The sequence below is a fragment of the Undibacterium sp. RTI2.2 genome (assembly GCF_035018705.1).
Classification (GTDB): domain Bacteria; phylum Pseudomonadota; class Gammaproteobacteria; order Burkholderiales; family Burkholderiaceae_D; genus Undibacterium.
In genome coordinates this window covers 1-50591 of the sequence record NZ_JASJXN010000034.1, presented here as the reverse complement: position 1 = coordinate 50591, position 50591 = coordinate 1, and the positions used below count along the sequence as shown (strand labels likewise).

40 protein-coding genes and 1 tRNA gene are annotated in these 50591 nt (G+C 47.6%); 26 read left to right on the top strand and 15 right to left on the bottom strand.

Translation table 11 applies throughout. The features are described 5' to 3' along the window. Positions 1 to 149: 149 nt before the first annotated feature. From QN395_RS16435 to QN395_RS16410, 6 genes are all read right to left on the bottom strand, one after another. Complete coding sequence (locus QN395_RS16435; RefSeq protein ID WP_322121177.1) at positions 150 to 743, bottom strand: 50S ribosomal protein L25/general stress protein Ctc; 594 nt, start codon at positions 741 to 743, stop codon at positions 150 to 152. 107 nt (positions 744 to 850) lie between these two features. After that, positions 851 to 1813 (bottom strand): ribose-phosphate pyrophosphokinase, encoded by a 963-nt coding sequence (locus QN395_RS16430; protein ID WP_322121178.1) that lies wholly within the window; start codon positions 1811 to 1813, stop codon positions 851 to 853. A 128-nt stretch (positions 1814 to 1941) separates the two neighbouring features. Continuing rightward, positions 1942 to 2018 (bottom strand) — tRNA-Gln (locus QN395_RS16425). Positions 2019 to 2090: 72 nt separating this feature from the next. After that, a complete protein-coding gene (ispE, locus tag QN395_RS16420; RefSeq protein WP_322121179.1) occupies positions 2091 to 2948 on the bottom strand; it encodes a 4-(cytidine 5'-diphospho)-2-C-methyl-D-erythritol kinase in 858 nt (285 codons plus the stop codon). Between the two features lie 50 nt (positions 2949 to 2998). Next, on the bottom strand, positions 2999 to 3640 hold the full coding sequence (lolB, locus tag QN395_RS16415) for a lipoprotein insertase outer membrane protein LolB (protein WP_322121180.1): 642 nt from the start codon (positions 3638 to 3640) through the stop codon (positions 2999 to 3001). Positions 3641 to 3765: 125 nt separating this feature from the next. After that, complete coding sequence (locus QN395_RS16410) at positions 3766 to 5739, bottom strand: tetratricopeptide repeat protein (RefSeq protein ID WP_323491857.1); 1974 nt, start codon at positions 5737 to 5739, stop codon at positions 3766 to 3768. A 205-nt stretch (positions 5740 to 5944) separates the two neighbouring features. Between QN395_RS16410 and mutM the strand changes: the two genes are divergently transcribed. The 3 genes from mutM (at position 5945) to QN395_RS16395 (ending at position 9654) form a co-directional block, all read left to right on the top strand. Then, complete coding sequence (gene mutM / locus QN395_RS16405) at positions 5945 to 6766, top strand: bifunctional DNA-formamidopyrimidine glycosylase/DNA-(apurinic or apyrimidinic site) lyase (RefSeq protein WP_322121182.1); 822 nt, start codon at positions 5945 to 5947, stop codon at positions 6764 to 6766. A gap of 48 nt (positions 6767 to 6814) precedes the next feature. Continuing rightward, on the top strand, positions 6815 to 8749 hold the full coding sequence (locus tag QN395_RS16400) for a dynamin family protein (protein WP_322121183.1): 1935 nt from the start codon (positions 6815 to 6817) through the stop codon (positions 8747 to 8749). A gap of 263 nt (positions 8750 to 9012) precedes the next feature. Further along, the gene (locus QN395_RS16395) at positions 9013 to 9654 is read left to right on the top strand and encodes a LysE family translocator (RefSeq protein ID WP_322121184.1); all 642 of its coding nucleotides are present in this window, start codon (positions 9013 to 9015) and stop codon (positions 9652 to 9654) included. Positions 9655 to 9932: 278 nt separating this feature from the next. On the opposite strand, the gene rpoD is transcribed toward QN395_RS16395, so the two are convergent. After that, positions 9933 to 12083 (bottom strand): RNA polymerase sigma factor RpoD, encoded by a 2151-nt coding sequence (rpoD, locus tag QN395_RS16390; protein ID WP_322121686.1) that lies wholly within the window; start codon positions 12081 to 12083, stop codon positions 9933 to 9935. Between the two features lie 1007 nt (positions 12084 to 13090). Next, entirely contained in the window at positions 13091 to 13303 is a 213-nt protein-coding gene (locus QN395_RS16385; RefSeq protein WP_322121185.1) for a hypothetical protein, read from the bottom strand. 485 nt (positions 13304 to 13788) lie between these two features. Here QN395_RS16385 and mutY point away from each other — a divergent pair, with 485 nt between their 5' ends. From mutY to QN395_RS16365, 4 genes are all read left to right on the top strand, one after another. Beyond that, entirely contained in the window at positions 13789 to 14913 is a 1125-nt protein-coding gene (gene mutY, locus QN395_RS16380) for an A/G-specific adenine glycosylase (RefSeq protein ID WP_322121687.1), read from the top strand. Between the two features lie 199 nt (positions 14914 to 15112). Next, complete coding sequence (locus QN395_RS16375) at positions 15113 to 16684, top strand: alpha/beta hydrolase (protein WP_323491858.1); 1572 nt, start codon at positions 15113 to 15115, stop codon at positions 16682 to 16684. Then, the gene (locus QN395_RS16370) at positions 16681 to 17565 is read left to right on the top strand and encodes an ATP-binding cassette domain-containing protein (RefSeq protein WP_322121187.1); all 885 of its coding nucleotides are present in this window, start codon (positions 16681 to 16683) and stop codon (positions 17563 to 17565) included. Before QN395_RS16375 ends, QN395_RS16370 begins: the two co-directional genes overlap by 4 nt. Continuing rightward, entirely contained in the window at positions 17565 to 18728 is a 1164-nt protein-coding gene (locus QN395_RS16365; RefSeq protein WP_322121188.1) for an ABC transporter permease, read from the top strand. The genes QN395_RS16370 and QN395_RS16365 overlap by 1 nt, the downstream gene beginning before the upstream one ends. 244 nt (positions 18729 to 18972) lie before the next feature. On the opposite strand, the gene rapZ is transcribed toward QN395_RS16365, so the two are convergent. The 7 genes from rapZ to ilvA all read right to left on the bottom strand — a co-directional run bounded on the left by rapZ (position 18973) and on the right by ilvA (position 27734). Next, positions 18973 to 19836: an RNase adapter RapZ gene (rapZ, locus tag QN395_RS16360; RefSeq protein ID WP_322121189.1), complete on the bottom strand. Its 864-nt coding sequence runs from the start codon at positions 19834 to 19836 to the stop codon at positions 18973 to 18975. Positions 19837 to 20048: 212 nt separating this feature from the next. Continuing rightward, complete coding sequence (gene hprK, locus QN395_RS16355) at positions 20049 to 20993, bottom strand: HPr(Ser) kinase/phosphatase (RefSeq protein ID WP_322121190.1); 945 nt, start codon at positions 20991 to 20993, stop codon at positions 20049 to 20051. A gap of 88 nt (positions 20994 to 21081) precedes the next feature. Then, positions 21082 to 21552: a PTS sugar transporter subunit IIA gene (locus QN395_RS16350; RefSeq protein ID WP_322121191.1), complete on the bottom strand. Its 471-nt coding sequence runs from the start codon at positions 21550 to 21552 to the stop codon at positions 21082 to 21084. A gap of 199 nt (positions 21553 to 21751) precedes the next feature. Beyond that, a complete protein-coding gene (locus QN395_RS16345; protein WP_322121192.1) occupies positions 21752 to 24472 on the bottom strand; it encodes a putative bifunctional diguanylate cyclase/phosphodiesterase in 2721 nt (906 codons plus the stop codon). Between the two features lie 66 nt (positions 24473 to 24538). Further along, on the bottom strand, positions 24539 to 25108 hold the full coding sequence (locus tag QN395_RS16340) for a hypothetical protein (protein WP_323491859.1): 570 nt from the start codon (positions 25106 to 25108) through the stop codon (positions 24539 to 24541). A 153-nt stretch (positions 25109 to 25261) separates the two neighbouring features. After that, positions 25262 to 26146 carry an NADPH-dependent 7-cyano-7-deazaguanine reductase QueF gene (gene queF, locus QN395_RS16335; protein ID WP_322121194.1) on the bottom strand — a complete coding sequence of 295 codons (885 nt, stop codon included), beginning with the start codon at positions 26144 to 26146 and terminating at the stop codon, positions 25262 to 25264. A gap of 43 nt (positions 26147 to 26189) precedes the next feature. Next, positions 26190 to 27734 carry a threonine ammonia-lyase, biosynthetic gene (gene ilvA / locus QN395_RS16330; RefSeq protein WP_323491871.1) on the bottom strand — a complete coding sequence of 515 codons (1545 nt, stop codon included), beginning with the start codon at positions 27732 to 27734 and terminating at the stop codon, positions 26190 to 26192. A 212-nt stretch (positions 27735 to 27946) separates the two neighbouring features. On the opposite strand from ilvA, the gene QN395_RS16325 reads away from it, so the two are divergent. From QN395_RS16325 to QN395_RS16235, 19 genes are all read left to right on the top strand, one after another. Then, a complete protein-coding gene (locus tag QN395_RS16325) occupies positions 27947 to 28438 on the top strand; it encodes a YqaA family protein (protein ID WP_322121195.1) in 492 nt (163 codons plus the stop codon). A 435-nt stretch (positions 28439 to 28873) separates the two neighbouring features. Then, complete coding sequence (locus QN395_RS16320; RefSeq protein WP_322121196.1) at positions 28874 to 32863, top strand: FAD/FMN-binding oxidoreductase; 3990 nt, start codon at positions 28874 to 28876, stop codon at positions 32861 to 32863. Beyond that, positions 32863 to 33357 carry an HIT family protein gene (locus QN395_RS16315; RefSeq protein ID WP_323491860.1) on the top strand — a complete coding sequence of 165 codons (495 nt, stop codon included), beginning with the start codon at positions 32863 to 32865 and terminating at the stop codon, positions 33355 to 33357. The genes QN395_RS16320 and QN395_RS16315 overlap by 1 nt, the downstream gene beginning before the upstream one ends. A gap of 350 nt (positions 33358 to 33707) precedes the next feature. Next, the gene (locus QN395_RS16310) at positions 33708 to 34142 is read left to right on the top strand and encodes a DUF971 domain-containing protein (RefSeq protein ID WP_322121197.1); all 435 of its coding nucleotides are present in this window, start codon (positions 33708 to 33710) and stop codon (positions 34140 to 34142) included. A 64-nt stretch (positions 34143 to 34206) separates the two neighbouring features. After that, positions 34207 to 34941 (top strand): bifunctional demethylmenaquinone methyltransferase/2-methoxy-6-polyprenyl-1,4-benzoquinol methylase UbiE, encoded by a 735-nt coding sequence (gene ubiE / locus QN395_RS16305; RefSeq protein ID WP_322121198.1) that lies wholly within the window; start codon positions 34207 to 34209, stop codon positions 34939 to 34941. 11 nt (positions 34942 to 34952) lie between these two features. Next, a complete protein-coding gene (locus QN395_RS16300; RefSeq protein ID WP_322121199.1) occupies positions 34953 to 35900 on the top strand; it encodes a Tim44 domain-containing protein in 948 nt (315 codons plus the stop codon). Between the two features lie 110 nt (positions 35901 to 36010). Then, entirely contained in the window at positions 36011 to 36631 is a 621-nt protein-coding gene (locus QN395_RS16295) for a ubiquinone biosynthesis accessory factor UbiJ (RefSeq protein WP_322121200.1), read from the top strand. Beyond that, positions 36631 to 38193 carry a ubiquinone biosynthesis regulatory protein kinase UbiB gene (ubiB, locus tag QN395_RS16290; RefSeq protein WP_322121201.1) on the top strand — a complete coding sequence of 521 codons (1563 nt, stop codon included), beginning with the start codon at positions 36631 to 36633 and terminating at the stop codon, positions 38191 to 38193. The genes QN395_RS16295 and ubiB overlap by 1 nt, the downstream gene beginning before the upstream one ends. Before the next feature lie 10 nt (positions 38194 to 38203). Next, complete coding sequence (locus QN395_RS16285; RefSeq protein WP_323491861.1) at positions 38204 to 38926, top strand: methyltransferase domain-containing protein; 723 nt, start codon at positions 38204 to 38206, stop codon at positions 38924 to 38926. Positions 38927 to 39002: 76 nt separating this feature from the next. Continuing rightward, positions 39003 to 40376 carry a CDP-diacylglycerol--serine O-phosphatidyltransferase gene (pssA, locus tag QN395_RS16280; RefSeq protein WP_322121203.1) on the top strand — a complete coding sequence of 458 codons (1374 nt, stop codon included), beginning with the start codon at positions 39003 to 39005 and terminating at the stop codon, positions 40374 to 40376. A gap of 483 nt (positions 40377 to 40859) precedes the next feature. Next, the gene (locus QN395_RS16275; protein ID WP_322121204.1) at positions 40860 to 41873 is read left to right on the top strand and encodes a GGDEF domain-containing protein; all 1014 of its coding nucleotides are present in this window, start codon (positions 40860 to 40862) and stop codon (positions 41871 to 41873) included. A gap of 447 nt (positions 41874 to 42320) precedes the next feature. Then, positions 42321 to 43745 (top strand): sodium:solute symporter family protein, encoded by a 1425-nt coding sequence (locus tag QN395_RS16270; RefSeq protein ID WP_322121205.1) that lies wholly within the window; start codon positions 42321 to 42323, stop codon positions 43743 to 43745. 224 nt (positions 43746 to 43969) lie between these two features. After that, the gene (locus QN395_RS16265) at positions 43970 to 44332 is read left to right on the top strand and encodes an FmdB family zinc ribbon protein (RefSeq protein ID WP_322121206.1); all 363 of its coding nucleotides are present in this window, start codon (positions 43970 to 43972) and stop codon (positions 44330 to 44332) included. An 85-nt stretch (positions 44333 to 44417) separates the two neighbouring features. Continuing rightward, the gene (locus QN395_RS16260; RefSeq protein WP_322121207.1) at positions 44418 to 45026 is read left to right on the top strand and encodes a DUF502 domain-containing protein; all 609 of its coding nucleotides are present in this window, start codon (positions 44418 to 44420) and stop codon (positions 45024 to 45026) included. 118 nt (positions 45027 to 45144) lie between these two features. Further along, a complete protein-coding gene (aspS, locus tag QN395_RS16255; protein ID WP_322121208.1) occupies positions 45145 to 46950 on the top strand; it encodes an aspartate--tRNA ligase in 1806 nt (601 codons plus the stop codon). Between the two features lie 104 nt (positions 46951 to 47054). Then, positions 47055 to 47507 carry a dihydroneopterin triphosphate diphosphatase gene (gene nudB, locus QN395_RS16250; RefSeq protein ID WP_322121209.1) on the top strand — a complete coding sequence of 151 codons (453 nt, stop codon included), beginning with the start codon at positions 47055 to 47057 and terminating at the stop codon, positions 47505 to 47507. Between the two features lie 40 nt (positions 47508 to 47547). Continuing rightward, positions 47548 to 48399, top strand: coding sequence for an endonuclease/exonuclease/phosphatase family protein (locus QN395_RS16245; RefSeq protein ID WP_322121210.1), 852 nt, complete (start codon positions 47548 to 47550; stop codon positions 48397 to 48399). Further along, positions 48392 to 49567 carry a phospholipase D-like domain-containing protein gene (locus tag QN395_RS16240; protein WP_322121211.1) on the top strand — a complete coding sequence of 392 codons (1176 nt, stop codon included), beginning with the start codon at positions 48392 to 48394 and terminating at the stop codon, positions 49565 to 49567. Before QN395_RS16245 ends, QN395_RS16240 begins: the two co-directional genes overlap by 8 nt. Continuing rightward, positions 49564 to 50412, top strand: coding sequence for a DUF429 domain-containing protein (locus QN395_RS16235; protein WP_322121212.1), 849 nt, complete (start codon positions 49564 to 49566; stop codon positions 50410 to 50412). The genes QN395_RS16240 and QN395_RS16235 overlap by 4 nt, the downstream gene beginning before the upstream one ends. Positions 50413 to 50591: the final 179 nt, after the last annotated feature.

Below are 50591 nucleotides of genomic sequence, written 5' to 3'. Positions count from 1 at the left end.
CAAACAAGAAAACCAATCGCAACAGTGGCCACACCCATGCTCGACTTTACTGGTTTGGGTATTTTGCAAGAAGCTCAGTTTAGAGAAATACTATTTCATTCAATAAAAAAGCCGCCCGAAGGCGGCTTTTTGGGACAGGCAGAATTGAATTACTTCGCTGCTGCTTCGCCTTCTTCTGCTGTAGCGCCAGCAGGTACAACAGCGATAGCGACAGTCGCGTCATCACCGTGAACAATTGCTGTAACGCCTTTTGGCAATACCAAGCTAGAAACGTGGATAGATTGACCGGCTTCCAACTTGGACAGATCAACTTCAACGAATTCTGGCAAGTCTGCTGGCAAGCAAGAGATATCCAGTTCAACAGCAACGTGGCTGATGACTGCAGCAGACAACTTAACTGCTGGAGATACGTCAGCATTGATGAAATGCAGTGGTACTTTTACGTGGATTTTCTTGTTTGCATCAACGCGTTGGAAGTCAACGTGCAATACTAATTGTTTGTATGCGTGGACTTGGAAGTCGCGCAACAATACTTTTTCTGCTTTGCCATCAACTTCCAGATCCAAAATGGATGAGTGGAAGGCTTCTTTTTTCAATGCATGGTACAAAGCATTGTGGTCCAGAGTGACGCTGACAGGTGCTTCTGTACCGCCGTAGATAATACCTGGTGTTTGGCCAGCAATACGCAGGCGGCGGCTCGCTCCGGTCCCCTGCTCTTTGCGTGCAAATGCGATTACTTTCATGGTGCTACTCCAAAAAATGCAAGATTGAACTTGCGGTTTTGCGTCCCCGCGACCAGGGACACAGAAAAAACGAGCTTGTTTTAAAACAAGCTCGCAGAAAATTGTGCTTAATCCGTGAACAGAGAAATAACGGATTCGCCTTTAGTAATACGGCGGAAAGTCTCAGCCAGCAAACTGTCGCAAGACAATTGGCGGATTTTGCTACATGCTCTGGCCGCATCTGACAAAGGAATGGTATCGGTGACAACCAGCTCATCCAACGGTGAGTTGGAGATACGGTCAATTGCCGGACCAGACAATACTGGATGTGTACAGTAAGCCAATACTTTTTTCGCGCCACGTTCTTTCAGAACTTCTGCCGCTTTGGTCAGTGTCCCGGCAGTATCGACCATGTCATCCATAATCACGCAGTTACGTCCTTCGACTTCACCGATGATGTTCATGACTTCTGATACGTTGGCTTTTGGACGACGTTTGTCAATGATCGCTAAATCGCAACCCAGACGTTTTGCCAGCGCGCGGGCACGTACCACGCCACCAACGTCGGGTGAAACGACTAATAAGTCTTCATAGTTCTTGGCAACTAGATCACCCAGCAAAATCGGTGATGCATAAATATTATCAACTGGAATATCAAAGAAACCTTGGATTTGATCTGCATGCAAATCCATAATCAGCACGCGATCAACGCCAGCTTTTTCTAGCATGTTGGCAACAACCTTCGCTGAGATCGCTACGCGTGCAGAGCGCGGACGGCGGTCTTGGCGGGCATAACCAAAGTAGGGAATCGCCGCAGTAATGCGGCCAGCAGATGCGCGCTTCAGAGCGTCGACCATCAAGATGATTTCCATCAGATTGTCATTCGTCGGTGCGCAGGTTGATTGCAAAACGAAAACATCTTTACCTCGGACGTTTTCATTAATTTCGACCATCACTTCACCGTCGGAAAATTTAGAAACGTCTGCTTTACCGAGAGGAATGCCCAATTGTTTGACAACACCTTCAGCCAACGCAGGGTTAGCATTTCCGGTGAAAACCATCATGTTGTCATTTGCGCGCGCGTTTGCCATGGCGGGACCTATCGGCTAGATTGAGGGTCAAGCGTAGTTGCTAATTCAGAATTAAACTTTTAGCAAAAACACTGCTGATACAATTGAAAAAAGCCGCCGCACATTGTATGCGGCGGCTTTATATTTAATGGCAGGGGATGGAGGACTCGAACCTCCGAATGCCGGAATCAAAATCCGGTGCCTTAACCAACTTGGCGAATCCCCTACACAACCGTTTATCTGGTGTCAAATTCTGAGCCGCTATTTTAGCGGGATTTCAACATCAGACCAAATTTTTTTACGTCTGCAGCAAATAAGCCATCGGGTGTTGACTTATTGCTTTGGCTTTCCATGATTGCCAGTGATGCGGTACTTGTTTTAGCGCCTGATCGGCGTTTGCCTCATCAGAAAATGCACAAAAAACACAAGCACCAGATCCGGTCATCTTCGCGTTGCCGTAAGCGCTAAGCCACTGAATGGCTGCTGCAACTTGCGGGAACAGCGTACAAGCAACTGTTTGCAGATCGTTTTTCCAAATCATTTCTGATAGGCTGGAAAAGTCCGTTATTTTGATTGGTTTCGTATCCCTTGTCAACTCTTTGGCGGAAAAAATTGCTGGTGTCGGTACTTGGACGCCGGGTTCTATCACCACAAACCATTGCTCTGGTGTGTGGATAGCTTGTAGTTGTTCGCCTATGCCTTCGGCAAAGGCATTTTGGCCGAACAGGAAAAACGGAACATCGGCGCCCAATTGCAAGCCCAGCGCCATTAGTTCATGCCGCGTTAGCCTACATTCCCATAAATGATTTAGTGCGATCAGCGTGGTTGCTGCATCGGATGAGCCGCCACCAAGTCCGCCACCCATGGGAAGTTTTTTCGTCAGCGTCAGATTTGCGCCATAAGTGCTGCGGCTATGATGTTGTAGCAGGCGCGCTGCGCGCACGATTAAATCGGTATCTGCAGGAACCCCAGCAATCTCGTTGGTACGATGAACCAGGCCGTCGTCGCGGACTTCAAAGTCCAGCGTATCGCAGTAGTCAATCAACTGGAACGCAGTTTGTAGTAGGTGGTAGCCATCTGCGCGGCGACCAGTGATGTGCAAGAACAGATTAAGTTTTGCCGGTGCCAGGCAATTGCTGAGGCGTCGGGGTTTCATTATGCTTGTTTCTATTGCTGTTTTTACCTTTTTAACATTCATCGCTGCGCTCATTGCAAGGTCCATTGTTCTATCGCAATGCGGATCGCAATTTCTCCGGCTTGCACAGAGTTGCGTTGTAAGTTGATACGCTTGGGGTAGAGGGGCGTGCTATCCAGATTCCATGTGACGTAGCGCAGATGCCATCCATCGGCATCGAGCAAGATATTGTCATCCGTTTTTAGTGCGATCCGTTTGCCTTGTGTGTCGAGGCTAAAACCTTGCAACCAGTCGCGTAAGCCGCTGACTGGTAGTGCCCAACCCAAACTATCATTGAGCAAACTATCCAGGTCGCTGGCATAACGAGTTGCTTTGCCAACTTGTTGCAGACTTGCACCCGTTGGAGTTTGTTGAATCGTTGCAATCACCTGGCCTAGCGGTGACAGCAAAGTGATATTGGTACTGGTCGCAGTCTGTTGCCATTCAAAGCTGCCGGGTAAGGTTTGCTCCTTGTCATTTTGCTGATACTGCACCGATATCCTGCCATTGATTTGCAGGTTTTCTTGATATTGACGGTCTGGCGACGCGTTGGTCTGACGTGGTGTGCTAGCGCAGCCGGATAAAGTCAGGCTTAAAAACAAGCTGAATAAAATCAATAAAAAAGGGGAGTATCTGATTGATAGTGCTGATTGTCCAGACTTTATTTGGGTCATATAAGTAAATTATAGTGTACTCACTGGGAGTATATTGTTTGGCGAGATGCGCTGAACTACATTTAAAGTTCGCGCATTCATACATTTAAGCCTGCTGAAGTAAGGCTTTACTTTAAAGCTTTACTTTAAAGCTTCACAGACAGGCGTTGCAATGTTGATTTGAGAGCTTCGTTATCGGCATCTTTTGTTTTAGCTTCGTGCCAGAACTTGCGGGCTTCGTCTTTTAAGCCTTTCGCCCAGAGCACTTCGCCCAAATGTGCGGCAATTTCAGCGTCAGGGCGCAATTTGTAGGCGCGACGTAAGGCTTCTTCTGCTTCATCTAATCTTGTGAGACGGAATTTTACCCAGCCCAGGCTATCCAGAATGAAGGCGTCATCAGGCGCAAGCTGTGACGCTTTTTCGATGAGCGTCAAGGCTTCATCCAGGCGAATATTGCGGTCTGCCAACGAGTAACCCAATGCGTTGTAGGCATTCTGGTTGTTCGGCGCCAAAACCATCACACGTTTGAGGGCGACTTCCATTTCTTCCGTTTTTTGCTGGGATTCAGCTAACATGGCGTAGTCGTACAATAAATCTGTGTTGTCAGGAAAACGTTTTAGCGCGTCCTTTAACACAGTAGTCGCCTCTGCTGGCATGCGGGCATCCCGCAACAATTGCGCGTCTACTTGCGCCAATTGTGCTTCCTCGACCTCATTGCCAGCTTTGTAATCGCGCAAAAACTGGCGTGCCTCGCTTAGTTTGCCTTGCTTCGCTATCAATTGCGCGCGTCTTATCTGGGTGCCAAAATAGGCACTGTTTTTGCCGTCGTAAGAATCTACTTTGGCTAACCATGTTTCTGCGGCTACGTAGTCTTGACGGTCTATTGCGATTTGTGCCAGATTGATTAAAGCCGGGGTTGGATCCCGTTCCTCGCTTGGGTTGGTTTCCAGTTCGTTGAGGTAGCGTGTCAGATAACGTTCCGCCATTTGATTATGACCAGGTTTTTTGCTATCCATGGCGAGCATGCCTAAGGTGTATAGCACGGTCACATCATTCGGTTTATCTCTCAGCAACTCCTCAAATTCCAGGGTGGCTTTGTCTAACTGGTGTAAGTCAATCAACATGCTGGCATGCGCAAGACGCACATCTCTGGCTTGCGGATTTTTTTCTAGAAAGGTGGCCATCGCCTTGATTGCATCAGTTTGTTTAGACGCTTGCGCGATGGTCAGGATGGCGAGTTGTGAGTCTGGCTTTGCCTGCAAAACCAGTTCTGCCTCAGCGACTGCACGCTTGTTGTCACCATGGGCATATGCACCTTGCGCCAGCGCCAGATGGGCTTCTGGCCTATCTTTGTAAGGCGCGAGAATTTCTTCCAGTGTATCGAAAGCGGCATTTTTATCTCTTGCACGGAGGAGCAAGCGCTGCGCTTGCAGCATTAATACGGCATATTGTTTAGGATCGGCAGTGCGCAGTTTTTCCGTGAAAACGTTTTGGATTTCAGCCAGATTATTATTCATCACCATAAAGCCGAGGTAATACTGAGTTGCCTCGCTAGAGTTCGGAGATAATTCCCGCCAGAGCCGGATCGCGGTCAATGACTCGCCAGGTTGTTTTACGGTGAGCGCAATCTCAGTTGCGCGTCGTGCCAGACGTGGGTCGCGGGTTTGCTGCGCGACGCTGAGTATGGTGACGTAAGCAGCTTGCCAGTTGCCCCGCTGGAAGGCGATTTCAGCGGTCAAAATTTTATACAGCAATTCATCGGTTAAGGCGATTGTGGGCAAGTTCTCCTGAATTGCAGGCATAGAATTGCCATCGTCGGTATTTTCTGCCGCCAAGGCGGCTTGCGCCGCAGCACTTGCTCCAGCGGCCTGATGCGCGTCGTCCGTGGCAGTATTTAAGGGAGAAAAACCAGAACATGCAGAAAGCAAACTCGCCATCACAATGCCGGCAGTCACTATGCGCAGAGCCGTTACAATACGAGACTTCATTAAGTTCGCTGAATTAGTCAAATCAGTTAAATTCGCCGCAGTTGAAAAAAACGCTGGAGCAGTAAGTGAGGTAAGTGAGTCAGCAGATTTGACGTTGTCAGATTCAGCCACAGATGCAAAAATAGTTTTCAAAGCATTATCCAAGATTGACTGATGATGCTTGATTTTACGCTCAAGCCGTTATTGCGTGGTGAAGCTTCTCGTGTCAAATTGTAATGGCGCGGACTCTTTGGGGCAGGATTGCTTACTTAACCATCTCGATTCCATTGCGCACCATCGCACTGCATTGCAATTTAAAGTGCACTCCTAAATCATCAAAACACGCAAACAATTATCTATGCCAGAACTCCCAGAAGTAGAAGTCACCCGACACGGTGTCGCACCCCATTTAGAAGGGCAGCAAGTAACGCAAGTGCTAATGCGACGTGCGGGTTTGCGCTGGCCTTTTCCGGTAAATTTACCGGCGCTGCTGCAAGGCCAAACTATTCTGGCCGCTGGCCGTCGGGGTAAATATCTGCTGCTGCATTTCAAGCACGGCACTTTATTGATTCACTTAGGAATGTCAGGGCATTTACGGGTAATTCCCGCGCAAACACCGCCGCAAAAGCATGATCACATCGACATTGTGGTTGGCGCGCAAGCCTTGCGCATGAATGATCCCCGACGTTTTGGCGCGGTACTTTGGCATGATGCAGCCGATGGCGATTTTAACCAGCATCTGTTGCTGCGGGCTTTGGGCGCAGAGCCGCTAGAAGAGCAGTTCAGCGCAGAGTTGCTTTACCGGCAGACGCGCCAGCGCCCCGCGGCGATTAAACAAGTGTTGCTGGCAGGCGATATTGTGGTCGGCGTAGGTAATATTTATGCATCTGAAAGCCTGTTTCGCGCCAGAATTAACCCTAAGACGGCAGCCAACCGCATTAGTCTCAAACGATATCGGTTACTCGCTGAGGAAATTCGGCTCACTTTGGCCGCTGCGATTGCGCAAGGTGGCAGTAGTTTGCGGGATTTCATTGGTGTTGATGGTCAAACAGGCTATTTTCAGCAGACATATTTCGTATATGATCGTGCTGGAGACGCATGTCGGGTGTGTAAGTCGCCAATACGACAGATTAAGCAGGGTCAACGCAGTACTTTTTACTGCACAAATTGTCAAAAATAGGCCAAAGTGCTAGATTCTAGGCAACCATAATAATTATTTGAGGGCAACATGAGCAATCTGGTTCAAAAATTCCAGGAATACAGTGACTGGCGCAAAGGTGTCGTGAGTGCGTTAGAGCAGTATCGCGCATGGATACATGGATCGGATATGGCCGATGCCGCCAGTGATCAGCGCATCTCGCGGTTGCTGGAAAGATTGGTCGATGACAAACTAACCATCGCTTTTGTTGCAGAATTTTCACGCGGCAAATCAGAATTAATTAACGCGATTTTTTTCGCGGATTACGGACAGCGCATTTTGCCATCGTCCGCCGGGCGTACTACGATGTGTCCAACTGAGTTGTTGTATGACGAGACTATTCCACCATGCATCCGCCTGTTGCCTATAGAAACCCGCAAAGAAGCACAATCCACTAGCGACTACAAAGGCCAGCACCATGTCTGGACAGTATTGCCGCTGAATATCAGCTCTGGGGATGGCATGCTAGAGGCTTTTAAACAAGTGAGCCTGACCAAACGGGTATCGATAGAAGAAGCCAAATCCTACGGTTTGTTTGATGAAGACGATCCTGATGCTGCTTTAGAAATTGATGAAAATGGCCTGGTCGAGATTTCACAATGGCGTCATGCGATTGTGAATTTCCCGCACCCATTGCTCAAAGAAGGTTTGATCATTGTCGATACTCCAGGCCTAAACGCAATCGGTACCGAGCCTGAGCTGACACTGAATTTAATCCCCAACGCGCATGCCGTATTGTTTATTCTGGCTGCCGATACCGGCGTTACTAAAAGCGATATTGACGTCTGGCGCAATCATATTGGCGGCGGTCCTGGCCGTATGGTCGTGCTCAATAAGATTGATAGCATGTGGGATGAGCTGCGCACTGCAGACGAGATAGAAGCACAAATCAAACATCAGATCAGTACTGTTGCACATAATTTATCGCTGGATGAAAAACAAATTTTCCCGGTGTCAGCGCAAAAAGGCCTGGTCGCTAAAATCAACAAAGATGCGCCGTTGTTAGCTAAGAGCCGTCTGCCTACCTTGGAATATGCACTATCGAAAGAACTGATCCCCTCTAAGCAAGACATCATCCGTGCCCAGATGACGACGGATATCAATGAAATCACCGGTGCGCAGCAAGCGATTATTTCTGCCCGTACTCGCAGCGTGGTAGAGCAAATGATGGAGCTGAAAAGTTTGCGCGGCAAGAACATCAACGTGATTGAACACATGATGCGCCGGATCGATGCAGAGAAAAAAGAATTCGATGCCAGCCTGATCAAGATGCAAGGAACACGTGCCGTATTCACCCGCTTATCGACCGAGGTATACACCAGCTTGGGTATGGATATTTTGCGTGAAGAAATTCGTAAATCCAGAGAAGCCATGCAGAAGAGTAAATTTTCTACTGGCCTGAAAGATGCCGTCAAACAGTTCTTTAGTAACATTAAATTTAACCTGCAGGCGTCGAATAAAAAGACGGATGAGATTTCTGAAATGATGACCATCATGTACAGAAAGTTTTCGACTGAGCATGGTCTTGCCTTGTCCGCGCCGATGTCATTCTCTTTAGACAAATACATTCAGGAAGTCGCTTCAGTCGAGGCTGTATTCCAGAAGCAATTTAGTACTATGACCTTGCTGACGACGTCACAGGTTGCGCTGATGCAGAAATTTTTTGATTCTATTGCAGCGCGCGTGAAGCAAAGTTTTTTACAGGCGAACCGGGATGTAGAGGCGTGGCAAAAAGTCGTCATGGCACCGCTAGAGGCGCAAATCCGCGAGCACAAAGGTCAGCTCAAAAATCGTATGCAGTCGATACAGCGCATTCATGTAGCGACCGATAGTCTGGAAGAAAAAATTAGTTCTTTTGAAGCGATGCAAGCCGAGATGGACGCTAAAAAGAAAGCCTTGAGCGCCTTAGAATTGAATTTGAAAAATGCGCTTTTAGCAGAATTGAGCGCACTCAAGGTTGCTTAATATCGCTGATTGATGGTGAGCGCGTTAAAACATTCTTAGGACTTACGCAAATACGGAAAGCTACTTGCGACCATTCATAGGGAATCAAATGGCTGGAGTTGAAACATCGAGACCTCTCACCACAGAGGCACAGAGCCACAGAGAAAACCAAGAGAACAGCGAAAACTTGCATTTCTCTTCCTCGGTTGTTCCTCTGTGCCTCTGTGGTGAGGGGTTTTGGTTTTTGCGTAAATCCTATTACTAACTTAACACGAGCTTTAATCATGTTTGGTACTCAAGATCTCGCGTTATTTATTGTCTCTGGCCTGTTGCTTAATCTTGTCCCCGGCCCCGATTCTTTGCTGATCATGACGCGCAGTGCCAGCCAGGGCTGGCGTGCTGGTTCTGCTGCGGCTTTAGGAATTGGCACCGGTACTTTTGTGCATATTTTTGCCGCAGCAATGGGTTTGTCGGCAGTACTGGCAAGCTCTGCTGCGGCTTTTATGATCGTCAAGTTAATCGGCGCAGCGTATTTGTTGTACGTCGGAGTTGGGCTTCTGCTGGCAAAAAGCGTAACTGCCAGCGAACTTGATACCCCTGTAACAAAGTCACCCGACTTGGGTTACAAGACAATATTCCAGCAAGGTTTTTTGACCAACGTGCTGAACCCAAAAGTAGCGGTATTTTTTCTAGCTTTTGTACCGCAATTTATCGCAGCATCGGCATCGAATAAAGCGCTGGCGTTTATTGTGCTGGGCTGTATTTTTAATTTCAACGGCATGCTGTGGTGTCACTTTTTAGCAGTCTCGACTGCACTAGCCAGCCAGCGTGTGCGCGTGAATAAGACGGTCTCAGCCTGGCTCAATCGCCTAATTGGCGCGATGTTCGTCTCTTTTGGAATCAAGCTTGCATTGAGTAGCAAATAAGTAGCAGTCAATCATCAACTGCCAAATCCCATGATATAGATCTGTTTTTGAATATACTCTTAGTGAGTATATTTAATCGTCCAGAGGTTATCTGGACGATAGGTCATATTTATGAAAAATGCGGGGGAGTATGCTCAATAAGTCCTTGTTTGACCTTGAGTTAGCCTAGCGATCTTGATTGCGGGGACTCAAGATTGCAGGCCCTAAAGTGTAAGAAAAACTCAACTGCAATTTCAACCGCAATTTCAAGCTCTGTTTCAACATCAATCGCAAGCCGATCAATGATTCTCCAGCAAACTCTTTAATTGATCCGAGCGGGAAGGGTGGCGTAATTTTTTCATCGCCTTGGCTTCGATCTGGCGTATGCGCTCACGCGTGACTTCAAATTGTTTGCCGACCTCTTCCAAAGTGTAATCCGTTGCCATCTCCAGACCAAAGCGCATCCGCAAGACCTTGGCCTCGCGCGGGCTGAGTGAGTCTAATACTTCTTTGAGTTTTTCTTGTACCGAGGCTTGCATGGCGGCGGCCATGGGTGACAGCGTATTGTTATCCTGAATAAAGTCGCCTAATTGTGAGTCGCCATCGTCACCGATCGGTGTATCCATGGATACCGGTTCTTTGGCGATCTTCATGATTTCGCGCACTTTGCTTTCGGACATTTCCATCTTCTCGGCAATGATTGCCGGGTCAGGTTCCAGGCCATTTTCTTGCATCAACTGACGCTTGATGCGATTCATTTTATTGATGGTTTCTATCATGTGAACAGGTACGCGGATCGTGCGCGCCTGATCCGCAATCGCTCTGGAAATCGCCTGACGTATCCACCAGGTTGCATAGGTAGAGAACTTATAGCCGCGACGATATTCAAACTTATCGACCGCTTTGAGTAAGCCGATATTGCCTTCCTGGATCAGATCAAGGAATTGCAAACCACGGTTAACATATTTCTTGGCGATAGAAATAACCAGACGCAAATTCGCCTCTGTCATCGCACGCTTGGCATCGGCTGCGCGCTTCTCACCTGCGATCATTTGCTTATTAATTTTGCGCAGATCGCTTAGAGACAATGCGACTTTTTCTTCCAGCGTGATAAGTTTTTGTTGCAGCTCATTGGCGGCATGGACATGACGATGGATTAGCAGGCTATATGGCTGCCCTGCGTCCATTTCATCCTCTAACCATTTGGTATTGGTCTCGTTGCCGAGGAAACTGGCAATAAAGTGCTGGCGCGGCATGCCACATTTGTTGACTAATAAATCCTGAATTTTTTTCTCGATCTGACGCAGTTCCAACATCTGTTTGCGTAAGGTGTCGCATAGTTTTTCTATCGTCTTGACTGAAAAACGGATGCCTAATAATTCTTGCGCGATGCTTTGTTGTGCTTTGACATAGACCGCGTCATTGGTATTCTTGGCGCTACGCATTTTCTCAAACTGAGCAGCGATCACGGCAAGTTTTAACAAGACGGTATTTTTAAGTTGCAGCAATTGCTCTTCGCTCACCGCGTCATTGCTGACGGCATCCTCTTCGTCTTCATCCTCCTGATCATCTTGCTCGTCACTGCTGACGTTGCTGACAATGGCAGCCTGAATCAGATCTTCATTCGCGTTGGGGTCCATCAAGCCGTCAACAATGTCGTCGATCTTAGTTTCATCCTTGGCGATTTTTTCTGCGATGGCTAGCAGTTCTGCAATCGTGCTTGGGCAGGCAGAAATGGCTTGCAGCATATCTTTCAAGCCATCTTCAATGCGCTTGGCGATTTCTATTTCGCCGCTGCGCGTTAGCAATTCAACGCCACCCATTTCACGCATGTACATACGCACAGGGTCGGTGGTGCGACCAAAATCGGCATCGACGGTTGACAGGGCTGCGGCTGCGGTGGCTTCTGCCTCATCATCGCTGACGGCATTGTTGACGCTGTCTGTCAGCAGCAATAAGGTCGCATCGGGTGCGCGGTCGTACACTGCCACACCCATGTCGTTGAGTGTACTGATGATGCTCTGAACCATTTCTGGATCAGACACATCTTCTGGCAAATGGTCATTGATTTCGGCATGCGTGAGGTAGCCGCGATCTTTGCCGATATTGATGAGCTTGGTGAGTTTTTTACGATAATGCTCTAACTGTTCTGCTGATCTTGCCGCGTTGGCGCTACCTGAGTTGCCGGTGCCGGCTTTTCTGGCTTTTGCTCTGGCGACGGATTTTAGTTCAGCAGATTCAACCGCGTTTAAGGCGCGGATTTCTTCATTCTCGAATTGAAATTCGCTAGGCTTACGACCACGTTTAGCGGCTTCTTTGACGCTTGGAAAAGTGTAGCTTGAGGTATCTATGCTCTCTAACGCGGACAGTTTGGATGCTGCTGAGGCTGCTGATATTGTCGATGCCGCTGATACTGTTGGCGACACAGATGCCGCCGGTGTTACTGACATTGCCGAGGTCGGCGATATGATGGTGACTGGTGCGACGGCTAATTTTTCTCGCTTCGCATCGGGTCTTCCATCGGACATCGACTGCAAGACCGGTTTTGGCGGCGTTGCTACTTTTGCCGGGCTAGCTTGGGTCCACACACGCGGCGCACGTTTTTCACTGATACTGACATTGCTCGCGCCCTGTTTTGTTGTCGATCCTGCTATCGCATTGGAATTGGCAGCGTCTGGCTTAATTTCAACACTGGTTTGATCGCTAAGATTTTCTGTATTTTGTCCGCTCGATACAGATGCTTCTGCAGTCTTATCCAGTGTTTTTTTCAATAAGCGTGAGCCCGATTTCTTGATTACGACGACAGGTGGTTTGTTGTCTGAAGTCGTGCTGGCTGCGTAGTAATCTGCAAACGGCTCGTCAATGACCGTTACTGCTTTCGCCATCGCTTCTGCTGGTTCTGCCAGCAATGGCGTGGCTGGCGTGGTCTGCGGCAAACTGCTCGCTACTGCAGGCTCAAACATGGCAAGCGCATCGCTGATCTCGGCGATGACTTCTGGTGCAGGGACGATAAGTTTAGCCGACATCCCCATGTTGGCTGGTAACGGCGCATCTTCCGCAGTCGTTGGCTCGGTAACGATGGTGATGTTTGCATCGGTGTCAGCACTAGCGGCTTTCTCAGTCGCGGCACTATGTTCTGCTTCTGCAATTACTTCCGGTAATACTTGTGGCAAAGCTGGCGCTAATTTCGAGCGGCGTTTGGTAATCACAGTCACCGGTGCCGTGATAATGGTTGGTGTGGCATCGCTAAGAATTTGTTCGTGTACCGCAGTTTGTACCGCAATCATCTTGGTCTGCACTTGCGCCGAACCCGGATGTTGCATGGCTGACGCGTCTTTGGCAGGACGGCTTTTAATCCCTAGCGTGAGAGTGGATGCGCTTTTTTGAAGAGTGATACGAGTGGAGTCAGTTGAATTATTTTTCATTGAGCAAAATCTAGTACAGCAACAAATTCTTATTAATCTGCTAAGTCCACGATATTAAAGATGAAAAAAGCCCGCTGATGAAAGCGGGCTTTTTTATTCATCCGAGGACTTGGAGAATCGAAGCGCGGATTATCCTCGGCTTCATCTTTCTTTGCAAGCAGAGATGCGGATTTTTCGACTAAATTTGCCTTTATTTTCAGCATCTGCCATCGCAGGCAGTAATCGGCTGAAATTGACTCGAGCATTGCCTCAACTTGATATGGTTTCTACACCAGTTTGATACGGGGGAGGGTAATTGCTCGAGTCTTCCGACTGCTGATTGGATTAGCCCAACTTGTCTGGCCAGTCTTATGCTGACGATTAGTTTTTTTTAATTATTTTATGTTGAGGGTTTTAATATACTCCCCTTAAAAATTAATATAAATACCGTATTGTCCAATTAATATATGGACGATTAATAAATACATATAGGGAGTATGTTTAATATGTCTGCACGAGCTATGTTTAAAAAGCCGCCGAGGCAGTAGCTTAACCGCGATAAGTAAATTGCACTAGAAAAGTGTATCCGTCATCAACTCAAACCCCAATAGAAAGTCTCGGTTGGAAATCGTTTTTACATTTGACAGAAAGTTTCCAAAAAAAGCTTTTATACTCATCGCAGATTATTTTTAGAACCAGTTCAATGAAACCTCGCACCACTGCTAAGTCCATTCCGCCCAATTCGCCGGCTATGCCGGATCAGGTGGCATCCAAGTACCACGACCCCAGCTTTTCTCATGCCGTGATTGCGTGGCAAAAACAGCATGGCAGGCATCATTTGCCCTGGCAGCAGAGCCGGGACGCTTATCGCGTCTGGTTGTCTGAAATTATGTTGCAGCAGACCCAGGTGGCGGCGGTGATCCCTTACTATCAGCGGTTTTTAGAGAGTTTTCCGACGGTGTTTGCCTTAGCCGCTGCGCCTGCTGAAGAGGTGATGGCGCACTGGAGTGGCTTGGGCTATTACACCCGGGCGCGCAATTTGCACCAATGTGCCAAGGATGTGGTGGCGAATTATGCCGGGCAGTTTCCGTCAGACCCTGCTTTATTGCAGCAATTACCCGGGATTGGTCGCTCCACTGCGGCAGCGGTGGCGGCGTTCTCTTACGGTACCCGTGCGGCGATTATGGATGGCAATGTCAAACGGGTTTTTGCCCGGGTATTCGGGATTGCCGGTTATCCGGGGATTAAGACGATAGAAGACGATTTATGGCTGCGTGCACAAGCCTTGTTGCCAGAAACGGATATCCAGGCCTACACACAAGGTTTGATGGATTTAGGCGCGACGCTGTGTACCCGCAGCAGCCCTGATTGCCCGCGCTGTCCTTTGCAAGCATCTTGCGTCGCTTATGCACAAGGCCGCACCGCTGAATTGCCAACCCGCAAACCGAAAAAAGAACCAAAAGAAAAGCATACTTTGATGCTGGTGCTACGGCATCAGGGACGAGTCTTGCTGGAGCAACGGCCTGACAGCGGCATCTGGGGCGGCTTGTTATCGCTGCCCGAACTGGACGGCATGCAGGAATTAAATCCCGACAGTCCCATGGGTGATTTGCTGGACTTTAGCAGCACTTTGCCAGAGCAAAGTTTGGCGGCAAAACAAGTAGCAAATCAATTTGGGGAAGTGACAGATATCCGGCAATTGCCAGGATTTTTACATGGGTTTACCCACTTCAAATTACATGCGCAAGTGCTGCAATTTAATCTGGCGCAGCTCGCATCCCAAGTCGCCGAATCGCGTTATGTCTGGCTGGATTTAAGGCAGGTGGGACAAGCCGCTTTACCAGCGCCTGTGAAAAAATATTTACTGGAACTTTGATGCCGGTATTTTGATCCGAGTTTTATGATGTTTCATCGTATTAAAAGAGATTTCATCGCAAGCTTGCCGAATTGAATACGAGCAGTGCAAACTTAGGGTCTGCGCTGCAAAAATCGTAAATAAAAGCTCTTGATCTTGTAGGCTTGCTTTTTACAAATGCCGCAACATCTACAATACTATTTTTAGAAATTTAAAACAGATGAACTCGCTTAACTCCGTCGCTAATCTCAGTTGTCGTATGGGTTTTGGCCTTGCCTTCATGCTGGTGAATTCTGTTGCTACATCAGCTCAATTGTCAGCGCAAGTGTCAGCTGAAGTATCAGCGCAAACTCTTGCTGAAATGACCGCTAGAGTCAAGACCAGCTCTTGCCGTATTGCTGATTATCCGCAAGAGGTGCAATGTGGTCAGATTCAGCGTCCGCTTGACCCTGCTCAGCCCGCAGGTAAAAAAATTACTGTGCATTTCGTTGTGGTGCCCTCGCAAGATAAAAACAAATTAAGTGATGCGGTCTTTGTCCTCGCAGGCGGACCGGGGCAAAGTGCCATCAATGCTGCGGCTTGGGGGAAGACAGTATTAGGGCGTTTAAATCGTCGCCGTGATTTGGTCTTTGTCGATCAGCGCGGGACAGGGCAAAGCGCACCGCTGCAATGTCCAGAGCTAGAGAGCGGTGGCGATCTGGCAGATACCAACGGTACCGTAAAGTTAGCACTTGCTTGCCTGAAGAAGTTGCAGGCCTTGCCCTATGGTGACTTGCGGTTTTTTAGTACCAGCATTGCAGTACAAGATTTGGAGGCAGTGCGGCTTAGCCAGGCTTACGGAAAAATCAATTTGGTTGGTGCATCCTACGGGACGCGAGTCGGCTTAGAATTTTTGCGCCAATATCCACAATCTGTCCGGCGTTTAGTGATTGATGGCGTCGTGCCGCCCGACATGCGCTTGCCTGCTGCCGACGCGCAAAAGGCCCTAGACGGCGTCTTCGCAGATTGTGCTAAAGATGCGCGTTGCAACAAGGCTTATCCTGATCTGGCCGCGCGCTGGAAAAAATTATTAGCGAGTCTGCCGCAATCCACCACGGTAATACATCCACGTCTGGGCAATAAAATCCCGGTCACGATCAGTCGCAATACCTTGCTGAGTTTGGTGCATAAAACTTTGTATGCGCCTACCAGTGCAGCCGCTTTACCCTACGCGTTGACGCAGGCGGAGCAAGCTAATTATGCGCCCCTGATTACCTTAAGCGGCGCACTGGGTTTGCCTTCTCCTTTGGGCATTGCTTATGGTATGCATTTTTCAGTCTGGTGTGGTGAAGCGTATGCACATCCAATATTGAAACCCGCTAGCGATGATTTTGAAAAACTCATGGACGGCATGTATGGGGCGATCTGTGCCAATTGGCCGCATGCCGTAATTCCGCCAGCTTTTTATACCATTCCAGTCAGCCCGGCACCGGTTTTGTTGCTCAGTGGCGGCATCGATCCGGTAACCCCTACCCGCCATGGCAACAGCGTCGCTAAAGCGCTTGGTGCAAATGCTCGCCACATCACGATGGACAATGCAGGCCATGGTTTGTTATCGCAAGGATGTGTGCGTGATGTGGTGTATCGCTACTTCAATGCCAAAGAAGATCAGGACGCGATTAAGGTCGATGCGAAATGTGTACACCAGATCCCGCGACCGTTAGCGTGGCAGGTTCCGTCTATTACGCCGACTATTACTTTGCCCACCACGCCGATGCCAGAAACAGTAGCGCCGCAAGGAGCTAAACCATGATCATCGTCCATGATTTACACAAAGCCTTTGTACGTCAGGGTAAGCCAAAATTTGCCTTCAACCTCAATTTTGGTAAGCGTCAGCAAGAAATGGTGAAGGCAGTTGATGGCGTTAGTTTTGCCGCAAGCGATGGCGCGATTACTGGCTTGTTAGGCGCTAACGGTGCCGGCAAAACGACAACTCTGCGTATGGTAGCGTCGCTGCTGGAATCTGATCGTGGCGAGATTACAGTTGACGGTATTAAGGTCAGAGCCGGTCAGCAAGGCACACAATCCAATATGGGTATTTTGTCCGATGCGCGTGGACTGTATCCACGTTTAACCGCACGTGAAAATATTTTTTACTACGGCACCTTGCATGGCATGTCGCGTAGTTTGATTGAACAACGCACTGATCAGCTTGCTCATTGGCTGGAGATGACGGCATTACTGGACCGGCGTACCGATGGATTTAGTCAGGGCGAGAGAATGAAAACTGCTCTAGCGCGGGCTTTAATTCACAACCCTAAAAATATTATTCTGGACGAACCAACCAATGGTCTGGACGTGGTTGCCACCCGGGCACTGCGTGATTTTTTACGCTGGCTAAGGTCACCGGAAGGTGGCGGTAAGTGCATCATTTTTTCTACTCATATCATGCAAGAAGTTGAACGTTTGTGCGATCAGGTAGTGATCGTTGCACAAGGGCGCAATGTGGCGAAAGGCACGGTGGCGGAATTGTTACAGCAAGCGGAGGAGCCGAATTTTGAAGACGCGTTTGTCAAGCTAGCGTTTTTAAATCGTGACACTAATTCAGCAATTAGTTCAGCAACTAAGCCAGCGATTAATTTAGAAATTAATTCAGAAATTAGTTCAGTAATAGCGACTGAGAGGACATACTGATGAAAGCCATGCTTGCTATTTTTCGTAAAGAAATGATGGATGCTATGCGTGACCGCCGTGCCTTGCTCATCGTCATTTTTAGCTCGCTATTTTTAGTGCCAATGCTGCTGGTCATTATGTCCGAGGTCTTGTCGCAAGTGGAGTCGCAAGAAGAGAAAAGATCCGTGTTGGTAGTTGGTATCAACAATGCGCCCAGCTTAGAAAATTTCATTTTGCGCCAAGGTTATAAAGTCAAGCCTGCACCGGCAGATTATGTCGCCAAATCCCGTAGTAAAGAATTGGATCAGCCCGTGTTATTGGTCCCGGATGGTTTCGATGAAAAGCTGGCAGCGGGTCAAAAAGTGACTTTAGAAATCGCCTATGACACGTCGAACAAACAAGCTGAATTTGGTTTACGACCGCTGAAAAGAATTTTAGATGCTTATACCCAGGAAGGCGCGGTGATGAGCTTAATGATGCGGGGTGTATCGCCAGAAATCTTGCAATTGATTGAAGTGAAAGAGCGTTATTTAAGCCGCCCCGAAGAGCGTAAAGACAGCATTACCAGCATGTTGCCGATGGCGATGTTAATGGCAATTTTGATGGGCGGCATGTACGCCGCGATTGACGCCACCGCTGGCGAGCGCGAGCGTGGATCGCTGGAGCCATTGATGATGAACCCAGTCTCTGGATGGCAATTGGCGGTCGGCAAATGGGGCGCGGTGGCGACGGTCAGTATGTTAGTTGTGGTGCTGACGGTACTGAGTTTTTTTCCATCGCAATGGCTGATACGCAATGAGACCTTACGGGCTTTATTCCAGTTCGGGGTCAAAGATGCAATGGGATTCTTATTGGTCTTGTTGCCCTTAGCCGCTAGTCTGGCAGCCGTGCAGGTAGCGATTGCGCTAGATTGTAAAAGCTATAAAGAAGCCCAAGTCCGTAATCAAATGTTTATTCTTGTGGTGAACATGGTACCGATGATGATGTTATTTTCAACCGGACCAGAACCGACCTGGTTCCGCTGGGTTCCGGTACTGGCACAAAACCAGATGATGAATAAAGTCTTAAAAGGCGAGGCCTTGAGCATGGTCGTAACCATGATTGCACTAGGAGTTTGTGTTGCCTTGACGATCGCCAGCTTGTCGTATGTGGCGCAGAAAATGCGGCGTGTGGTGATGGCTTAAGTTTGCATCGCTGTGCTGTCGCCTGCATGGAGTTGCTGAGTTTGTACTTCCGGGCTGCGATGGCAAGCGATAAAAAGAAGATGTGAAAAGTCTTAGTTGAGGCTTAAATTAAGACCTTAGTTGAGAGTAAAGTTAAGACATAAGTTAAGACCGGATTTAATATACTCCTCTATGAATTTCAATAAAATAGCTTATCGGCCAATGATTACATAGGTAATAAATTATACACATGGGGAGTATATTTTTACCCTATACGACGATGTCTGACTAATACTTGCTCAGTTTTCTTAAAATACTCTGCCAGTTTCTCCACCATATAGACTGAACGATGCTGGCCTCCAGTGCAACCAATTGCCACTGTCAGGTAGCTACGATTATCGCTTTTAAACGATGGCAGCCATTTTTCAATGAACCGTCGTATGTCCTCATACAGATCATGCACCATCATTTGCCCGTTAAGATATTCAATTACCGGAAGATCCAGCCCGGTTAACAGGCGCAGCTGAATATCATAATGAGGATTGGGCAACATTCTCACATCAAAAACAAAATCAGCATCCAGCGGTACCCCAATCTTAAATGCAAAAGATTCAAACATCACGACAAGGGGGGCATGCTCAATTTGCACCACGGTTTTCACCCAATCGCGCAAGGTATTTGCACTAAGACTGGAGGTATCGATTACATGCGCTAGCAGTTGGATAGGTGATAGAATTTCTCTTTCTTCCCTTATGCATTCCATTAGGCTAAGCCTGTCGCCCATGGCGTGATCTCTTTGCAAGCGATGAGACAAAGGATGAGTGCGGCGTGTCTCAGAAAATCGTGCGACCAGAGATTCAGTGCTTGCCGTTAAAAACAAGATCTTTACTTCATGTCCCTCATTGCGGAGTGTTTGTATTGTGCTGGGCAAGCTGGTGAGCAAATGCGCGCTGCGCGAATCAATTGCCACCGCGGTGGATTGAATGCCTTCGCTGATTAAGGTGCTGATAAGTCCCGGTAGCAAGCTCGGTGGTAAGTTGTCGACGCAATAAAATCCAGCGTCCTCCACCACGTTCAAGGCGACCGATTTGCCGGAGCCAGAAATACCAGAGATAAGTAAGATGCGCATGATTGCCAAAAAGAGTAGATATTAAGCACCCATATTTTGGCATTTAATTCATGTCGCTATGTGACATTTTATCCATTTCAAGTATGAAAATAGTTTATGTGAAACACCATAGCCATATCGCATATCCACATCACAGCTCTATTCGTAATAAATAGGGTCTGCTTCATACCATGTCGTACCAATTTTGCGGATCTGCTAGTGAAATGAAGCAATTAATTAGACTCTTCATTCATGGCACGACGTTGTCTTTCCATAAAATCTTCTAATGTATTGATGCCGCGTAGTTGCAATATGGTGTTGCGTACTGCGGCCTCTAGTAAAACCGCGATGTTCCGGCCGGCAGCGACAGGGATGACAACTTTGCGGATTGGCAATCCCAATACTTCTTGCTTGGGAGAATCAATCGGCAGACGTTCATAATTTTCTTCCAGCGTGCTGCGCTTGACCAGATGCACAATTAGCTTGAGGCGCATCTTGCGACGCACCGCGGTTTCGCCAAAAATTGCTTTGATATCGAGCAGACCAAGGCCACGTACTTCCAGTAAATTTTGTAATAATTCCGGACAGCGACCTTCTATCATATTGGGAGCGATACGCGAAAATTCCACCGCATCATCTGCCACCAGTCCATGACTGCGGGAGATCAGCTCCAGCCCCAGTTCGCTTTTACCCAGGCCAGATTCGCCTGTGATTAATACGCCAACTCCAAGCACATCCATAAACACGCCATGCATAGTCGTGCGTTGTGCCAGCTTTTTGGACAGATAAACGCGTAAAAAATCGATTACCTGTGCAGAAGGTAAGGGGGTAGAAAACAGGGGAATATTATTGTCGTCGCATGTGGCTAGAATCGCTTGCGGCGTTTCTAATCCTTGTGCCACGATCAGTGCCGGTGGCGCACCGGCAATCAATTCTTTAATCAAATTACCGCGTGAATGCGATGGTAATCGATGGAAGTAGGCCAGTTCTTGATGCCCTAGCACCTGAATACGCCCGGGATGTATAAAGTTAAGATGACCAACCTGATCCGCAGAAGAGGTGGCGTCGCCCGTAATTTGTTTGTCACCACCTGAGAATCCGGCAAACCAGCCTAACTGCATTGCATCCCGATTGTCATCAAAGATTTTTTGTATGGTCAGTTCGGTCAGTAGTGGCATGGTAGCTTGATTAAAATCAATGGGTGGGACGTGGACAAGAACGACAACAGAGCGCAATTACCGCAGGTTTGCGCTTTGTTTTACTATGCTAGACAAATTGTGGGTTGGGCTGCCAGGCGATAATTTTTTCATAAATAGCACCAGCACTAGCTTCGCTATTGAGCGTATCCCGAAATGCCTCATTGGATAGCATCTCAGCAACTTCAGACAATATCTCCAGATGTTGCTGCATCACATTGTCCGGCATAAGCAGAAAAATTAAAATACTGACTGCTTGTCCGTCTGGAGACTCGAAAGGAATCGGCTCTGCCAGACGCACGAATGCCGCAATCGGTGCTTTTAATCCCTTGATGCGGCCATGCGGAATAGCAACGCCATGACCAAGCCCGGTTGAACCCAGACGTTCTCTGGCGAACAGGTTATCCGAGACGGTAGAGCGAGCAATACTGCAATTATTTTCAAATAACAGGCCAGCTTGTTCAAAGGCTCTTTTTTTGCTGGACACTTCTAAGTCCAGTAAGACGTTGGAGAGGGGGAGTATTTTCGCAATGTTTGTCATGACGCAAGATCTGTATTTCAGCAAAATGGTGCGATGCACAAGAGGTGCATCTGGCAAATTATAGGCTTCTTTTCTTTGTCTGCCTAATTGACAAAAATACTAACAAAAGCTTTAACAGAAACGCTAAGAGAAATTGTTGAAAAACGGATAAAACTTCTAAAGCAAGCTTAAGACCGCATGACGAAAAGCTTTGGTCAGTTTAGCGGGTATGACTAATTAGCAATTGTTCAAACTCGTCTTTTGGCAGCGGCTTGCTAAAATAATAGCCTTGCATTTCCTGGCAACCAGATTCCGTCAGGAAAAACATTTGCTCTGCTTTTTCTACACCTTCAGCGGTAACACTCATGCCAAGCGCATTCGCCATCGCAATAATGGCGTGCGTCAAAATCACAGAATCCTGATTTTCTGGAATCTCGCGGATAAACGAACGATCAATTTTCAGATTATCAATCGGGAAGCGTTGCAGGTAAGACAGTGACGAGAATCCAGTACCAAAGTCATCCAAAGAAATACTCACACCCAATTTTTTAATCGCTGCAAATACCGGTAACAACAGGTCAATTTCCCCCATTAATAAGCCTTCGGTAATCTCTAGTTGCAACGCATTGGCTGGTAGGCTGGTTTCCTCTAATACCTGATGGATAAACTTCACCAGACCAGGATCTTGGAATTGACGTGGCGAAATATTGACGCTGACGACCAGATCCGGGATGAGGGTGTCGCGCCATACTTTGGTCTGTTTGCAGGATTGTTCTAAAACCCAGCGACCAATAGGCAGAATCAAACCAATTTCTTCTGAAATCGGGATAAAGTCTGTTGGTGGAATCAAGCCAGATTCCGGCATTTGCCAGCGTATCAGTGCCTCTGCGCCCAGTATGCGTGAGGTGCTCAAGCAGACTTTGGGTTGGTAATAAACCAAAAATTCTTCTTCTATTAGCGCACGGCGTAAGTTTTTCTCCAAGGTATAACGATGCTGGGCGCGGACATTCAGTTCGGTAGTAAAGAACTGGTAGTTATTTCGTCCCAGCTCTTTTGCATAATACATGGCGGAATCGGCGCTACGCAGTAAAGTCAATGCATCGTCAGCATCATGCGGAAAAATGCTAATACCAATGGATGTACCGAGATGGTATTCGTTTCCCTCAATAAGGAAAGGCTCACGCATTTGCGCCAGCACCCGCTCGGCTAATTCTTTCAGATGTAAAGCGGTATCAAACGCTTCGGCTACAATCACAAATTCATCGCCGCCTAAACGCGTCAGCATGTCGCTGGTCCGGATGCAGGAATTAAGTCTGGTCGCTACGTCTTTAAGCAGACTATCCCCTGCTGCATGTCCGGCGGTGTCATTCACATTTTTAAAACGGTCCAAGTCCAGAAATAACACGGCCACTTTATGCTGATTATGCTTGGCATTAAACAAAGCATGCTGCAAACGTTGATGGAGTTGGTGCCGGTTCGGCAAGCCCGTCAGTGCATCGTGGGACGCGATATATTGCAACTGGCGCTGAGTTTCTCTGACCTCTGTGGTGTCCGTAAATGAGATCAGGACGGCAGTCGTTGCTTTACTACTGATTTGACTGATCGGTAAAACATTCACGACTAACCAGGCAATAGAACGGTCACGCAGTTCCAGCCCTATAGATAAATTCAGGATAGGTACATTGGTACGAAACACTTTGGAGACTAAATCGTCTCCCATTTTTTGTTCTGTGCCATCTTCGTTGATAATGCGCTTGAAGTAGCGATGACGACGACCAGCATTTTGCGCATCATTCGAATTGATTTTTAAAATTCGCATGGCGCTGGGATTACAAGTCAGAATTTGTCCACCAGGAGCAACCACCATAATACCTTCAGTCAGATTAGTGACGACAGAGCGGTAGCGCTGTTCGCTTTCTTCCAGACTTTGCTCCATGTTTTTTTTGTCGATTGCTAAAGCAATCAGATCGGTCGCATCTTTTATTAATGCTTGCTCATCCTCACTAGGGCTACGTTTGGTGTGGTGGTAAATATCCACCGTTCCGAGCACCACATTAAAAGCCGTGGTGATTGGCACTGACCAGCAAGAGCGCAAGCCATGCTTAAGCGCTAGTTTGCGACCGTGCTCCCAAAGCGGATTATGTGCAATATCGTCCACCACAATAATTCTGTTGTGGTGGATTGCCGCCGGGCCCGATCCATTATGCAAACCAATCGGAAGTGATTCTATGGAGACGCAAAATTCTGCAGGCAGCGATGGCGCTGCGCCTAGTTGCAAGCTTTGATTACGCTCATCAAACATCATGATGGCACATAGAGCCTCATTGTCCAGCAAGCGTTCCATGCGGTCACAAACATCTTGCAAAATATGTGCAAGCGGTTTGTCCAGAGCAATCATTTCGAGAATTTCTTTCTCGTGATGCAAAGCTTCATGGACACGACTAGATTTGTGCCTGGTTACATACTTGAGGGAGTTTGAATCAGAAGTTGCTAAATCAGAGGCGGAGACGTTTTTATTTTCTCGCACCACCAGTTGTATTGCGGCTTTGGATTGATATGAAAAATACGCGCCACGTACATCTACCTGTCGATATTCGCCATCCATTTGTCTACACTGACATATTTGCGTAGCGCAATCTGCTTGTAGTACTAGCTGTTGATCTAGTAAGTGACTTAAAGACTGAGTTGCGGAGTAGGACGCAGACAGAGATGCACCGCTCGGTTCGAATGGAAGCAATAAAAACTCGTTTGCCTTTTTACCCAGAACTTGCGTAGCGGATTCTGCTTTCAACAAAGTAACACCAGCGATGTTGGTATAGACCAACATCTCATCAATAAACACATAAATTGCGTCTGGATGATGTTCTAACAGCGCAGCTTGCCAATCATTGCTATTAGCAATGTCATTTTTCGTACTGCTTAACTTGGCTATGGAACTCACAACAATATGGCTGGGGCTGAAATATTAATTATTGGCTAATGTAACCGATGCACGGCAGTGTCACAACTACTTAAGATCAAATCGGACGAATACCAACAGTACATCACCATTTCCCTTATTTTTTGATAAGCGCGGCACATAAGCCGCCATTATTTTGCTGCTTCTTGTGCCGATTGATGCTACCGGCAATACGATAGGGAATGGAAAATGGTGAAAGTAGTCGGCACGGCTGATCAACAGCGTTGTGTATCCAAGTCCCGCCTCAAGCGACCCCAGAGGTTTCATCCACTGGTAAGCATAGCCCGCCATCAGTTGTGGTTTGTAATGAGAGTCGGTAATGCCTAGTGCATACAAAGATTCTTCATTATCTTTAGCATCCCGGATTTGCTTGCTAAAACCCATACCCCAAGCATCTTCGTTTAATTCGGCAATTCGCTCACGCGTGTAAGTACCCCGGCCATGATGTGCGTAGCCAGAAAGCATAATGGATAAATCTCCTTCGTCCATTATTTTATGTGCTTTAGCTTCCGAGTCAGATTTAAATCGTTGCCACCAGCTCATATCTTCTGCTGATTGAGGTGCTGGCATTATTGCCGCAGCGTTGGCGGATTGCACTTCTGGCGTTTCTAGTGCCATTGCAGGAGCACTTGCGCAGACGCCCACAATACTGAAGTAAAGAAAAAGACTAGTTTTTTTTAAAATAGAGTTCAACATAGTGAGGTAATTAAGATTAAAAATTATTGATATGCCTTAACAATGAGCATTATTGGAGTACCTTACTGGCGTCAATTACTGACGTGCATTTCTAGCGTTGGGAGGCTTCTGACCTGTGCTGAAATTACTACGCCATGGATTAATATCTAGTCCGCCGCGTCTGGTATAGCGCGCATAGACCGATAATTTTTGCGGTTTGCAATGCTGCATGATGTCGCAGAAGATGCGCTCTACGCATTGTTCGTGGAATTCGTTATGGTCGCGAAATCCGATCAGATATTGCAGCAGACTTTCCTGCTCGATTTGTGGTCCTACATAACGGATTTGCACGCTGCCCCAATCCGGTTGTCCGGTCACTAGGCAATTTGATTTGAGCAGATGAGAGACTAAGGTTTCTTCCACTGGTACAGATTCTTGATTAGCTTGTAGCAGGGACGGATTCGGTGTGTAGCTGCTGACCTCAATATCTAACCTGTCCAGTAAACTACCTTCCAACTCAAGCATCTTTAATTGTCCAAACTGTTCTGCCAAGGTCAGTGTGACATGCACCGGCGCACCGAAACCGGCAGACAAATCGGCTTGTAGCAAACTGATTAAAGCATCTGCACCTGCTAACTTGGTTTGATTGAATGAGTTGAGATAGAGCTTAAAGGATTTGGATTCAACAATATTGGGCGAGTCTGCCGGCACGCTGATGGTGGCAATTGCCACTTGGGGTTTGCCACGCAAATTGAGCCACGAGACTTCATAGGCATTCCAGATATCCAGACCAAAAAAGGGCAATGTGCTGTTATGAATGCCAATTTCTTCCCGCTTACCGGCGCGCGCAATCGGAAACAGTAGACTAGCGTCGTACTCCGATTGATAGGTCGCAGGCTTGCCCAACAATGATTGCTCGGGGGAGTGCGGTGCTGGCTTGATCGGTAAATTTTGCTTGGAGTCTGGTTTTGGTTCTGTCATAGCATCAAATTTTGTAAGGTTGGCATCACTATAGATCGTTGAATTAACCCAAAAACAACTGATAGGCTGGGTTGCTGCTTTCATCCCAATAGCGGTAGCCTAGTGAGTTCAGGAACTCTTTGAATGCCTTCATCTCTTTCTTTGGAACCTGCAAACCGACTAAAGTTCGTCCGTAATCTGCACCGTGGTTGCGGTAGTGAAATAAGCTGATATTCCAGTTCGGTGCCATGCTATTTAAAAAGCGCATTAATGCGCCCGGACGCTCTGGAAATTCAAAGCGGTACAGTAATTCATTTTCAGCCAGCGCACTTTTGCCGCCGACCAGATGACGAATATGCAGTTTGGCTAATTCATCATGTGTCAGATCGAGCGTAGGGAAGCCTTGTTTGACAAAATTCCTGGCGATTTTGCTGGAATCGTCCCGGTTACTGACCTGGACGCCGACAAAAATATGCGCGGCCTTTTGATCGCTGATACGGTAGTTGAATTCCGTCACATTGCGTGCGCCGACCAGTTCACAAAAACGGCGGAAACTACCGCGTTCTTCCGGGATCGTCACCGCGAAAACCGCTTCACGTGCTTCACCGACTTCAGCGCGTTCTGCCACAAAACGCAGGCGGTCGAAGTTCATATTCGCGCCGCAAGCGATAGTGACTAAAGTTTCATTCTTCAGCGGTTTTTTGCTCGCTTTGGCGCATTCAATATACGCTTTGCAGCCAGCAACGGCTAAGGCACCGGCGGGCTCTAAAATACTGCGTGTGTCTTGAAATACGTCTTTGATTGCCGCGCAGATTGCGTCAGTATCGACCAGGATGATGTCATCGACCAGCTCTTTGGTGATGCGGAAAGTTTCTTCGCCGACCAATTTGACGGCTGTGCCGTCGGAGAACAGGCCAACGTCGTTTAAAGTAATACGCCTTCCAGCCTTGATACTGCGTGCCATAGCGTCGGAATCAACCGATTGCACCCCGATGACTTTGATGTCCGGGCGCACAGCTTTGACGTAGGCTGCAACGCCAGAAATCAAGCCGCCGCCGCCAATCGCGACAAAAATCGCATGGATAGGCTGTGCATGTTGACGCAAAATTTCCATCCCCACCGTACCTTGCCCGGCGATGACATCAGGGTCATCAAAGGGATGAACGAAAGTCAGTTTCTGCTTCTTTTCCAGCAAAACCGCCTGCGCATAAGCGTCGCTATACGAGTCACCATGCAAGACGATTTCGACATTGCTACCGCCAAACGTACGCACCGCATCTATCTTCACCGGTGGCGTGGTGGTTGGCATCACGATCACCGCTTTGCAATTGAGCTTGGCGGCAGACATCGCAACACCCTGCGCATGATTGCCAGCAGACGCACAAATCACCCCACGTTTTAATTGTGCTGCGGTCAAATGTGCCATTTTGTTGTACGCACCGCGTATCTTAAAGCTGAAGACGCTTTGCATATCTTCGCGTTTAAACAAAATTCGGTTTTCCATGCGAGCTGACAAGCTAGGAGCAAATTCCAGCGGTGTTTCAAATGCCACGTCATAGACGCGGGCTGTCAGGATTTTTTTAAGATAATCGGTCGTCATGGAGGTGATGTTGGAGGTGATTTGACTTAGTCGGGGTAGTAAAAAAGCATAGAAATCATGCAAATAGCGTACAAAAACGATAGTAAATAGCATGTCATTATAATGGATGCCATATTTAAGACACCATAACAGCGCCACAAGAGCGCTGTTTAAGTAGCATCGCGGCACCACGACGGCACCATAACAGCACTACAGACGCACTACAACAGTATCGGATTAGTATGATAGAGGCAGCGATTCATGGTTTATTAAATTTATTGGCACTGCCAGAGGTCGGGTTGACTTCGGTATTTTTGATTAGCTTTATCTCTGCGACTTTATTACCTCTGGGATCAGAACCGGCTGTTTTTGCTGTAATTAAGGCGAATCCCAATTTATATTGGGCGGTAATGTTTGTCGCCACTGTGGGCAATACCTTGGGTGGCGTGGTCGATTATTGGATGGGCTATTACGCTAAAAAAGCGTTTGCCGCGGAACGCGATACCACTTGGTTTCGCTGGCTCCGGCGCTTCGGTGCTAAGACGATGTTACTTGCCTGGTTGCCAGGGATTGGCGATCCGATCTGCACCTTGGCCGGGTGGCTCAAACTCCCTTTTTGGCCCAGCGTGATGTACATGGCCATCGGTAAATTTTTGCGTTACCTACTAATGACCTGGCTATTGCTCAATGTTCCGGATGGTTTCTGGCGTGGACTGGCAGATTTGTTGGCATAAAAATCCTCCTGTCTCACAATAATTTGGTTCGATACCAATTTCAATACCAGTTCAATCCCATTGTCTAAGGCGAAATAATATACTGCTATGTGTATATTATTACGTCCATATGTTTGTTGGACGTTAGGTGGTATTTTCCCACATACTCCCTTTATTTTTCAAAATCTTTCAATAACTCTTCGCCAAATAATCTTAGGAAAAATCAAAATATTCCTCAGTTTGTATGGCTGGTAAGGCGTATTAAGCGTAAGGCTGTTACCGCGTGGTGCGCCGCAATAGGCTAGAATGGTTTGTAATTTCCTAGCATATTTAAATCTGGCGGCAGGGCTTGCATATAATTTTTATGTGATGCCCATGTGATACTCAATTGATACGCATGTAATGCAAATCGATGTATCACTTTGCCGCCCTTGATCAGTCCAAAAGATCCCACTGATGAACGCTCCAGCACAAATTCAAGCTCTACTTTCTGACCTCGCTCCCGGCGCTACGCCTACCCGCGTGCGCGAAATTCCTTATAACTACACATCGTTTTCAGATCGCGAAATTGTGATCCGCCTGTTGGGCGAAGATGCCTGGGATTTGCTGGACAAGCTGCGTGGTAAGCGCCAAACAGGACGTTCTGCCCGTATGCTCTATGAAGTGCTAGGCGATATCTGGGTGGTGCGCCGCAATCCGTATTTGCAAGACGACATGCTGGACAATCCTAAGCGTCGCCAAGCCCTGATCGATGCGCTAAATCACCGTCTGGCGGAAGTGGAAAAGCGTCGCCTCAGCACGATTAATGATGATGACGGCGAGCGCAGCAACAGCGTAGAAATTTTGGTGCAGGCAGCGCGCAAAGCTGTCGCCCAATTCGCCAAAGAATTCCGCGATACCTATGACTTGCGCAAGCGTTCCAATAAGCTGTTGGCAAAATACACTGCAAAAGACAATATCAAATTTGATGGTTTATCCCGCGTGTCGCATGTGACGGATGCCACAGACTGGCGCGTCGAATACCCGTTTGTCGTGCTCACGCCAGATACCGAAGATGAGATGGCGGGGCTGGTCAAATGCTGTATCACCTTGGGTCTGACCATCATTCCGCGCGGCGGTGGCACCGGCTATACAGGCGGTGCGATTCCGCTTACGCCATTGTCAGCGGTGATCAATACCGAAAAATTAGAGCAATTAGGCGCGGTCGAAATGACGATGTTGCCTGGTGTTGATCGTGAATACGCCACGATTTATTCCGGTGCCGGCGTCGTGACCAAGCGGGTCTCGGATGCCGCTGACAAAGCAGGTTTTGTATTTGCAGTTGATCCGACCTCGGCAGAAGCCTCCTGCGTAGGCGGCAATGTCGCCATGAATGCAGGCGGTAAAAAAGCGGTTTTATGGGGCACTGCGCTGGATAATCTGGCCTCTTGGAAAATGGTCGACCCCAACGGCGATTGGCTGGAAGTCACACGACTTGAACACAATCTCGGCAAGATTCATGATGTTGCAGTAGCTAAGTTCAAACTGGAATGGTCTCATCCTGGCGAAAAAACGCCGTTTAAAACCGAGCAGTTAGATATCCCTGGTCGCACTTTCCGCAAAGAGGGTTTAGGCAAAGATGTGACCGATAAATTTCTGGCGGGTTTGCCTGGTGTACAAAAAGAAGGCTGCGACGGTCTGATCACGTCGGCGCGCTGGATTTTGCATAAGATGCCTAAATTTACCCGTACGGTTTGTCTGGAGTTTTTCGGTCAGGCACGGGACGCGATTCCGAGTATTGTCGAGATCAAAGATTATCTTGATGGCTTGCCAAAAAAGGGAGGCGAGAATTTCTCGACCCTGCGTCTGGCTGGCTTAGAACATCTGGACGAGCGCTACCTGCGCGCCGTTGGTTACACCACCAAATCCAAACGTGGCGTCTTGCCCAAGATGGCCTTGTTTGGCGATATTGTCGGCGATGATGAAAACGCTGTAGCGCAGGCTGCATCAGAAGTCGTGCGTATGGCGAACACCCGTGTGGGTGAAGGTTTCGTCGCAGTCAGTCCGGAAGCCCGTAAAAAATTCTGGCTTGATCGCGCTAAAACTGCGGCGATTTCTAAGCATACCAACGCCTTTAAAATTAACGAAGACGTAGTTATTCCGCTGGATCGTATGGGCGAATATACCGATGGTATTGAACGCATCAATATTGAATTATCGATCCAGAATAAGTTGGCGATGCTGGAGCAATTGCAGGCGTTTTTCGTCAAAGGCAATCTGCCGTTGGGTAAAAGCGAAGATGCCGATGGTGACGATATTTCTGCTAACGAATTACTGGAAGATCGCGTATTGCAGGCCAAGAGTTTGCTCGCTGCTACGCATGCACGTTGGACGTATTTATTAACCCAGCTCGACAAACCTTTGCGTGATGCACGGGATGAACTGGTTGCGCTGGAACTGGATAAGCTCGCCTTCGTCTTTGATGAGCGCCTGCAAGTACAAACTGATGCGACGGTATTTAGTATTGTGCAAGACCGGACAATTCGCGTCTCTTGGAAGCAAGAAGTCCGTGCGCATTTACGTCAGATTTTTAATGGCAGCGCGTTTAAATTGATCCTGGATGAATGCAGCGCGATTCATAAAAAAATCTTGCGCAGCCGTGTCTTCGTGGCTTTGCATATGCATGCAGGTGACGGCAATGTGCATACCAATTTACCTGTCAATTCCGACGATTACGAGATGCTGCAAGTGGCGCATCATGCCGTTGCCCGCATCATGGTGCTCGCGCGTTCGTTGAATGGTGTGATCTCCGGCGAACACGGTATCGGCATCACCAAGCTAGAGTTCTTGACGGAAGATGAGATCAAGGATTTCCGCTCGTACAAATTACGGATTGATCCGGAAGGGCGCTTTAACAAAGGCAAATTGCTTAACCTGCCGGAGTTTGCTGCCGACCTGCGTAATGCTTATACGCCGTCATTCGGATTGATGGGGCACGAGTCACTGATCATGCAACAAAGTGATATCGGTGCGATTGCCAATAGTGTCAAGGATTGTCTGCGTTGCGGTAAGTGCAAACCAGTGTGCGCCACCCACGTGCCGCGGGCAAATTTGCTGTACTCACCACGGAACAAAATTCTGGCAACATCCCTGCTGGTCGAAGCCTTTTTGTATGAAGAGCAGACCCGTCGCGGTATCTCGATCAAGCACTGGGAAGAATTTGAAGATGTAGCCGACCATTGCACGGTTTGCCATAAATGTCTGACGCCGTGTCCGGTCGATATTGACTTTGGCGATGTCTCGATGAACATGCGCAATTTGCTGCGTAAGATGGATAAAAAATCCTTTAATCCAGGCACTGCATCAGCGATGTTTTTCCTCAACGCGAAAGACCCTGCGACGATTAAAGCTGCCCGTCAGGTGATTTTTGGCTGGGGTGTTGCGGCACAACGCTTGGGTAATACGGTACTTAAGCAATTAGCGAAAAAACAGACTAAGGCACCGCCGGCATCCTTGGGTAAGCCTGCGATGAAAGAGCAGGTGATTCACTTTATCAATAAGAAAATGCCAGGCAATTTGCCGAAGAAAACGGCACGGGCTTTATTAGATATTGAGGACGATAAAATCATCCCAATCATTCGCGACCCCAAAACTACGACGGCAGATACTGAGGCAGTATTTTATTTCCCTGGTTGCGGATCGGAGCGCCTGTTCTCACAAGTTGGTCTGGCGACCCAGGCGATGTTGTGGAATGTCGGTGTGCAAACCGTGCTGCCACCGGGTTATTTGTGCTGCGGTTATCCGCAACGCAGTGCCGGGCAATTCGACAAAGCCGAGAAGATGATCACAGACAACCGCGTCCTTTTCCACCGGATGGCAAACACGCTGAATTACCTCGATATTAAAACTGTGGTGGTTTCTTGTGGTACTTGCTATGACCAATTGGCGACCTACCAGTTTGATAAAATTTTTCCGGGCTGCCGCATTATCGACATTCATGAATTTTTGTTGGAAAAAGGGATGAAGCTGGAAGGTGTCAATGGTACGCGCTATATGTATCACGACCCTTGCCATACGCCGATGAAGCTACAAGATCCGCTTAAAACCGTGAACGCGCTGATTACGACCATTGATAACGTGAAGATTGAAAAGAACGACCGTTGCTGTGGTGAGGCCGGCACGCTGGCAGTATCGCGGCCGGATATTTCGACGCAAATCCGTTTCCGTAAAGAAGAAGAAATGCTCAAAGGTGCGGATAAATTGCGCGCCGATGGTTTTGCCGGCGATGTGAAAATCCTGACTTCTTGCCCAGCCTGTTTGCAAGGCTTAACCCGCTACGATGAAGACTCCGGCACGACCGCAGACTACATCGTGGTCGAAATGGCCAAACATGTGTTGGGTGACAACTGGTTGCCAGATTATGTGGCGCGCGCCAACAACGGCGGTATCGAACGAGTATTGGTCTGATGGTGAATTTGAATAGAGGGCTGACCAGCAATCTGAAGACGGCGCCAGCATGCGAGTTGTGCGATCCTCAAACTGGGGAGGTGATTTTTGCCAGTCAGCGGTGGCGAGTATTGCTGGTCGATGATGCCAATTACCCGGGTTTTTGTCGCGTGGTGTGGAATGACCATATCAAAGAAATGACGGATTTGCCGGCAGCAGAACGCCATGAAGTGATGGATGCCGTCTGGCATGTCGAGTGGGCGATCCGTGAGGTAATGCAGCCACATAAAATCAACTTAGCCAGCTTTGGCAATATGGTGCCGCATTTGCATTGGCATATTATTCCGCGCTACACCGACGATCTGCATTTCCCGAATCCGGTATGGGCGCAGGCAAAAGTGACCGCCGATGCGCAGGACGAATCAGCTCTGCTGACCATCAGCGCCAGACAGGCTTTATTGCCCGGATTGAAGGTCGCGATTATTAATCGTTTATCCCAAAACAGCGAAAATTAATCAAGGGTGTAATTAAGGAAGTAATTCAGAATTTCCACCGGAACAGCACCAGGCAGTTCGCCAAAGGTACAATTGCCGGTATTACGCGTGGACTTACAGCGATTTAACATATACTCCCCCTCATTTTTATCAATATTGCCGTATTGTCCAATGATTATATGGACAATTAAATATACATGGTGGGAGTATATATTTAAAGTGTTCTGCGCCTGGGAATACGGTGTTTGTCTTAAGTGCTTGTTAAGCTGACCGGCAAGTGACTGTCAAATAAGCAAGCAGCACCAGTGCCCGCAATACTTTAATTGCTCAATATCAACCATCAACATAGCAGCCAGCACAGCAGGAACATCATGACAGGCTCCAAACAAAGTATCCCGACACCAATCCCCACGGCATTAAATGTACGTACTCAATCACGCGTGTTGGAGGTTCATTTTGACGACGGCAAAGAATTTACCTTGCCATTTGAATTGCTAAGGGTGTATTCGCCTTCCGCTGAAGTACGCGGCCATGGCGTCGGGCAAGAGACCCTACAAACCGGCAAGCGCGACGTGACGTTGACGGCGCTTGAGCCCGTTGGCAATTACGCGGTACAGCCACATTTCTCCGACACCCACAATAGCGGGATTTTTAGCTGGGATTATCTGTATTGGCTGGGCGAAAATCAGGCATCACTCTGGCTGGATTACATGACGCGATTGCATGTAGCAGGTTATCCAGATGACACTGGCCGCGATGCGCCTATGCAAGACAAGCAAGCAAGTGCCTGCGGTCATCAACATTGAGCTAAAACCGGCAGAGCCCTATAATCCGCATACTTATGCGCACAATCTCTTATCAGCCAATATCATGACCAATACCACTCATTTCGGATACACCACCGTAGAAGAAGATCAAAAAGTACACAAAGTGGCGGAGGTTTTTCACTCAGTTGCCGCTAAGTACGATGTGATGAATGACCTGATGTCGGCGGGCTTGCACCGCGCATGGAAAATTTTTACGATTGCCCAGGCTGGCGTGCGACCAGGCTTCAAAGTGCTGGACATTGCTGGCGGCACAGGTGATCTCGCCAAAGAGTTTGTCAAGCAAGCTGGCAGGACAGGCGAGGTCTGGCATACCGACATCAATGAGTCCATGTTGCGAGTCGGTCGTGATCGCCTCTTGAATAAAGGCTTGATTACCCCAACATTACTTTGTGACGCAGAAAAATTGCCTTTTCCTGATAATTACTTTGATCGCGTGAGTGTGGCATTCGGTTTGCGGAATATGACGCACAAAGATCAGGCATTGGCAGAAATGCAGCGAGTACTAAAACCGGGCGGCAAATTGCTGGTGCTGGAATTTTCTAAAGTGCCGGAAGTGATGCAAAAGCCTTACGATCTGTACTCTTTCAAGGTGCTGCCTTGGTTGGGACAAAAGATTGCGAATGATGCTGACAGTTATCGTTATCTGGCTGAATCAATCCGTATGCACCCTGATCAGGTGACTTTGAAGGGCATGATGCAAGACGCTGGTCTAGATCGCGTGCAGTATTTTAATTTAACGGCAGGTGTGGCCGCTCTCCACACTGGTATCAAACTCTAGGAGTTGCAGGTATGAACAAGATTTTTAATAAAGCAGTCGTTTCCATCATGCTGGTTGCAGGTGCACTGGCAATGACCGTATCTGACGCAGATGCTAAGCGTTTGGGCGGCGGCGGGTCGATTGGACGTCAGTCTAGTAATGTGTCGCGCCAGGCTGCGCCACCAGCTAATAATCCAGGCAGTAATTTGAATCAAACTAAACCGGCTGCACCAGCCGCAGCACCAGCGCCGGGCGCAGTTCCACCAAAGCCAGCTAGTCCTTGGAAAGGGATTGTAGGCGGCTTGATTGGTGGCGCCTTGTTAGGTGCGATGTTCTCGCATTTTGGTCTGGGCGGTGCTTTAGGCGGCGCATTAGGTTCCATCCTGACAATCGCTTTATTGGCTTTTGCAGTGATATTTATTATCAGAATGTTCCGCCGCAATAGTGGTAATAATGGAAGCAGCTCAGCACCATCGGCGTTTTCGCAACCATCTTATGCAGGAGTCCCTTCTAACACACCAGAAATCGGCTCCCGTATTGAACCTGCTACGCAAACAAGTTCCTTTAACACTTCCGCGGCAGCACCTGTGGCCGCTGCACCGTGGGGCGTTCCGGCAGATTTTGATGTGCCAGCATTTTTGCGTAATTCAAAAACCTACTTCATCCGTCTGCAAGCGGCATGGGATAAAGCCGATATTAGCGATATCCGCGAATTCACCTCGACTGAGATGTATGCAGAAATCAAACTGCAAATTCAGGAGCGTGGCGCTAGCCCGAATGTGACCGATGTGGTGTCGATCGATGCCGAGTTAATGGGTCTGGAAACGGTGGGCAATGATTACCTTGCCAGCGTCAAGTTCAGCGGTATGATCAAAGAGGCAGCTAATGCGCCGGCAGAAGCGTTTAATGAAGTCTGGAACTTGTCTAAACCTATCAACGGTCAAGGCGGTTGGGTATTGGCCGGTATTCAGCAGCTTTGATGCAGCAACTTTGATATCGCTTTAAGTAGATCAATCTCAAACCTCCCGACAGGGATAAACTGTTAAACTGGAAACCGCCCATCAACCATGGGCGGTTTTTTTATTTGATCATGACATATACGCTTCCTATCGTTCTCTTCATCAATCATTTGCTGGCACAGGAAAACTGGGCTAAGAGCGAGCTATTACCTCACGCGGGAAAAATTGCCTGCATCGATTTGCAGGCATTTACAATCCGCCTAAAAATAACTTCTGATGGCATGGTGGAGTCCCTCGCACCTGATCCGGTCGAGCTTAAAGCTGAAGCTGATGTTGCTAGTCAGGCTGAGCGCAACAACGTCACCATCCGTCTTCAGCTCAGCGATCTGCCTTTGATCGCCCAAAATCGTGAGCGCGCTTTTTCTTATGTCAAGATAGAAGGCGATGCCGACTTTGCTAATACGATTTCTCATCTAAGTCAGCATTTGCGCTGGGAGGCAGAAGATGATCTGAGCAAATTGTTTGGAGATATCGCCGCGGTCCGCATGGTATCTGGCGCACGCAGTCTGATGCAGGCTGCTAAAGAGACGCATCAAAAAATCCAGGAAAATCTTGCCGAGTATTTTCTCGAAGAAAACCCGATGTTAGTCCGTCCAGCGGCAGTTACCGCGATGGGGACAGAAATCAATAAGTTACGTGATGATGCAGAACGTCTCATCAAGCGCTTAGAAAAATTAGAAAGGTTGCGTTGATGCTGTTTAAGTTTTTGCGTCTCTTCAAAATCATCCGTATCGCAATTCGCTATGGGATTGATGAAATTGCGATTTCAGGTTTGTCGGTGCCGCGCACTGCCAGAGCGATTAATGCCTTACTTTTTTGGCGTGATTTGTCCGCACCGCGCGGCGAACGCTTGCGTAAGGCACTAGAAGACTTAGGGCCGATTTTCGTCAAATTTGGTCAGGTGTTATCGACCCGCCGTGATCTGATGCCGCCAGATATTGCAGACGAACTCGCCAAACTACAAGATCGCGTACCCTCGTTTGACCCTGATCTGGCAATTGCGCAAATCGTCAAGTCTCTGGGTGCGCATCCTGATCAATTGTTTGCCAGTTTTGACCGGATTCCTGTGGCTTCTGCCTCCATTGCTCAGGTGCATTTCGCTACACTCAAAGATGGGCGAGAAGCTGCCGTCAAAGTGCTACGTCCTGGCATGAAGGACACCATCGATAAAGACGTCGCGCTGATGCAAATTGCCGCAGGCTGGCTAGAAAAACTCTGGGCCGACGGCAAGCGCCTCAAGCCACGTGAGGTCGTAGCTGAGTTTGATAAATACTTGCATGATGAATTGGATTTGATGCGGGAAGCCGCCAATGGTAGTCAGCTACGGCGCAATTTTGCTGATTCCGATTTACTGCTGGTGCCTGAAATGTACTGGGATTATTGTTCTTCCTCCGTGATCGTGATGGAGCGCATGAAGGGTATTCCGATTTCTCAATTAGATAAGCTAATTGAGGCCGGCGTCGATATGTCCAAGCTGTCGCGAGATGGTGTCACTATCTTCTTCACTCAGATTTTCCGGGATGGATTTTTCCATGCGGATATGCATCCGGGTAATATTTTAGTCTCCACCGAGCCAGCGACTTTTGGGCGTTATATTGCACTCGATTTTGGTATCGTCGGCACGCTCAATGATTTTGATAAAGATTATTTATCGCAGAATTTTTTGGCTTTCTTCCGTCGAGATTACAAACGGGTTGCAGAGGCACATATCGAATCTGGTTGGGCACCTAAAGAAACCCGTGTCGATGAATTGGAAGCTGCGGTACGTGCTTGTTGCGAGCCGATTTTTGATCGCCCATTGAAAGATATTTCGTTTGGTCAGGTCTTATTGCGCTTGTTCCAAACTTCTCGCCGCTTTAATGTAGAAGTACAGCCGCAATTAGTTTTGCTGCAAAAAACTTTGCTGAATATTGAAGGTCTGGGCAGGCAGCTTGATCCCGATCTGGATCTGTGGAAAACCGCCAAACCCTATCTGGAACGCTGGATGAGTGATCAGATCGGCTGGCGCGGTTTGTTAGAAAAATTTAAAGCAGAGGCACCACGTTACAGCCATATTTTCCCGCAATTGCCACGACTTGCACATCAGGCGCTGACCCGAGCAGGTACACAAGGTGAGAATAGCGAACTACTTTCCGCACTGCTGCTAGAGCAACGAAGTACTAATAAATTATTACGTACTATTATTTATTTTGGTGGTGGTGCCATTGCAGGTGCATTATTAGCGCAATTAGTTTTACATTTGCTATACCTCTAAGCTTATTACAATGCAAAACTTCTCCAGTAAAGATTCTGCCGAGACGCGTTTTTGGGATGAGCGTTTTGAAACTGCATTTACTCCTTGGGATAAAGGCGGCGTCCCTCAAGCCTTGCAAGATTTTGTCCGGGCTGCAGAGGCACCATTGGTTACCTTGATCCCGGGTTGTGGTAATGGCTATGAAGCCGCTTTTTTTGCGCAAGCCAATTGGGATGTCACCGCGATTGATTTCTCTCCCGTCGCTGTGCGAAGTGCGCAGGCAGCTATCGGTGTCTGGAGTAAGCATGTGATTGAGGCTGACTTTTTCCAATTTAATCCAGCACGTCCGTTGCAACTGATTTATGAGCGCGCGTTCTTTTGTGCCTTACCTCCGCGTTTACGCAAAGATATTGTGCAACGTTGGGCTGGTTTATTGGCGGAGGGCGGCTTACTGGCAGGCTACTTCTTTTTTGAAGATGTGCCGAACATAACATCAGCAACGTCAGCAACGTCAGCAACGTCAGCAACGTCAGCAACGTCAGTAACATCAGCCGCTAAAGCCGCAACACCGAGCGCATCACAGGATACAAAACCTAAAGGCCCACCGTTTAGTATCCAGCGCCAAGCTTGGCAAGAGCTGATATTGCCCTATTTTTCGTTGGTGGAAGATTGTGATGTCAGCGATTCTATTGATGTATTTAAAGGGAAAGAGCGCTGGCAAATCTGGCGGCGGCTACCCGTTTCTGTCACTTGATAATCTGCCTGCAAAGTCCTGCCAGCGACAAGTCAGTATTGACCTGCGTGCTGTAAATACAATTACCTGAATTGTCATGAATTTTTTAAAACCCCGCTCCCCTTTAGCGCATTTAACCGGCATTCCATTGAACGCTAATGCAGTCACTACTTTGCATAGCGCGCTGGAGTTTCGCTTGGAGTTGCTTAAACAAATTGCCTCCGCAAAACAGCGCATTTATCTCTGCAGTTTATATCTGCAAAATGACGAGGCCGGTAGCGAGCTTGTAGAAGCATTGCACAAAGCAAAAGCAGCTCGCCCTGCACTTGATATTGCGGTGCTGGTGGATTGGCACAGAGCGCAGCGCGGGCTGATCGGTGAGGCTAAAAAAATAGGCGAGCAGGCGGGTAACGCCGGTTGGTATCAAAAAATTGCATCAGCACATACGACACATGTCCCCATTTATGGCGTCCCAGTTCAGACCAGAGAATTATTCGGTGTCTTACATCTAAAGGGTTTCGTCATTGACGATAGCGTCATCTACAGCGGCGCTAGTTTGAATAATGTTTACCTGCATAAATTTGATAAATATCGACATGACCGCTATCTGATTTTGCAAAGTACCGCACTGGCGAATTGTATGCAGTTGTTTATTCGAGAACATCTGTTATCTGCTTCTGCGGTACATCGGCTGGATATCGCAGAGATTCCGACAACGCAAAGCATTCGCGGTGATATCCGGAGTTTTCGTGAAAAACTCAAACAAGCGCGTTACAGCATTAATTCGCAGGACCATAGCCAGACAGAGGGAAGTGAATCAACAAGCCTGAGCGTGACGCCTTTAGTTGGCGTTGGTAAAAATAATCCACTCAATAAAGTGATCTGCCAGTTGCTCGCTGCAAGCAAGCATCAGATTACAATTTGTACGCCTTATTTCAATTTTCCTTTAGCGGTCACCAGAGAAATCAATCGCGCCTTAAAACGTGGCGTTAAGATTGATATTATCGTTGGCGATAAAACTGCGAATGATTTTTTTATTCCGCCAGATCAGGCGTTTAAAATCATTGCTGCTTTACCTTATCTGTACGAGACTAATTTGCGTCGCTTTGCAAAGTCACATCAGACGGCCCTGAATAACCGGCAACTTAATTTGCATTTATGGAAAGATGGCGACAATACCTATCATCTGAAAGGTGTCTGGATTGATCAGAATTACACCCTTATGACGGGCAACAACCTCAACCCCAGAGCATTTCGCCTGGATCTGGAAAACGCTCTACTGATCCATGATCCGCAACATGAATTAGCCAAACAAAGAGAAGCTGAGCTGCAAAGTATTTTTTTGCACACGATGCCAATCGACCATTACCGCTCGCTAGAAAAAACCAGCATGTACCCGGTTGAAGTGCGTAAATTATTAAGCCGACTGAGCAGAACCAGGTTAGATCGCTTGGCTTATCGGGTGCTTTGATAGCCCACCAAATATTAAAAAAATAAATTAGAACTTATACGAAATAGTGCAAGCAGGGCCGCTACACCTTGCCGTAACAATTTTGCGTAGGTCCTAAAATATAACGCCTTAGCTCACCGATAAATTCACATTAACTTACCACTCTCTGACTTGTGTCACTTAAGTTTGGGCAATTCTTAAGCGTCAGAAGTTTGCAGTTGTTTATATCTGGGGACGAGCTGAAGCTTAGATTTCCAGCGAAAACGCATCACTTGTCGTGTTACCATGTCCAAAATCATATAAAGTATTTAATCTATTCAATACATGCTATTCGGACGCAAAAATAATTCATTTTCTAATACAGATACTTTTCCGTTAACGGATTCTGTAATTGATTTTGACGAGACTTTGCCATCGATAGAGTCTACCGGGCGCCGCCAAAACGATACGTCGAGGGCCCCAGCCAAACGCACAACTCTTCAAAAATGGCTCATAGCTAGCGCAATGATTGCCTCATATTTCGTTGGTATTTTGATTTTCTATACTGTCGGCATGGTACAAAAATCAACCGTGTTGGTGCTAATGGGTTTGATCGCAGTTTTTCTTTTAACTTATTATTTGATTTTTAAGTCTGGCCTACATCTTAAATTTCGTGAAAAACGTTTAAAGCTACCGATCGTCACTACTGCTGTGGTATCTATGTTGTTGACTTGCTACCTTGATCCATCAACTCACATCCTTTTTACACCGTTCACCTTTATTGCAATCGCTTACGGTATGTATCGTATTTCCAGGCGCGATGTGATGTTGCTGGCCGGTGCCATATTGATTGGATTTGCGTTTGTGATGTACTTGCATTATTACAATTGGCGTAATCCTGCTTTGTTAAAACTGGAGTTTATGCACTTTGTCACCTTAGCCATTTCTTTGCCAGCGTATGTGTTTTTAACGGGGAAAGTACAGCTATTACATCGTGTCTTGCATCGTGCGAGTCGTAAAATCAAAAACATTGAAGAAGATGCGCAAAGAGATAATTTGGTCGGCTGTTTTAACCGGCGTTATATTGTCACTGCGCTTGAAGAACAAAAACAGTTGGCGGACGAGAACAAAACTCCGTTTTGTTTAGGGGTAATTGATCTGGATCACTTCAAACGGATTAATGACGAGCTTGGTCATCTTGGTGGCGATGAGGTTTTGCGTACTTTTTCACGTATTGCCCAAGAGAATATCCGTTCAGGTGACATATTCGGCCGTTATGGCGGAGAAGAGTTTTTGCTAATTTTTCCTACAACTTCATTGTTACCTGCGTTAAATACATCAGAGCGTATTCGTTCTCAAGTAGAACTGTATGCCTGGGATGGCGCATTGCAACGTCGTGTATCTGTCTCGATTGGCGTAACGCAATATATTCCTGGTGAATCAGTGTTGGAACTATTCTCCAGAGCTGACACCGCTATGTATATGGCGAAAGAGGGCGGTCGTAATCAGGTTGTTGTTGAAGAACCTGTTGAGCGTTAATAGAAGACTCGCAACTTAGCCGTAAAAATAAAACCGCTAAAGTTGAGCGCGGCATGGCACTCATGTTGATTAAAAGATTTTAGATTTTCCCTAAAATCGCTTCCCCCAATGTTTATAAGCCTTTCTAGCCCAATTGGGCCTGGAAGGCTTATGCTATCTGGACGTCCTTTCGCAGATTTTTTTGAAGCACTTTTGTAGTTCGCGTTCGTATGCAAACAAACATATAAGTCGTCACTACCTAATATTTCCCTGCGATACGGTGAGATATTGACCTATTGAGTTGTTATGCAATTACCAGCCACAATTAAGTTACAAACTGCCTTTGTTTTTACGCACATCTGGGTTAAACCTCTTGCAACTTGCCGTTATAATTCTTTCAGTAAATTTTCAAGCCATTTTTATTGACACTTTTTCGTGTCTTTTGACATCTTATTCGCTCGCACATTCATGAATACTCTTATCTGGTTTGTCATTCTGTATTGGATTATCTCGATCGGTATCGGTTTATACGCCGCCCGCTATGTGAATAACTCTAAAGACTATGCAGTTGCTGGCCGTGCATTGCCTATGTACATCGTCACTGCGACTGTATTTGCGACGTGGTTTGGGTCAGAAACGGTGCTGGGGATTTCTTCCACATTTGTGAAAGATGGTCTGAGAGGGGTGGTCGCCGATCCTTTTGGCTCTTCGCTGTGTTTGATTTTTGTCGGGCTGTTTTTTGCTCGTCCGTTATACCGTATGAACTTACTGACGATCGGCGACTACTACCGCAATAAGTTTGGCCGCACGGTAGAAGTCTTGGTTACTTTATGTATCGTGGTGTCGTACCTGGGTTGGGTTGCCGCGCAAATTAAGGCATTGGGTCTGGTATTTAACGTGGTATCGGGTGGTGCGATTTCTATGGATCTGGGCATGATGATTGGCGCCGCCAGTGTGCTGATTTATACCTTGATGGGTGGTATGTGGTCGGTAGCGATTACTGATTTTTTACAAATGATTATTATCGTGATCGGCATGTTGTACATCGGATGGGAAGTCTCTGGCATGGTCGGTGGCGCAGGTAATGTTATTGCGCATGCAGCGAATGCTGGCAAGCTGGAATTCTGGCCCGCACCCAATGCCAAAGATGCCCTCTGGTTCTTTGCTGCATGGATCACGATGATGTTGGGATCTATTCCACAACAGGACGTGTTTCAACGGGTAGCCTCGTCTAAAAATGAAAAAATCGCTGGTAACGCCTCTGTTCTGGGTGGCGTATTGTATTTTTGCTTTGCTTTTATTCCTATGTTCCTAGCCTATTCTGCCACCATGATCGATCCCAAAATGGTCGAAAGCTTAATCGACAAGGATTCTCAACTGATTTTGCCGACGCTGATCATGACCAAAGTGCCAATGCTGGCGCAAGTGATGTTCTTCGGTGCTCTGCTATCTGCAATTAAGAGCTGTGCCAGCGCTACCTTGCTTGCACCTTCTGTCACTTTCTCTGAAAACATTTTGAAGGCATTTTTCCCCAAGCAGACGGATAAGCAATTCCTTTTTATGATGCGCTCTGTCGTGTTGGTGTTCACGCTCATCGTGACGCTATTTGCAATGAACACAGGTTCTAGCATCTATAAAATGGTTGAGAATGCTTATAAAGTGACTTTGGTCGCCGCTTTTGTGCCGCTTGCTTTTGGTTTGTATTGGAAGCGTGCTACTACCCAAGGTGCTTTGGCATCGATAGTGCTGGGTTTGACTTCATGGATATTTTTGGAAATCCAAAGCCCTGAGGGTTTATGGCCTCCGCAACTGGTCGGGGTTGTGGTCAGCATGGCCAGTATGATTGTTGGTTCTTTGTTACCGCAATTCACTCCAAGGCAAGCGGCAGTCTGAGGTTAGTCTGACCTCGGCCTGGATTCTTGCTGAATAACTTGTAGGACTTACGCAAAACCGCACCAACTGCGTTACAGCGGCCTAGCCGTACTTAAAGACTGTCTTCGTCGCTACGCGTTGTTGGAACAAATTTGCGTAAGTCCTAACTTGGTCAATAAGATCGGCATTGAGGTCGGGAAAACCTTTATAATTCAGGGTTTTACAAGTTTTCTGGATGAACGAAGATGCCTATCTATGCTTATCGCTGTGAAGAGTGTGGTTTTGCCAAGGATGTATTGCAGAAAATGTCTGACGATCCTCTTAGCAATTGTCCCTCCTGTGGCAAATCAAGTTTTAAAAAGCAGGTAACGGCTGCAGGTTTTCAGCTTAAGGGTTCTGGCTGGTATGTGACGGATTTTCGTGGTGGTTCTGGTGGAGCAACTGCCCCAGCGGCCAATTCTGAGTCGGATGCGCCGTCTTCCTCCAGCGCAGAATCTGGCAAAGACAGCGGAACCGATGCAGCTACTGGTGCGGCTAGCATGACTAGTGCGAGCAGTACAACCAATGCAGGCAATCCGACCCCTGCTGCGCCGACTAGCACATCCTAATTGCAATACTCCATACTGGACGAAAACATCTGATTCAGTCACGAACTTAAATTGAACTTAATTCCATTAGCCGTTAGACAAATCAATGCGTAAATACTTTATTACAGGCTTACTGATATTGGTGCCTTTAGCCATTACCTTATGGGTATTGCATGCCATTATCAGCACAATGGATCAGTCATTGCTCTTGTTACCTGAGCAGTGGCGGCCAGAAGCACTGTTTGGTTTTAAAATTCCGGGCCTGGGTACTATCCTGACTTTGCTCATTATTTTTGTCACGGGTTTGCTGACACAAAATTTTATTGGCAATTATGTGGTCAAGATTTGGGAAGGCTTGCTAAACCGCATTCCTATCGTCAATTCGATTTACTCCAGTGTTAAGCAGGTTTCGGATACTTTATTTTCGTCTTCCGGTAACGCTTTTCGTAAAGCCGTGTTAGTACAGTACCCACGTCAAGGATCGTGGACGATCGGTTTTCTAACTGGTGTTCCGGGCGGGGATGTGGTTCAGTATCTGGATGGTGATTACGTTAGTATTTACGTGCCGACCACACCAAATCCAACATCAGGATTTTTTCTGATGGTACCAAAAGCAGATGCAATCGAATTAGATATGAGCGTTGATGCCGCTCTAAAATATATTGTATCAATGGGTGTAGTCGCACCCGATCAACTGCCAGTTGAAAAAAAATAAAGGCAATATTGCTGGGTTTTTAGCGCTTGATCTCATATCAGGATAAAAATCATAGAGTCATTGGGTATCAAAAATTAACGTAATTTTGTATAAATTTAAAACAGACAGGTAAGAAAATATGTCCATGCGTACTCACTATTGCGGCCTCACCACTGAGGAATTACTCGGCCAAACCGTCAGCCTGTGCGGCTGGGTGCATCGTCGCCGTGATCACGGCGGGGTTATTTTTATCGATTTGCGTGACCGCGAAGGCCTGGTGCAAGTTGTCTGCGATCCTGATCGCGCCGATGTATTTAAAGCCGCAGAATCAGTCCGTAATGAGTTCTGTCTGCGCATCACTGGCGTAGTCCGTAGTCGTCCCGACGGTACCGTCAATGCTAATTTGAAGTCTGGCAAAATCGAAGTGCTGGCACACAATGTTGAAGTGCTCAATCCATCGGTTACACCACCGTTCCAGCTCGACGACGACAATTTGTCTGAAACAACTCGCTTGACACATCGCGTCTTGGATCTGCGTCGCCCGCAAATGCAAAACAATTTGCGTTTGCGTTACAAAGTGACGATGGAAGTGCGTAAGTTCCTGGATGCGAATGGTTTCATCGATATCGAAACGCCCATGTTGACCAAATCTACGCCAGAGGGCGCACGCGATTATTTGGTGCCATCTCGTGTCAACGCAGGTAGTTTCTTTGCGTTGCCGCAGTCACCGCAATTGTTTAAGCAGTTGCTGATGGTCGCCAACTTTGATCGCTATTATCAAATCACTAAATGCTTCCGCGATGAAGACTTGCGTGCTGATCGTCAACCAGAATTTACCCAGATCGATTGCGAAACTTCGTTCATGAATGAACAAGAAATCCGCGATATGTTCGAGGGCATGATACGTCTGGTATTCAAAAACACGCTAGATATCGATTTACCAAATCCTTTCCCAGTAATGGATTTTGCTGAAGCGATGGGGCTATACGGTTCCGACAAACCAGATATGCGCGTTAAGCTGCAATTCACCGATTTGACGGCAGTAATGAAGGACGTTGATTTTAAAGTCTTCTCCGGCGCGGCAAATATGGATGGTGGTCGCGTAGTCGGCTTGCGCGTACCGGGCGGTTCTAACATGCCACGCTCTGAGATCGATGCTTACACGCAGTTCGTCGCGATCTATGGCGCTAAAGGTCTGGCTTACATCAAAGTGAATGAAAAAGCTAAAGGCCGTGATGGTTTGCAGTCTCCAATCGTTAAAAATATCCACGATGCAGCGATCGCACAGATTTTAGAATTGACTGGTGCTCAAGATGGCGATCTGATTTTCTTCGGAGCGGACAAAGCTAAAGTGGTGAATGATGCGATCGGTGCTTTGCGCGTCAAAATCGGTCATAGTGAATTTGGTAAAGCCAACGGCTTGTTTGAAAACGTCTGGAAGCCATTATGGGTCATCGACTTCCCTATGTTTGAGCATGATGAAGAAAATGATCGCTGGACTGCGACGCACCATCCTTTCACTGCACCAAAAGATGGCCATGAAGATTTCATGGAAACTGATCCGGGCAAGTGCATCGCCAAAGCCTACGATATGGTCTTGAATGGTTGGGAATTGGGCGGCGGTTCTGTCCGTATCCATCGCGCCGATGTACAAAGCAAAGTATTCCGTGCATTGAAGATTGACGACGCAGAAGCGCAACTCAAGTTTGGTTTCTTGCTGGATGCCTTGCAATACGGCGCGCCTCCGCATGGTGGCCTGGCATTTGGTCTGGATCGTATTGTGACAATGATGACGGGTGCAGAATCTATCCGTGACGTGATCGCTTTCCCTAAGACACAACGTGCGCAATGTTTGTTGACGCAAGCACCGTCTGCTGTGGATGAAAAGCAATTAAAAGAATTGCATATCCGTTTGCGTGCCGCTGAACCGGTAATCAAGGCATAAGTAGCGATCATCAACGGTGGTAATCAACGGCGTTGATCAGCAAACAAGCCATCCATAAGGCATAATCAGGGCGCGGTATTCCGCGCCTTTTTTTATTGGATAACATGCTTAAAATTCCTGAATCTGTACTGGTCGTTATTTACACCAAAGACTTAGATGTTTTGCTGATCGAACGTGCCGACCAGCCCGATTTTTGGCAGTCGGTTACTGGTTCTAGAGATAGTCTGGATGAACCCTTATTGCTCACTGCACAGCGGGAAGTCATGGAGGAAACCGGGATCGACTCCAGTGCGGCTGGTGTCGCACTGAGTGACTGGAGGATTTCTAATATTTATGAAATTTACCCGATTTGGCGACATCGTTATGCTCCCGGTGTGACGCAAAATACCGAGCACGTATTTGGTCTGTGTGTGCCACCAAACATCCCAATTCAGCTAGCGCCACGCGAGCATGTGCAATACTGCTGGTTGCCATATCGTGAGGCCGCGGATCGTTGCTTTTCGTCTTCCAACGCAGAAGCGATTTTGCAGTTACCTGCAATGCACGCGCTTGCATGATTGCCCTTTACTACTTTGTTCATCATTGATTGATTTGCCCATGAAATTACGGATTGCCACCTACAATATTCATAAGGGCGTTAGTGCATTTGGACGACGCACGCGTATTCATGACATCAAAGCTGCGATTGATTTGCTGGATGCTGATCTGGTATTTTTGCAAGAGGTACAAGGTCAGCATGATCTGCATGCAGCGAAACATGCGCATTGGCCAGAACAATCTCAACATGATTTTTTGGCGGGAGAATCGCATCATTCTGCTTACGGGATGAATGCAATCTATGAGCATGGACATCACGGAAACGCATTACTAAGTCGTTTGGCGATTTCTGATTTTACTAATCATGATGTCTCTGACCATGCTTATGAACAGCGCGGGATTCTGCATGCAGTAATTAGTACGCCTGGTGCTGATATCCATTGTTTTGTGATTCATCTGGGTTTGTTTGCAGCTAGTCGCCGTCGTCAGGTGCAAGCACTGATAAATCAGATTAAACATAGTTTGCCCGCTGATGCGCCTCTGATTATTGCGGGTGATTTTAATGATTGGCAAAATCATTTGAGCGCTAGTTTGTACCAGGGCCTAGGGGTGACAGAAGTATTTGATAATGTGATTCCAACGACAGGTAGTAGTACTTTTTTTTCGCGTAAAAGTAGTATTCAACACGGGCGGACTTTTCCGGCAGGCTTGCCTTTTTTACGTCTGGATCGTGTGTATGTCCGTGGTTTTAAAATAGAAAAAGCTCAAGTCATGACCGGTGCGCCATGGACTAAATTGTCTGATCACGTACCGATTGTGGCAACGCTGGAGCTGATCTCTGTAATGGCTCCAGAGTCAACAAAAAATTCAAGTCTCTTGCCCGACCTGACGTCTGATAAGACCCATGCGTAAGCTCCAGTTTGTCTCTGGTAATGAGGTGCGCTTGCTATATTGTGGTGCAGAGTATTTTTCTTCCTTGGTCGAAGAAATAGACGCTGCGCAAAAAGAAATTTATCTACAAACCTACATCTTCTCAAACGATGTAAATGATCCCACTGCCATGCGTGTGCAACAAGCTTTGGTGCGCGCCGCACAACGTGGCGTGATGGTACGAGTCATCATTGACTGGTTAGGCAGCGGTGGCCGACAATCAGACGCTTTAGTTCATCATTTTATTCAATCAGGGGTTGAATGCCGCAGTTTTAATCCTTGGTTCAAGCGTGGTCTGGCACGTACTCATAGAAAAATTTGTGTGATTGATCAGCGTTGCGCTTTGGTCGGTGGTCTGAATATTATTGACGACTTGATTGCCGACGATGGCTCTGGGCACGCACTGACGTCGCCACGCTGGGACTTTGCGGTACATGTGGTCGGCGCCTTGGTTGAGCATATCCGTTTAGAAGTGGCAACCCAGTGGATGAAGTTGGGGCGTTTAAATCTAAAATCGCGCTTTCAACTACTGCGGCGATTGCGTGAAGAGGATCAGGAAAACTCGCATCAGCCGATGCTGGCCACCTTTGTGGTGCGGGATAATTTGCGCAATCGCGCCACCATACAGCGGGCTTATTTGCACGCATTAGGATTTGCCAGAAAGCGCGCGATACTCGCCAATCCTTACTTTGCACCCGGCAGAAAATTCCGTCGAGCCTTAATCTCTGCCGCCAGTCGTGGCGTTGATGTGACCTTGCTGGTCGGCGTCGGTCAATTCCATTTGCAAGATGCAGTGACGCATTCTTTTTATCCAAAATTACTTAAGCACGGTGTCAAAATTGTCGAATATCGTAAGACGGCTTTGCATGCCAAGGTCGCGGTGATTGACCATAACTGGGCCACCGTCGGGTCGAGTAATTTTGATGGTCTGAGTTTATTCGTCAATCAAGAAGCCAATGTCGTGATCCGCGATGTTGGTTTTACCGAAAATCTGACGGCGCATCTGGAGCAGGGTATTGCCGATGGCGTCGCCATCGTTGCTGCGGACTATGCCAATCAGCCTTGGTATAAGCGTGCCTGGTACGGTTTTGCGTATATGGTTTATCGCAGCCTGATGCGTATTGTGACGCTAGGCGGCTATACCTCATGAAGCTGTACGGCGTTGACTTTACCTCTGCACCGGGCAAGCGCAAAGGAATTACGATTGCCGCCGCAGAACTACAGCCTGCAAGGGGAGATGAGCAGCCGACCTTGGTGCTGCAATCGCTGGCATCTTTGTCTGACTTTAATCAATTTGATGTCTGGCTACAAAGCCCCGGGCCTTGGTTAGCTGGCTTTGATTTACCTTTTTCTTTGCCGCGAGAACTGGTAGAGCAGCTGATCTGGCCTGATAACTGGGCAGATTTGATGCGACATTTAGAATGCATTACTCGTGCTGAAATGCGCGGATTATTTAAAGCTTTTTGCGATGCGCGACCAGCCGGTAATAAATTTGCCCACCGCGCCACCGATATTCCTGCCAATTCCTCACCGTCGATGAAATGGGTTAATCCGCCCGTCGCCTACATGTTGCATGCCGGTGCCCCACGTTTGTTGCGCGCAGGGCTGCACTTGCCCGGCATCCATTCTGGTGACGCTACAAACCCTGCACACAACGACTATGCAGAGGCCAGAATCGCGCTAGAGGCTTATCCTGGCATGGTGGCACGCAGTATCACCCGCGCATCTTATAAAAACGACGATAAGCGCAAACAGACTTCAGAGCGGCGCGACGCCAGAGCGCAAATAATTGATGCTTTGGAAGCCGGCAATACGCCCTGGCAGATTCGCCTGGGTTGCGGCGAATTCCGTCAGCAATTATTGGAGGATGGTAGCGGTGACTATCTGGATGCTGCCTTGTGTGCAGTACTGGCAGCTTGGGGCTGGCAGCGACGGGATGCTAATTTCGGCTTGCCAGAGTTTGATGCGCTGGAGGGTTGGATTGTTGGTGCTTAGCTGGATAAACCCAGATTTTCCATTAGACCGCTACTACTTCGCAAAAAACGCAGACGGCGTGCGGTCTTCAGAGGGATAACACCACCGCGATTTGAGTGGGACCGCTACAGCGACAATTGCACCTTTGGCGAACTGCCTGGCGTTGTTGCTCCTCCTAGCAAGATGCAGCTTGCGTCGTC

Excerpts from the sequence above, each read along its gene's own strand:
- QN395_RS16435 (WP_322121177.1), bottom strand. The coding sequence starts at position 743 with ATGAAAGTAATCGCATTTGCACGCAAAGAGCAGGGGACCGGAGCGAGC.
- QN395_RS16430 (WP_322121178.1), bottom strand. The coding sequence starts at position 1,813 with ATGGCAAACGCGCGCGCAAATGACAACATGATGGTTTTCACCGGAAAT.
- ispE (WP_322121179.1), bottom strand. The coding sequence starts at position 2,948 with ATGAAACCCCGACGCCTCAGCAATTGCCTGGCACCGGCAAAACTTAAT.
- lolB (WP_322121180.1), bottom strand. The coding sequence starts at position 3,640 with ATGACCCAAATAAAGTCTGGACAATCAGCACTATCAATCAGATACTCC.
- mutM (WP_322121182.1), top strand. The coding sequence starts at position 5,945 with ATGCCAGAACTCCCAGAAGTAGAAGTCACCCGACACGGTGTCGCACCC.
- QN395_RS16400 (WP_322121183.1), top strand. The coding sequence starts at position 6,815 with ATGAGCAATCTGGTTCAAAAATTCCAGGAATACAGTGACTGGCGCAAA.
- QN395_RS16395 (WP_322121184.1), top strand. The coding sequence starts at position 9,013 with ATGTTTGGTACTCAAGATCTCGCGTTATTTATTGTCTCTGGCCTGTTG.
- rpoD (WP_322121686.1), bottom strand. The coding sequence starts at position 12,083 with ATGTCAGTAACACCGGCGGCATCTGTGTCGCCAACAGTATCAGCGGCA.
- QN395_RS16385 (WP_322121185.1), bottom strand. The coding sequence starts at position 13,303 with ATGCTCGAGTCAATTTCAGCCGATTACTGCCTGCGATGGCAGATGCTG.
- mutY (WP_322121687.1), top strand. The coding sequence starts at position 13,789 with ATGCCGGATCAGGTGGCATCCAAGTACCACGACCCCAGCTTTTCTCAT.
- QN395_RS16375 (WP_323491858.1), top strand. The coding sequence starts at position 15,113 with ATGAACTCGCTTAACTCCGTCGCTAATCTCAGTTGTCGTATGGGTTTT.
- QN395_RS16370 (WP_322121187.1), top strand. The coding sequence starts at position 16,681 with ATGATCATCGTCCATGATTTACACAAAGCCTTTGTACGTCAGGGTAAG.
- QN395_RS16365 (WP_322121188.1), top strand. The coding sequence starts at position 17,565 with ATGAAAGCCATGCTTGCTATTTTTCGTAAAGAAATGATGGATGCTATG.
- rapZ (WP_322121189.1), bottom strand. The coding sequence starts at position 19,836 with ATGCGCATCTTACTTATCTCTGGTATTTCTGGCTCCGGCAAATCGGTC.
- hprK (WP_322121190.1), bottom strand. The coding sequence starts at position 20,993 with ATGCCACTACTGACCGAACTGACCATACAAAAAATCTTTGATGACAAT.
- QN395_RS16350 (WP_322121191.1), bottom strand. The coding sequence starts at position 21,552 with ATGACAAACATTGCGAAAATACTCCCCCTCTCCAACGTCTTACTGGAC.
- QN395_RS16340 (WP_323491859.1), bottom strand. The coding sequence starts at position 25,108 with ATGGCACTAGAAACGCCAGAAGTGCAATCCGCCAACGCTGCGGCAATA.
- queF (WP_322121194.1), bottom strand. The coding sequence starts at position 26,146 with ATGACAGAACCAAAACCAGACTCCAAGCAAAATTTACCGATCAAGCCA.
- QN395_RS16325 (WP_322121195.1), top strand. The coding sequence starts at position 27,947 with ATGATAGAGGCAGCGATTCATGGTTTATTAAATTTATTGGCACTGCCA.
- QN395_RS16320 (WP_322121196.1), top strand. The coding sequence starts at position 28,874 with ATGAACGCTCCAGCACAAATTCAAGCTCTACTTTCTGACCTCGCTCCC.
- QN395_RS16315 (WP_323491860.1), top strand. The coding sequence starts at position 32,863 with ATGGTGAATTTGAATAGAGGGCTGACCAGCAATCTGAAGACGGCGCCA.
- QN395_RS16310 (WP_322121197.1), top strand. The coding sequence starts at position 33,708 with ATGACAGGCTCCAAACAAAGTATCCCGACACCAATCCCCACGGCATTA.
- ubiE (WP_322121198.1), top strand. The coding sequence starts at position 34,207 with ATGACCAATACCACTCATTTCGGATACACCACCGTAGAAGAAGATCAA.
- QN395_RS16300 (WP_322121199.1), top strand. The coding sequence starts at position 34,953 with ATGAACAAGATTTTTAATAAAGCAGTCGTTTCCATCATGCTGGTTGCA.
- QN395_RS16295 (WP_322121200.1), top strand. The coding sequence starts at position 36,011 with ATGACATATACGCTTCCTATCGTTCTCTTCATCAATCATTTGCTGGCA.
- ubiB (WP_322121201.1), top strand. The coding sequence starts at position 36,631 with ATGCTGTTTAAGTTTTTGCGTCTCTTCAAAATCATCCGTATCGCAATT.
- QN395_RS16285 (WP_323491861.1), top strand. The coding sequence starts at position 38,204 with ATGCAAAACTTCTCCAGTAAAGATTCTGCCGAGACGCGTTTTTGGGAT.
- pssA (WP_322121203.1), top strand. The coding sequence starts at position 39,003 with ATGAATTTTTTAAAACCCCGCTCCCCTTTAGCGCATTTAACCGGCATT.
- QN395_RS16275 (WP_322121204.1), top strand. The coding sequence starts at position 40,860 with ATGATTGCCTCATATTTCGTTGGTATTTTGATTTTCTATACTGTCGGC.
- QN395_RS16270 (WP_322121205.1), top strand. The coding sequence starts at position 42,321 with ATGAATACTCTTATCTGGTTTGTCATTCTGTATTGGATTATCTCGATC.
- QN395_RS16265 (WP_322121206.1), top strand. The coding sequence starts at position 43,970 with ATGCCTATCTATGCTTATCGCTGTGAAGAGTGTGGTTTTGCCAAGGAT.
- QN395_RS16260 (WP_322121207.1), top strand. The coding sequence starts at position 44,418 with ATGCGTAAATACTTTATTACAGGCTTACTGATATTGGTGCCTTTAGCC.
- aspS (WP_322121208.1), top strand. The coding sequence starts at position 45,145 with ATGTCCATGCGTACTCACTATTGCGGCCTCACCACTGAGGAATTACTC.
- nudB (WP_322121209.1), top strand. The coding sequence starts at position 47,055 with ATGCTTAAAATTCCTGAATCTGTACTGGTCGTTATTTACACCAAAGAC.
- QN395_RS16245 (WP_322121210.1), top strand. The coding sequence starts at position 47,548 with ATGAAATTACGGATTGCCACCTACAATATTCATAAGGGCGTTAGTGCA.
- QN395_RS16240 (WP_322121211.1), top strand. The coding sequence starts at position 48,392 with ATGCGTAAGCTCCAGTTTGTCTCTGGTAATGAGGTGCGCTTGCTATAT.
- QN395_RS16235 (WP_322121212.1), top strand. The coding sequence starts at position 49,564 with ATGAAGCTGTACGGCGTTGACTTTACCTCTGCACCGGGCAAGCGCAAA.